We start from the raw sequence: 45,582 nt of genomic DNA on the forward strand, positions 1-45,582 counted from the left end.
GTTCGCCGGGCTGTTCGATGCGGTCAAGCCGCTGAAGCCGCTCGCGGCCATGCTGAAGCTGGCGCCGACGGCGCTGCCGCGAAAGTCGGCGGTCAACCAGCCGGGCGTGCGCAAGGCCGAGAGCGCGCGCGTCAAGCGCGTCGCGCTGCTGAGGGGCTGCGCCCAGTCGGTGCTCGATCCGAAGATCAACGAGGCGACGGTGCGGCTCCTGACCCGGCTCGGCGTCGAGGTGGTGGTGCCGGCGGGCGAGGGCTGCTGCGGCGCGCTCGTCCATCACATGGGCCAGGAGGAGCCGGCGCTCGACTTCGCCCGCCGCAATGTCGATATCTGGATGCGGGAGATCGAGCGCGGCGGGCTCGATGCCATCGTCATCACCGCGTCGGGCTGCGGCACGACGATCAAGGACTATCACCACATGCTGCGCCTCGACCCGGCCTATGCGGACAAGGCCGCGACGGTCTCGGCGCTGGCGAAGGACGTCACCGAATTCCTGAGCGACCTGGAGCTGCCGACCCCGCGGAATGTCGAGCCGATGGTCGTCGCCTACCATTCCGCCTGTTCGATGCAGCACGGCCAGAGGGTCATCCGCCAGCCGAAGACGCTTCTGTCGAAGGCCGGCTTCGTCGTGCGGGACGTGCCGGAGGGGCATCTGTGCTGTGGCTCGGCCGGCACCTACAACATCCTGCAGCCGGAAATCGCCGACCGGCTGAAGCAGCGCAAGGTGAAGAACATCGAGAGCGTCGCCCCGCAGGTGATCGCCACCGGCAATATCGGCTGCATGACGCAGATCGGCGGGGGGACGGCGATTCCGGTCGTCCACACGGTGGAACTGCTCGACTGGGCGTTCGGCGGGGAGAAACCTGCAGCGCTTGGGTGAGGGCGCGACGCTGCGCCGATCAAGGGGCGACTTCTTCGAGGAACCGCATCAGCCCGGTCTCCGGCGCGGTCATCCGCTCCCGCCGGCGGCCCCGCAGGAGGTCGCCGGGCAACGCGCCGGCCTCGAAGGCCTCGACGATCGCCGGATGGACGTAGGACGAGCGGGCGACCGCCGGCGTGTTGCGCAGCCGGGCGGCGACCGAGCGCATGGCGGCCGCGACGGCGCGCTTGCGCTTGTTGGGCGTATCGGCGCCGGCGGCGTCCTCGATCAGGAAGCGCAGCGCCTCGGCCGAGCCGTGGAAGGTCCGAAAATCCTTGGCCGAGATGTGCGCCCCTGATGCCTCGGCGAGATACTCGTTGAGGCCATTGGCGGTCAGCTCGCGCTGCTTCTTGGTCTTGCCGGGAAAGCGGAACAGCCGCTGGCCGCGGCCCTGGCGCATCTTCTTCAGGGAGGAGACCAGCGGCCGCTCGGCGATCTCGATGCGGTGTTCCTTGTTCGACTTGCCGACGAATTTCAAAACCGCGACATTGTCGACGATCCGAAGGTTCTGGCGCCGCAGCGACGCGACGCCGCGGCCGCCGTCGGCAGCGTATTTCTCGTGGCCGGGACGCATGGCCGCGACGTCGACCAGGCGTGTCGCCAGCGCCGCCGTCATCCGGCGGTCGGCCTTGCGGCGGCGCAGGTCCCGCTCGATCTGGCCGCGCAGCACCGGCAGCGCCTTGCCGAAGCGCAGGAGCCGCTCGGTCTTCACGGCGTTGCGGACGTTCACCCAGGCATCGTGGTAGCGGTATTGCAGCCGGCCCTTCTCGTCACGGCCGACGGCCTGGATGTGGCCATTGTCGGAGACGCAGATCTTCACGTCGGTCCAGGCGGGGGGAATGGCGAGGGCCTTGATCCGCTTCTTCCGTTCCTTGTCGTGGACCGTCTCGCCGGAGCGCAGGCACAGCTTGAAGCCGCGACCGGACTTGCGCCGCTCGATCTCGAAGTCCCCCGGATCGACCATTTCGAGACCGAAACGTTGGGCGTGGAGAGCGAGCTCGTAATGCATCGGGGTTTCCGGTTCGTCGAGATTCCAACGGCACTGCGAGGCCCTAACGTCGCTTGACGCGGCGGCGTTCCGCCTCTTTGCCTGCGACAATTCCGATTCAGGATCAAACACTTGTAAAGGAACCAGGGAACCGCCCGGGCCCGTCAGCCGTCATGGGTCGAACGAAGATGCGAGCGAAGGAGCCAGAGGCCGATGACGAAATTTGCGAAAGGCCAACGCGTCGCCTGGTCGTGGGGCAATGGCGAGGGCGAGGGCAAGGTGAAGGAGCACTTCACCGAGAAGGTGACGCGGACGATCAAGGGCAGCGAGATCACCCGCAACGCCGACGAGGCGAACCCGGCCTATTTGATCGAGCAGGACGACGGCGACCAGGTGCTCAAGTCGGAGTCGGAATTGAAGAAGGCGGGCTGAGCCAGAGGACGGGGCGCCAAGGGCGTCGCCCGACTTCGACGGGAGGCTTCCGCCGCTCTTTCCCGCGGGCTGGCGACCCTCGTCAGAACCAGGGCCATGCCAGCACGCCCGCGGCAACGACGAGGTAGCGGGCGAGCTTGCCGGCCCCGACGAGGACGATGAAGACCAGGACGTTGACCCTGGCGATGCCGGCGACGACGGTGAGGGCGTCGCCGCCGATCGGCGCCCAGGCGAGGAGCAGCGTCCAGACCCCGTAGCGCTGGAAGACCCTCGTGAAGCGGTCGATGTGGCGCGGCGCGACGGGAAACCAGCGCCTGTCCCGGAAGGCGATGAGGAACCGCCCGCACATCCAGTTGACGAGGGAGCCGAGCGTGTTGCCGAGCGTCGCGAGCGCGATCAGCTGCCAGGGCTCTGCCGTCCGTTCGACGAGACTGGCGGCGAGCACGACCTCCGAGGCGCCCGGCAACAGCGTCGCCGCGAGAAAGGCCGACCAGAACATCGCCGCGCCGGAGAGGAGTTCGTTCGTCATGGCGCGGTCATAGCCAGTGTCGGGCGAAATTCGAAGCAGGCCGTCGACGGGGCTGATCGTCCGCCCGAGGCAAGGTGCCCGATGTCACATGGATGACACCAAGCACTGGCTCCATCGCCGGGAAGCGGCAGGCAGGGCGGAGCAGGACCATCAGCGATCGTGATCGGAACGGACCGGGTGTGAGGCGCGGCGCCGCCCTGGACCCGCATTTGGCCTGCGCGCAGCAGAGACCGACGGCGCCAGCCTTGCGTTCGCATGTCGTCCTCCCCGATCCCGCCGCTCTTGCGCACGGCGCCCGCTGATGGCGCCGGTTCTGACGCAAGCCGAAACCCGTCCGCATCTGGCCGAGGCCCCGTCCTTCGGCGAGGCGACGCGTGCCTTCGGGCGAATCGCCTGCCTGTCCTTCGGCGGACCGGCGGGCCAGATCGCGGTGATGCACCGCATCCTCGTCGAGGAGAAGCGCTGGATCGGCGAGGAGCGGTTTCTCCACGCGCTGAATTTCTGCATGCTCCTGCCGGGGCCGGAAGCCCAGCAGCTGGCGACCTATTGCGGCTGGCTCCTGCATCGCACCCTCGGCGGCCTCGTCGCCGGGCTGCTGTTCGTCCTGCCCGGCTTCCTGGCGATGATGGCGCTCAGCATCGTCTACGCCGCCTATGGCGAGGTCGGCATCGTCGAGGCCCTGTTCTTCGGGTTGAAGGCGGCGGTGCTGGCGATCGTGTTGCAGGCCGTGGTCCGGATCGGCGGCCGGGCGTTGAAGAACCGCTGGATGATCGGCCTCGCGGCGCTCGCCTTCCTGGCGATCTTCGTCTTCGGCGTCCCGTTTCCGCTGATCGTCGCGGGGGCGGGAGTGATCGGCCTTGCCGGGCAGCGGATGGGCCATCCGGCCTTTGCCAGCTTTGGCCGCGGCGAGAGCGCGGGCGGCGACGCGGCGTCCAATGGCATCGCCGGCACGGAGCCCGGCCGCCAGCGGCCGGAAGCCCGCTCGTCCAGGCGCAAGTCCAGGCGCTCGGCCATCGTCACGGCGGCCATCTGCCTGGCGCTGTGGCTGCTGCCGACCGGCGCGCTGCTGCTGCTGCTCGGGCCGAACGATGTGTTCTCGCAGATCGCGGTGTTCTTCTCGCAGATGGCGGTGGTCACCTTCGGCGGTGCTTATGCCGTCCTCGCCTATGTCGCACAGGAGGCGGTCGCGACCTATGGCTGGCTGAGGCCCGGCGAAATGCTGGACGGCCTCGGGCTTGCCGAGACGACGCCGGGGCCGCTGATCATGGTGACGCAGTTCGTCGGCTTTCTCGCCGCCTTCCGCGAGCCGGGCACGCTCGACCCGTTCGTCGCCGGCATCCTGGGCGCCTGCCTCACCACCTGGGTGACCTTCGCGCCGTGCTTCCTGTGGATCTTCGCCGGCGCGCCCTTCATCGAGCGGCTGCGGCAGAACCGGGCGCTGAGCGCGGCGCTCGCGGCGATCACCGCCGCGGTCGTCGGCGTGATCGTCAACCTCGCCGTCTGGTTCGCGCTCCACGTCCTGTTTGCGAGCGTGCGGACCCTGTCGGTCATCGGCCTGACGCTGGAGGTTCCGGTCCTGTCGAGCCTCGATCCGGCCGCGCTCGCGCTGGTGCTCCTTGCCCTTGCCGCGATCTTTGTCGCGCGCCTCGGCATGCTGGCGACGCTCGGCCTGTGCGCGGCCGCGAGCGTCGCCTTGGACGGCTTCGGCCTGTTGCCTTAGCGCATCCGGCTCAGAGCGGCTGACCGCCGGCGTCGCCGCCGCTGTCCCCGTCGCCATCGAGGCTCCCGCCGTCGCTGCCGTCGTCGCCACCCTCAAGGGCCGGCGGCGCGGGAACGGCGTCCGGTGCGGTCTCGGGGGTGATTGCGGGAGCTTCGGGAGCGGGGGCGTCGGGGCCCTTGATCGTCACGCCGTTGATCTTCACCGAGCCGTCGGCGGCGGTCTCGATCAGCCAGCCGGTCCTGTCGTCTCCGAGCGGCTTGCCGAAGCCCTTGGCCATCGATCCGAAGGCGAAGCCCTGCAACGCCGCCGGGTCCTGCGCACCGGCGTCCTGCAGCGCCTTCAGGGCGGCGTCGAGCCCGGTTGCGACGATGTCGAAACGCGTCTCCGGCTTCTCCGTCTCGAAGCGGACCTCGCCGTTCATGGTGAACTGGTAGTCGCGGGCGGCGAGCCTGACATTCTCGAGGCGCAGCGTCGGGCGATGCGCCTCGAAGCTCGCGAGGATTTCCTGGCCGGCCTCGTCCGACACCGGCTTGTCCGCGGACAGGTCGAGATTGGCGAGAAGGATCCGCATCGGGGTCGCCAGATCGACGCCGGCTCCGACGACGTCCATCGTCACGTCGCGGGGGATGAGGGGCGTCGCCCAGGCCGGGATCGCGGCGATGTCGTAGGTCATGCCGCTGGACGCGAAACTGTAGCGATAGGAGCCGTCCTCGACGATCCCGTCGCCCGTGACGCCGATCCGGAAATCGGCGAGGTTCACCGAACCATAGGGCGTCTCGACCGCGACGTCGGTCATGCCGTTCTCGCCGCTGATCGAGGTCCAGAGCGGCAGGCTGTCGCCGGCGAGCCGCTTCAGATCGGCTTCCGCGGCGCGGATCCTGTCCTTGTCGGCATTGCGCAGGAGAAGCGCGAACAGATCGGTGATCGGCCGGGTGCGAAGACCGGCGGCCTGCGTCTCCAGGGTATAGCCGCCGGCGTTGAAGACGATGTCGACCAGCTTGTCGGGCTCGGCCGGATCGAGGGGCATCCGGATCGTCTCGGTAAAGCCCGTCGCCCGTTGCGACAGGCGGTAGTCGACATGGCCGTCGGCGTCAGGCTCGGCGCGGGTCTCGAAGGTCTGCGGACCGACCTTGATCGCTATCTCTCCCGTCGGCTGCTGCTGCGCCACGGTCATTTCCTCGATCCCGCCGGTCGCGGTGAGGAAGGCGCGGATCTTCGGGTCGTAGACGCCGGACATCCGCAACCCGTTGATGGCGTAGTCGACATGGGTCTTCTGGCCGGCGATCTCGGCGTCGTAGGACATGGCGATCGCGCCATCGCTGTCGACCTGCCAGTCGCCGTCGCTGCGCTGGCTGACGACAATGGAATAGGGCGTCAGGGTGGTGCTGACGCTGCCGCCTCCGGGCATTTCGGTGGCGAAGGATCCCTTGGCGCCGAAAGTGATCCGGTAGCCCTTCGGATCTGGCTCGATGGTGACGAATCCGCCGTCGAAGGGGATGGGGCCGAGATAGTCCTTCAGCGCCGCCCGCAGTGTCGCGGCTCCAAGAGCGGTACCGGCCTTGTCTGCGGCGGCGGCGGGCGCGGCGGCGGCGGGCGCCGTTCCGGCCGCGCCGGTCTGGGCATGGGCCGCGGCGGGTGCGAGGAGGATGACGGCGGCGATGGCGAAGCGAAGGGTCATCTGGTCTCTGGTCCGGCCTAGGGGTCTGTCGCAATCAGGCAGCGTGGAAGTCGTAGAGCGTTTTATGGCGGCACGAAGCGATTGTCGAAAACGCGCGGCAGGCGATCGCCCTTCGGGCGTCCGGCCGGCTTCCCACGGGTCGCCGGTTCGATCGTCAGGGACGTCGCAGCTGCAGCAGTGACCGGCGGCTCAGGGCTCGCTGGCCGACGATTTCACGATGCCGAACGTCGTATATGTCGTCTTGCGTTGCCGGGTCTCGTCCCAGATCTTCTTGTTTTCGGCGATGCCTTCGTCCTCGACATAGGATCGCGCATGGTCGAGATGGACGCAGATCGCGCTGTAGCGGATCTGCTTCGCCCTGATGCCGATATTGCGGAGCCGATCGCCCATCTCGCGGTCCTCGGCTCCGTAGACCATGCGTTCGTCGAAGCCGTTGACGGCCACGATGTCGCTCTTCCACCCGGACGCGTTGTGGCCGTTCCAGGACGGTCTGGTCGTGGTGACGGCGTTGAAGAGCGGGGCAAGGCCCGCGTTCTTCGCCGCCAGCCGCAGGTCCTTGAAGGACCGCTTCTTGCCCTGGTTCCACATCCACGCGGGCCGGAAGGCTCGCCCGCTCTGGATATCGTCCCGGGTCAGGTCCCGGCTCAGTTTCAGGGGGAGCTTGTGATACCCGCCCGACAGGAAACACCCCTTCTCGCGCAGCCCGAGATGGGTCGACACGAAATCCCGCCGCGCCACGCAGTCGCCATCACTGAAGATCAGATAGTCCGAACGGCTTTCCAGGATGGCCTTGTTCAGGATGATCGTCTTCTGGAAGCCGTTGTCGGGATGCCATGCATGGACCAGCGGATGCGCGAACTGTCCCTGATAGGACGCGATCAGGTCGCGGGTTTCGGAATGCGATCCATCGTCGGCGATGACGATTTCGAAGTCGGCTTCATCCTGTGCAAGGTATCCCCAAAGCACTTTCTCCAGCCATTCCGGGGAATTGTAAGTCGATAAGATCACTGAGCATAGCATATGGCAACGGCCTTCAACCTCGGCTCGGATTTGTCCAGTACAGCGACCCGGCGAGCAGACATAGCATCAGGACACGCGCGGGGACATCACTGTCCGTGGCCTGCGATCGTCTTCCACCGCCGGATGACGTTGCCTGAGGTCGGGCGCCGCGAGTGACGAACGAAAACCGGGCCGGCCCCATCCTGACGACCGGGTCCGTCAACGATGGGGCTTTGTGGGGTATCCGGCCGAACCCGGCTGCGCCGAGGCCTCGCCCCTCGATCAGCGGGCCTTCGCGGCGACCGCGGGCGCGACATAGGCGTCCCAGCACGGGGACAGCGAGATCTTCGCCTTTGCCGCCAGCGCCGGCGCGTAGAGATCGCGCAGCCTTTCGTTGGCGCCGGTGATCGGGCAGAGCGGATAGAGGACGAGATCCGTCGCCGCGACGGCGCTAAGGACGGCGGCGTCGGGATCGGGGACCGCGCGGTAGGGATCGGCGCCGATGGCGATGCCGTGGGTGGCCTGCCGGTCGAGCAGCCAGGGGAAGGGATTGGTGAAGTTGAGGCTCATCATGGTGTCGAAGCGGACGTCGTGGCTGGATTCGAACGCCTTGATGGCACCAACGGCCTCGTCCACTGCCATCAGCCAGCCGAGCTGGAAGTCGGGTTCGTTGTAGAGGGTGAAGCTCGGCAACTCGCCGGCCTTCGCGATCGCCTCGTAGGTGGCGGGATGGGCTGCATAGATCGTCTTCATCGCCCGCGCGCGTTGCATCATCTCAGGCCGCTGGTTGACCTGCCCGAGCTGGGCGAGATTCTCGTGCCGGAGCCGCTCGTACTTGATCTGGCCGACGAAGGCCCGCGCGGCGCGCGCCGTCACCTCGGTCAGGTAGGGCAGCGAGGCGGCGGCGATCAGCACCGCGAGGACGCCGAGCCGCGCGCCCGCCAGCCCGCCCCGCCGCTCCCAGGCGAGAAGCAGCAGCGGCCAGAGGAAGATGAAGCCCTGGCCCCCGGTGTTCTGGGTCTCGATGAAGAGCGCGCCGAAGGTGGCCGCGGCGATCCAGACGAGCGGGCGATCAACGAGCTCTGCAAGGCGAGACCAGCCGGGCGCGCGGGCAAGGTTCCCGGCCCGATCGATGATGTCCCGACCGTCGAAGACGAGCAGCGCCAGCATCAGCGCGCAGAGCGGGGCGAAGACCTTCACATGCATGGACGCCGCCTGCAGGAAGCGCGGCAGGAGGCTGCCCTCGTTGAGCGAGAGGAGGAGGGCGATGTCGCTGACATAGGCCGAGACGACGCCGAGCCAGATCTCCATGAGGGCGAGGATCGCCAGGAACGCACCCGCCGCGAGCAGCGAAAGGCGCAGGTCGATCCGCCGGGCGGCAAGGGCGACGACGCAGAGGAGACCGCCGGCGAAGAAGCCGGTGACCTTGACCAGGAACAGCGTCAGCATCGTGCCGACGAAGACGGCGAGCAGGGCGCGCCGCGACGTCACGAACACCAGCGCCGCGGTCAGGACATAGAGGATCTCGGTGATCTGCCGGTTGTAGATGCCGAAGCCGTCGACGCTTGGAAACGAGTAGTATTCGGTGACGTTGACCGGCAGGATCTGGAACACCAGGAACGGCAGCAGCAGTGCCAGGGCGAGGCCGCGCGAGCGCCGGTCGACGTCGGCAACGACGAGGGCCATCAACGGTCCGGACACCACCAGCAGCGACCACTGGACGAGGAGCAGCGGCTGGCCCTGCGGGAACAGCCATTCGACGAGGGCGAACAGCCAGTAGCCGAGCGGGCCGACCGGGGTGAAGAAGTCGACGCCGGGCACCTGGCCGGAGAAGATCCGGTTGGCCGCGTCGAAATAGATGAAGAGATCCCAGTAGAAGGCGCCGATCGGCACCGTCAGCGGCACCAGCAGCAGGCAGGCGAGAACGAAGCAGACAACCGCCAGGATCACCAGGGGCGAGGCGAGGGCGTGCAGACGGCTCGAGCGACTGGCCTGGCGGGAGGGCGAGATGAGCGTCACGGGCAGGGTCCCGGCGGTGAAAGTCGCGGCATCATGCCGCGCCGGCCTTAAGAAAGGCTGATGAGGCTGGGAGCAATCCAGGCGTATCGCCGGATCCTGCCGGCGGCGTCGAAGCGCCAGCCAACGACCGTGTGACGGTTTTGTGAGTTGCGCGGGCGGCAGGTCGGCGTAGCGTGTTGCGATGCGATTGCGGCGTTGCAACCACATGAAACGAAACCTCTACCGGGTGCAAGGGGCGCCCCGCAGGTCGCCGCGCGCTCAAAGCCCGGACGTCCCGGAGGCGTCGGCGGGCGAGACGGCGGCATTCCGGTTCTGGCCGCTTGTGGCAACTCTGCTGTGGACGCTGAACCCTTCGCCGGCATCGGCCGTCGAGCGGGGCCTGTCGGATTTCGGGGCGGCACCGGCGGAGCGCTCGGACGGCGCGCCGGTCGACGTAGAGCTGGTCCTTGCCGTCGACGTCTCCTGGTCGATGGATCGGGGCGAGCAGGAGATCCAGCGCGACGGCTATGCCGCGGCGTTTCGCAACCCGAAGGTCCAGGAAGCCATCATGGAGGGGGTGAACGGCCGGGTCGCCGTCACCTATGTCGAATGGGCGGGGACCGCGACGCAGACGGTCGTCGTTCCCTGGACGCTGATCGATTCCAAGGAAACCGCCGACGCCTTCGCCTACCGGCTGGCGACCGAACTCCCCGACCGCGAGCGCCGCACCTCGATTTCCGGGGCGATCGACGCCATTGCCCCGATGTTCGTCGGCAACGGCTATGACGGCCTGCGCCGAGTCATCGACATTTCCGGCGACGGGCCGAACAACCAGGGCCGCATGGTCACCCTCGCCCGCGATGCCGCGGTGGCAGCCGGCATCACCATCAACGGGCTGCCCCTGATGACGTCGGGCGGCGGATTTTCGTGGGGATCGATCCCCGATCTCGATCGCTACTACGCCGAATGCGTGATCGGCGGCCCGCGGGCCTTCGTCATCCCGGTGAACGACTGGTCGCAGTTCCCCGAGGCGGTCCGGCGCAAGCTGATCCTGGAACTCGCCGGCGACTGGCCCTCCGGTGAACCGGCGGCGCCTCCGGTGCTGAAGGCACAGGCGATGCCCGCCGCCGATTGCCTGATCGGCGAGAACATGTGGATGGAGCGCCAGCAGCGCTGGATGGACGACGCCCGCTGAGGCTTCGGCCGACGGACGGTGCCCTCGGCGGAGTTCCGGCTTCCGAGCCGCCTCCGGTCGCCTCGATTCGTTCAGGGCCGCTTCAGGCCGCTCAGGCGACGGATGCGACGCTCTGGCGACCGGCGCGTTCCTGCTGCGGCGAGCGGGCGTGGAGTTCGCGGTAGCACTTGGCGAAATGCGACGCCGAGACGAAGCCGCAGGCGATGGCGATCTCGACGATGGGCATCTGCGACTGGCGCAGGAGGTGCCGCGCGCGGTCGAGGCGCATCTCCAGATAGTAGCGCGCCGGCGACAGGCCCATCTCCCGCTCGAACAGCCGCTCCACCTGCCGGCGCGACAGGCCGACATGATAGGCGATCTCGGCGAGGGACAAGGGATCGGCGAGATTGGCCTCCATGATCTCGATCGCCCGCACCACCTTGGCATGCTGGACGCCCAGCCGGGCGCGAAGCGGCAGCCGCTGGCGATCGTGGGAGCCGCGCACCCGGTCGGTCAGCGCCTGCTCGCAGACCTTGTTCACCACCCCGTCGCCGAGATCCTCCCGGATCAGCGCCAGCATCATGTCGAGGGCGGCGGTGCCGCCCGCGCAGGTGTAGATGTTGTGGTCGATCTCGAAGAGGTCGGCATAGACGTCGGCGAGCGGGAAGGCCTCGGTGAAGCCGGCGAGGTTCTCCCAGTGGATGGCGCAGCGGCGCCCGGACAACAGCCCGGCCCGCGCCAGCACCCAGGCGCCGGTGCACAGGCCGCCGATGGACACGCCGCGCTGATGCGACTCGCGCAGATAGGAGAACAGCGCCTTGTCTTGGAACTCCTCGACGAAGACCCCGGCGCAGGCGAAGATCATCGACGGGCGCCCGCCGCCGGTCAGGCTGCGGCGCTCCGCCTCGACCCCAGACTGGACGGCGCAGGTCACCCCGTTCGAGGCTGCCACCGGCTGGCCGTCCGTCGAGGTGATGCGCCAGCGATAGATCTCCCGGCCGACGATGCGGTTGGCGATCCGCAGCGGCTCGATCGCGTTGGCGAAGGCGATCATCGAAAAGTTCGGCACGAGCAGGAAGACGATGGTCCTGCGGGGACCATCGAGCGGCGCGCCGACGACGGAGTGCGTCCCGGTCAGATCATCACTCATCGGCGCGGCCTTCGGTCGAAGTCGTGGGGTGTCATCACCCATAGCGCATTCGAACGATGACGAAATTTCGTCAAGTCCCAAATCCAGCCCGTGACGATGACGTGTCCGTCCGACGGATCGATCCGGCGCGGCCGAGCGCCCGATGACGACGTCCCCATGGCGTCCCGATGGTCCGCCGGCGATGGGTTCCGGCGGCCTTTCTGTCCGCAGCGGCCCGCGGCCGGTCAGCTGACGATGCGGATCCGCAGGACGCGCTCGGCGATTTCCCGGAAGGTTTCGGTGAGCTGCGAGGCACTGGTCACGGAGAAGTAATGGTTCGCGTCCGTCGCGCAGCCCTGCAGCAGCGCCTCGTTCCCGTTGATCAGGCGGATCGTGTAGAGTTCGACGTTCATGAGCTTGGCATTGCCGCAGGCGAGCGTCGTGCGGGCGTCGATGAGCGCCGCCTGATTGCCGCCGGTCCAGCGGTTCTGGGTGTTGTTGCCGTCGGTCAGGACGATCATCACCTTCTGGGTCCTGGCGTCGGTGTTGGCGCCGGCCAGCGGGTAGGTCGGGGTGAAGGCTTCCATTCCCCACTGCACGCCGATGGTGATGTTGGTGTTGCCCGACGGCTGCATGCTGTCGACCTTGGTCTTCAGCGTCGCGAGGTCCGTCGTCAGCGGCTGGACGGCGAGCAGCGTTCCCACCCCGCAATTGGCCTTGGGGTAGAGCGTCGCGGCGATGGCCGACAGGGGCGCGTCGTTCTGGACGTCGTAGGGCTGGGTGCGGTCGATGACGCAGCCGGACCAGGTTTCGGACTGGGTGAGGATGAGGTCGTTGTTGGCGGTCTCGGTGTCGTTGTTCTTCGTGGTCAGCGGGGTCGTCGCCGGCGTCGTGATCGTCGCCGAATAGATCCGCGTCGCCGAGCCGTAGGGGACATCGCGGCACACCAGGTCCCAACTGCCACCCCAGCGGCTGGAGACCCACACCCACTCGCAGCTCGAATAGGTGTAGTAGCGGTCGATGAGATAGGTGCTGCCGCTCTTGTAGGCCGTGTAGTAATAGGTCGAGCAGCTCCACCGGCCGCAATCGTCCCAGGCCCGGGCGGTGCCGAGCTTGAAGCCGTCGGTCAGGGGGCCGCACTTGCTGCGGTCGAAGGACGAGGCATTCCAGTTGAGGGCGGTGCAGTCGACCACCGGATCCTGCACCGCCTGCGCCGCCGTGCAGGCTGCCCGGTCGGTCGCATCGGAGATCGTCGCGCAGTTGGTGGTGGCGTAGGGGTTGGCGGCGTTGCCGGCATAGGTGCCCATGGTCGCGGAGTCGAGGCGGACCTGGGTGTCGAAGGGGATCAGCGCCGCCTGGACCTTCGCGTCGCCGGCTTCGGTCCCCGCGAACTGGTCGAGGAACAGCTTCACCGCCGATTTCAGCTCGCTCATCCGGCTGTCGTTCTGCATGGAGCCGGACGAGTCGAGCACGAGGACGATGTCGAGGGGAATGTTGGCGCGGGCCGAGACGGCCGTGACCGCGACGTCGAGGGACGTCACGCGCATCAGGCTGAGGAACGGCGTCTCGACGGCGAACTCGAGGGCGTATGTGTAGCGCCCGTTCGCCTTGGTGAGGTTCGTTCCGGTCAGGTCGGCGTCGATGTCGTCGCCGATATTCGCCTGCATGTACATGTCCGCGAGGCGCTCGCGCTCGCCGGTGTCGGTGCCGACATATTTCGCCGCGACGATGACGGCGGAATCGGCTGCGGCCTGGGCCTCCGCCTTGGAGCGCCAGACATTCGCCAGATCGACGCCGCCGCCGATCGAAAGCACCAGCGGCACCACCGCGATCGCGACCATCATGCCGAAGTTGCCGCGACTGTCACGGAGGAAGCCGGCTGCGCGGCGACCGATAAGGTCTCCCGAACGAGCCGGGCGTGGGAGACGCCAAACCATCGCGATGTTCCTCTGCCCGATTGGAGGTCAGATGGAACTGTCGCGGGGCGGCGTTAACAAGCGGTTCGGAGCGGCCCGTATGCACCTGAAATTCCATCGCAATCCTGACGATTGATCCGGAAGGGTTAACGGTTTGCCTGGCTGTGGAGGTCGCAACCTCCCGGTTTCGCGACGGGTCGAGCCGGCGATCGCGGCGATGCCGATCGCGCATCCGCTTCGAGGTTGGTCGTAACAGGACCGCTTGCCACCCGCCCTTGGGGCGCTTGTTCGGCCGGCGCGCGGCCGTTGTACGCTACCGCGACAGGCGCGTGTGGTTCGAGCGGACCCGCTTGGAGTAGGGCATCAGGCCGGCCGTCAGGACGGCGTCCATGGGATTGCCGCGCTGGCGGCGGCCGGTCATCACCGAGATCGCCGCATCGCCGGCGGCCTTGACCATGGCGGTCTGGATGGCGACGACGGCCTCGCCGGTCGCCTCCATCTTCTCGCTGACCATGCGCACCGCCTCCGCCTTGTCCTTCTTCGTCGGGGCGGTGGCCATGGCGAACCACAGCTGGCCGACCCGGCTCGCGATCACCAGTGGCGACAGCGTCGCCAGACTCATCAGTTCCGCGCTGCTCTTGGGAGTGCCGAAATCCGTCATGAAGGAAAAGGGATCGTCGATGTTCATCAGGGTCCAGCCTCTTGGTTCGGCAGAGAAACTCGCGGACCCGCAAGAAAGTCTCACCGGTGGCGGATTAATTTGTCGGGGTGACGGTTCCTTCGCCCCGGCGATCAGAATAGCTGGAGGACGGCGAAGAGCGCGGCGCCGTAGACCACGGCGAGGACGATCAGGCCGATCAGTCCGGTGATCAGCGCCGCGCCGAGCCACAGTCCGTCGCGGGTGCTGATGGCGATGCCGACGAGCGCGACGGAGATGCCGGGAATGAGGTTGCTGAGCGGGAACGGGATCGCCACGATCGTCGCCATGACGAAGCAGTACCAGCCGAGGATCGGCAGCACGAGGCGCTCCGGCTCGATCCAGTAGCGGTGCCGCGCCAGTCTCTCGATGCGCCGCAGCATCGGTCCGATCTTGTCCACCACCTGGGCGATGCGGTCGGGGCTGAGCTTCATCCGCCGGATGAAGTCGGGCAGCCAGAGCCGGTGCCGGCCGATCGCCAGCTGCAGGGTGAAGAACATCAGCGGCAGGCCGAAGAAGAACGACGCCGGTGGCGGCAGGGGGATGAGGTTCAGGCCGCCGAAGAGGATGAAGAAGGCGCCGAAGGCCCGGGTGTCGAACGCCTGCGACAGCTCGCCCAGCGTCGGCTCGTCCCGGCGCTGGTGGCTGAAGGTGCGAAGGATCGCGGAAATCCGCTTCTGTCGCTTGCCTCCTTGCCGGCGGAGGGCACGGCGCAGACTGGAGAAACCGCCAGGGGACACGGACGAAACTCTGTGATGTGACACTTCGATAACCTGCCAGGGCGCAGCGCGACCGGTTTCCGCTCGCGGGCCCGTCGAAGCGACCAACGAACCGGCAGCCGGAAACGCCAAGGGGCTCACTATGCCCATTCCCCCTTTAAGTCGAGGTTTCCGTGCCGCCCCGATACGGCATTCCGTCACGAAACGGCAGCCGTGTTGCCGGGCCAGCGCAGGTCCATGGCGAGATATGGTTTATTTCTTGGTAAGATCCAGCACCTCGAGGGAATGCGGCGGCATCTTGCGGTGCACGAAGCGGGCGTCTTCGAGGGTCTCCCCGGCATCGGCAAGGCCATCGTTCCAGCGCTCGTCGATCGAGCGGCGGGAGAATTCGTAGTCCTTGGAGTCGCGACTGGCCGCCCTTCGCCGGTTGATGAGATGGACGATGGTGACCGCGGCGTCGTTGGTGGCGGCACTCAGGAGTTCGGCGTCGGGATCGGCGGCAAGTTCGGCGGGCAGCTTGCGGAGCAGGCGGTGGAGCGCCCGCTTCAGCATGCGCTGCTCCTTGATCATGTCGGTGTTCATTCGGGTGCGGCTGGAAAAGCGGATGTCCTTCTCGCGTTCGGCAACGTCGAAGATCGTCTCCGGCAGTGGACCGCGCGCGCTGAACAGGTCCACCTGGAAGATGCACATGTCGTGGCGGTGATCGCGTTCGAGCACGTATTGCAGCGGGGTGTTGGAGACGAGACCGCCGTCCCAGTACCATTCGCCGTCGATCTCGACGGGGGGAAAGCCAGGGGGCAGGGCGCCGCTGGCCATCACGTGCTCGGGCCCGATGCGCGTGTCCCGGGTGTCGAAATACCGGAAGTTGCCGGTCGCGACATTCACCGCCCCGAGGCTCACCCGCGTCTCGCCGTGGTTGAGACGGTCGAAATCGACCAGGCGCTCGAGTGTCTGACGCAGCGGCGAGGTGTCGTAGTAGCCCACATCTGCGGGTTGGACGTCCGGCATCAGGTAGGTCGGCGGGAACCTCGGCTTGAAGAAGCCGGGAATGCCGCGAAGCGCCGAGGAGGCCGCACTCGCCTCGTTGAAGGCCGTCCGCAGGTAGAGCCCCGGCAAGGGCGGGCCGAAGGTGATGTGGGAGGACACCTCCTCCCAGAACGCCCGCAGCGCCTTCGTCCGCTCGCCGGGAGGATTGCCGGCGACGAGGACGGCGTTGATCGCGCCGATCGAGATGCCGGCCACCCAGTCGGGTCGCCCGCCCCGCTCCTCGATCGCCGCGAAGACACCGCCCTGATAGGATCCCAGCGCACCGCCCCCCTGAAAGACGAGAACGAGCATCTCGTCGGCCTTGGTGATCGCGGTGTCGTTGGAGATGACCGTCGTATCGGACGAGCGTTTCATCGGCGTAAGCCTCCGGTCGGATGAGCAGAATGCGCCGGGACGGTCCGGGGAACCGTACGGCGCGGAGCCATTGTGCTGCGCTGCAGCAAAGCTCAATTGGAGCGCTCCGGCCCTTCGGCCACCCGCGGAACCTTCCCGCTCACAGTTCGTTGAGCCCGCATCGATTGTTTCATAGGAGTATCGGCTCGTGATCAGGCGCTCTTCCATCGTAATCACCCTTCTTGCAGGCGCCTTGATGTTGTCGGCCTGCGCCAACACCGTGCGCGGCGTCGGCCGCGACGTGGGCAATACGGTCGACGCGACCGGCGCAGCCGTGAACGACGTCGCGCGCTGATCGTCGCGGCCGCCCCAAACCGCTCTCCGGCCTCGACGGGCGAACGGTCGGTCGATCAGTCGGACAGATTGTTTCAAGGATGCTGCGTCTGTCACACGAGATATCGTGACCGCGCCAGAACCATAGGCTAAGAGAGCCCTCAATCCCCCTGCGGATTGAGGGCCCCATGTCGCTGTCCTTCCACGCGCTGATGGCGCGTCCGATCATCTTCGCTCTCCTCGTCGCCGCGGCGCTGGCGCTTCTCCCGGTCGCGGTGTGGCTGGATCTGCGGCATCTGTCCGATGTCGGTCTGCGCGATCAGGCGAAAAGCCTCGACGGGATGATCACCGACATCCGCAGCTACTACGCGACCAATATCGTCGCGCGGGTCAATGCCGCCGGCGGCAAGGCGGTGCCGGTTCACAACTATCACGAGATCGCGGGAGGGATTCCCATTCCCGCAACGCTGTCGCTCGAGCTCGGCAGGGTCATCGGCGGCCGCGGCGACAACATGCGCTACCGCTTCGTCTCGGACTACGTCTTCACCTCCCGCGAGCCGCACCGGCTGGACGACTTCGAACGCGCTGCCCTGAACGCGTTTCGTACCGAGGGCACCGACCAGCCGCCGATCATGCAGCTGACCGGATCGGTCTTCGACCGCCAGATCCGGCTGGCCGCGCCCGTCCTGATGGGTGAGGCCTGCGTCGACTGTCACAACACCCACCCGGAGAGCCCGAAGCAGGACTGGAAGGTCGGCGACGTGCGCGGCATCCAGGAGGTGGAAATCGCCCAGCCGATTGCCGCCAACATCTTCTCCTTCAAGTATCTCCTGACCTATTTCGCCGGCGCCGGCCTCTTCGGCGTCGCCTTCGCCTCGATGCAGTGGCGCCAGGCGCGGGTGTTCCGGCGGATGAATTCGGAGCTCGAGGAGGCCAATTCCTTCCTCGCCGCGGTCTCGATGAAGATCTCGAAATATCTCTCGCCGCAGGTCTATCGCAGCATCTTCTCGGGCGAACGCGACGTGGTGATCTCCACCGAGCGCAAGAAGCTCACCGTCTTCTTCTCCGACATCAAGGATTTCACCGTCACCTCGGAGCGGCTGCAGCCGGAGGAGCTGACGCAGCTTCTGAACGAGTATTTCACCGAGATGTCGAAGATCGCCCAGGAGCATGGCGCGACGGTCGACAAGTTCATCGGCGATGCGATCCTCGCCTTTTTCGGCGATCCGGACACCAGGGGTCCCAAGGAAGACGCCCAGGCCTGCGTGAAGATGGCGGTGGCGATGCAGCGGCGGATGATCGAGCTCAACGACGCCTGGCGCCGGCGCGGCATCGAGCGACCGTTCCAGACGCGGATGGGCATCAATACCGGCTACTGCAACGTCGGCAACTTCGGCAGCGAAGACCGCATGGACTACACGATCATCGGTGCGGAGGCGAACCTCGCCGCGCGGCTGGAATCGATCGCCGAGCCGGGCGGGATCGTGCTCAGCTACGAGACCTATGCGCTGGTCTCCGACATCGTGCGGGCAAAGCCGCTGGAGCCGATCTCGCTGAAGGGGATCAGCCGCAAGGTGGTGCCCTATGTGGTGGAGACCTATCCCGAGGACGGCAGCGGAGCGGGCGAGATCATCAACGAGTTCTCGCCGGGCGCCCGCATCTTCCTCGATATCGGCCAGGTCAGCGAACGCGAGCGCGAACGGCTCGCCGCTGTCCTCAAGCAGGCGATGGACCGTCTGCAGGCGGCGGGCCAGACCTGACCGCGACCGATCGCTGCGCCTGTCCGCCGAGGCTCGCGGACGGGCCGTCCGGCCACGCCGAAAAGACCGGCTCGATGCGGTAGCGCGGATCGGCGGAATTGGCGCGCGAGTCGAGGCCGTGGGGCGTCTTTTCCCATTTGTGCGGGGCGACCAGCAGCTGGATCAGGGCGCGCAGGGAGGCGAAGGCGAGCAGCCCCCAATAGGCCGGCAGCATCGGATAGGCGCCGCGCAGCCGCCGGCGCTCGTCGGGCGAAAGCCCGGCCGACGACAGCGCCATGAAGAGCCCGTAGGCCGCGACGATGTTGAACATGTCGACGAGGACGAGGGGCCCGAGATCGGACAGGTCGGCAAGGCCGAGAGCGACGGCGCCGAACTGGACCAGCAACACCCCGAGAAAGATCGGATGGGCGAAGGCCGAGACGATCATGCCGAGGAACATCAGCTGGAACGTCGCCATCGCCCGCGCTCCGAGCTGGTCGAGCAGCAGCAGCGGCTGGCGCATGTGCAGGAGATAGGTGACGAACCAGCCCTTCATCCAGCGGGTCCGCTGGCGATGCCAGACATTCCAGCGCTCCGGCGCATGCTCGAAGGTCGGCCGGGTGATCGTCGCGACGCGGTAGCCGGCCCGCGCGAGGCGCAGCCCCAGATCGGCGTCTTCTGTGACGTTGTGGGAGTCCCAGCCGCCGACGGCGACGAGGCGCTCGCGCACGAAATGCTTGGAGGTGCCCCCGAGGGACAGCGGAAAGCCGTGGCGAGCGAGCCAGGGCAGGATGCGGCGGAAGAGCGCCGCATATTCGAGGGCGAACAGCGCCGACAGCCAATGCGCCTCGCCGTTCGTGACGACCAGCGGCGCCTGCAGGCAGGCGAGATTCTCCGGGCCGGTGCGAAACCGATGATAGGCCTCGCGCAGCTGGCCGGGGTCCGGTTCGTCCTCGGCGTCGTAGAGCACCAGGAACTCGCCATGGGCCAAGGGGAGGGCGTGGTTCAGCGCCTTCGGCTTGGTTCGCGGCTCACCCGGCGGCACGAGCACGAGCGAGAAATGCGGCCGCCCGGCGATCGCCCGCTCGACGGCGTCGGCCGTCGCCTCGTCGTCGGCCTCGCAGACCAGCTTGACGTCCAGCCGGGTCTTCGGCCAGTCGAGCGCTTCCAGCGCCGCCACGAGTTTCGGCACCATCGCCGTCTCGTGGTGCAGCGCGACGAGGACGCTGTAGACCGGCACGCCCTGCCAGCCGATCTCCAGAACTCCAGGCGCGGGCAGGTCGCGGGCCGGGGCGTCCGGGCGCATCAGGGCCGCCGGCACACGGATGGCGAGGCAGGCGGCGAAGAACAGGGTCGCGGCGCCATGGCAAAGGGTCAGGGCGAGGCCCGGCGCGTAGAACAGCGCCAGGCAGGCGAACAGCACCGCGCCGAGGCAGAGGGCCGCCTGCAGTGGCTCGATCGCCTGGCGCGCCGAACATCGCGGCGTGTCGGCGGACAGGCTGAGCCGGGCCGCGAGATAGCGCTCCGTCATGGTCTGCCGGTCGATCGCGCGGGCGACGTCGGTGTGGCGGGTGATGCGGATCATCGCCCGCATCTCGGGACGCATCGCGAGGTAGCGCGCGAAGCGGTCGAGGCTCTCGATCGTCGGGCAGGTGAAGATGCGCCCGTCGAGACGGTCGTTGCAGACCTTCGCCATGCGGGGAGGGCTGCGACCCAGCATGTCGGCGGCGTCGAGGATCCGGTCCTGCGGCCCGATCGGCTCGAAGCGCAGGCCGAGCTGACGGGCGAGGCAATCGGCATAGCGTCGCTCGGTCAGGAGACCGGCGGCCACCAGCTCCGCGGCGATGTCGCTGCCGTTCCTGAACGCGGCGAGGCGGGCCTCCAGCGCATCGGCGAAGCCTATGCCAAGAGCGCCGAGAAGCCGCAGCTGGCGGGGGCTGAACGGCGCGGGGCGCTCCGGGGCGGGCCTGCCGGCCGGCCGAAGCTCCTGCGCTCGCAGGCTGCGCGGCTCCTCGCCATGGGATTGCGGATACTTGCCGCCCACCGCCGGCATCGGATAGATGTGAGCCGCACTGATGTCCGCGAGGTCGAGATTCGCTCGCACGAGGCACTCCCCAAGCCTTTCAACGGATAGTCCGCACGCAGCCGCCGGGGAATCGTGTTCAAGTTGAACTATTCAGTAAACTAACCAATGGGGGAAGAATTCTTGCGCTGGTTGCGATTTGCCCTCTGCGCCTGTCTTGGTGCCGCCTCGGCGTCACTTGGAGGCGGCGCGGCCGCGGAGACCGTGGCGACCCCGAACTTCGTCGACCAGCACCAGAGGATCGCCAAGCCCGACCTCTCCAGCCGCCAGCGCATCCGGTTCCTGACCTCGACCGACTACCCGCCCTTCAACTTCCTCGACGCGCGGGGCCGGCTCACCGGGTTCAACATCGATCTCGCCAAGGCCGTCTGCGAGGAGCTGGGGGTTCTGTCCCGCTGCCAGATCGAGGCGCTGCCCTTTGCCGATCTGGTGCCGGCGCTGCGGCGCGGCGACGGCGAGGCGATCATCGCCGGCCTCGCGATGAATGCGACGACACGGCGCGAATTCGCCTTCAGCCAGCCCTATTTCCGCTACCCCGCCCGCTTCCTGGTGCGCAAGGACCGGGCGATCGCCACGCCGATCGCCGATCACATGGACGGAAAGGTCGTTGGCGTGACGACCGGCAGCGCCCATGCGGCGATGCTGCGCTCGTTCTTTCCCAACGTCGAGGTCCAGACCTTCCCCGACCGGCTGGAGGCGCTTTCCGCGGTGCGCCAGGGCAAGGTCGACGCCTATTTCGGTGACGGTGTCAGCCTGTCGTTCTGGCTGGAGAGCGATGCGGCCGACAAATGCTGCGTCTTTGCCGACGGGCCGTTCCTGTCGGACCGCTTCCTCGGGGAGGGGCTGTCGGTTGCCGTCGCCCCGAGCGATGCCGCTCTTGCCGACGCCGTCGACTATGCCATCGCCCAGATGGTGGCCAAGGGGCGGATGACGGAGCTGATGCTGCGCTATTTCCCGATCAGCGCGTTCTGAGCGCCGGCGGTCAGCCGAGCCGCCGGTAGCGCACCCGCGCCGAATGCTCGATGGCGCCGGCGGTCAGCCGGTCGAGTTCGAAGGCGTCGCGCAGCATCTCGAGAAGCCGCAGCTCCGGCTGCGAGGCCTCGACATCGGCCGATACCACCTCGACGGCCAGCGCATAGGCGGTCTCGTAGAGGCTCCGGGGCACGGCGTCGCGGACGTTGCGGATGATCGCGTCGATGCCGTCGTCCTCGTCGAGCAGATCGCCGCAGTCCTGGGTGATCGCGGCGAGGCGGCTCTCGTCGAAGCCGGAGAAGACGGGAAGGGTGCGCAGGAGCACGGTGAATTCGCGCCGCTCGATGCCGCTGATCTGCCCGTCCGCCGCCGCCACGGCGATCATCAGGTGAATGAGGGCGTCCTGCGGGTTCAATGCGGCCATGCTCTTGGTTTCCTCCGGTTACGATTTCGGCAAACCTAGGGACCGCCTCCGCCCGCCACAAGTGCGCCCTTTGTTGACGAGGCGCCGCCTTGTTTCTAGACCATGCGCCAGACCGCACGCTGCCGGCCCCGTCCGGCCGCGCGCCATCATCCCTCTCGATCACCTGGAACCGAAATGCCGACCGTTTCGAACGATGCCGATCCGATGCGTGACGAGGCGCTCGCCTCCAATGCCTGGCCGTTCGAGGAAGCCCGCAAGCTCCTGAAGCGCTTCGAGGCGTCGGGCATGCCGGCGGAGGTGCTGTTCGAGACCGGCTACGGCCCCTCGGGCCTGCCGCATATCGGCACCTTCGGCGAGGTCGCCCGCACCTCGATGGTGCGCCATGCGTTCCGGGTGCTGACCGGCGACGCGGTGCCGACGCGGCTCCTGTGCTTTTCCGACGACATGGACGGTCTGCGCAAGGTGCCGGACAACCTGCCGAACCGCGAGATGATGCTGACCCATCTCGGCAAGCCGCTGTCGCGCATTCCCGACCCGTTCTCGAACGAGTACCCCTCCTTCGCGGCGGCCAACAACGCCAAGCTCCGCCGGTTCCTCGACGGTTTCCGCTTCGACTACGAATTCGCCTCGGCGACCGACTACTACGCGGCCGGGCGCTTCGACGCGACGCTCCTGAAGATGCTCGCCGCCTATGACGAGGTGATGGAGATCATCCTGCCGACGCTGGGGCCGGACCGGCGCGCCACCTATTCGCCGTTCCTGCCGATCCATCCGACGACCGGGATCGTGCTGCAGGTGCCGATGGTCGAGCGGGACGTCGACGCCGGAACCATCGCCTATCTCGACCCGGACACCGGGGAGCGGATCGAGACGAGCGTTACCGGCGGCAGGGTGAAGTGCCAGTGGAAGGCCGACTGGGCGATGCGCTGGGCGGCGCTGGGCGTCGACTACGAGATGGCCGGCAAGGACCTGATCGACAGCGTCACCCTGTCGTCGAAGATCTGCCGCGCGCTGGGTGCCAAGCCGCCGGAGGGCTTCAACTACGAACTCTTCCTCGACGACAATGGCCAGAAGATCTCCAAGTCGAAGGGCAACGGCCTGACCATCGACGACTGGCTCGCCTATGCCTCGCCGGAAAGCCTGTCGCTCTACATGTTCCAGAAGCCGAAGACGGCGAAGAAGCTGTATTTCGACGTCATTCCCAAGGCGGTCGACGACTATTACGCCTTTCTCTCGGCCTATCAGCGGCAGGACGCGCGGCAGCGGCTGCAGAATCCGGTCTGGCACATCCATGACGGCGCGCCGCCGCAGGACGGCATCGCCGTGCCCTTCGCGATGCTCTTGAACCTCGTCTCGGCCTCCAATGCGTCGAACAAGGGGACGCTCTGGGGCTTCATCAGCCGCTATGCGCCGGGGGTGACGGCGGAGACGGATCCCCAGCTCGACCGCCTCGTCGGCTACGCGCTGCGCTACTATGACGACTTCGTCAAACCGGCCAAGCGCTTCCGGGCGCCCGACGCGGTGGAACGGCAGGCGCTGGCGGCCCTCGATGCCGGACTGGCCGGACTGCCGCCAGATGCCGACGGCGAGGCGATCCAGAACGTCATGCTCGACGTCGCCCGGCCGATCGAGCGCTACCAGGACCTGAAGAAGAAGGGTCCGGAAGGTGGGCCGGGGGTGTCGGTCGAGTGGTTCCAGGCGCTCTACCAGATCCTCCTCGGCCAGGAGAAGGGGCCGCGCTTCGGCTCCTTCGTGGCGCTCTACGGCATCGGCGAGACCCGCTCGCTGATCCGCCAGGCACTGGACGGAACATTGTCCGGCACGGCGGGCTGAGGGTGGCAAGGCCCGCCCGCCTACCGCCAGATGCCGCGCCTCGCCTGGCGCGCCGCGGCCTCGACTTCCTCATAGGCTCCGCCCGGCGCTGCCCTCGCCCAGCCGTTCTCCACTACCCAGCGGCCGATGTCCTCGCTGCCCACGGTGCAGGCGCTGGTCGCCTCGCCGCGCTTCAGGCCGAAATCGTCCGGCACGTCGCAGGCGATCGAGCGGCCGCGCAGGAAGCGGCGGAGCTCGGTGCGCGCCATGACGCCGCACGGAAAGTCCTCGGCGCCGCTCCCGCAGCGCTCGTTCAGGGGCAGCGCCTCCACGCCGGGCAGCGTCACGACGCCCTGGCGGTAGGCGACGCGCGCGCCGTCGAGGGCGACGGGGCGGGCGAGGAGGCGGGGCTTCGGGGTGTCCGGCTGCTGATCGTCGTCCGACAGAGGCGGGCGCGGGGGCAGGCGCTCCAACGGCTCGGCGCCGTCGCCGGGCCCGGATGGCGTTCCCTGCGGTGCGACGCGTGCCGCCTGCGTGATGCCGCTCCCTGGCTGAGCCGGGACGGCTGCATCGCCGCGCCGTTGCCGCGGCTCGCCCTTGGCCGGATCGGCGGTCTCGGTCGCGGCAACCGGCTGGCGCGGGCGGGCGGCGTCGAACACCGTGCGCAGGTCGTCCTTCTCCGGCGCGAGCCACATGACGACGGCGAAGACCAGGATCAGGCCGACGGCAACGACGATGTTTCGCCGGATATCCTCAACGCCCAAGGGCATTCACACATCAACGGCCGGGGATGGAGGTCCCTTCCGCCGTTGCCCCAAACATGATGGTCGATCTCGAGCAAGGCCCGGCTGGCGCCAAGGGCCCGGCGGAGATTGCGCGGCAGGACCGGGAGTCAATGGCGGCCATGGCGATCGGCGCCCGCGGCGATGATGACGATCATGGCCGTCCCGGCCGGCGTCACTGGCTGGCCCAGAGGATCCGCGCCATCCATTCGATCTCCTCGACGCCGAACTGCCGGTCCGGATAGTCGGGATTGACCGAGCCGAGCTCGATCGACCGGGCCGTGCGCCGCTGCAGGATCTTGGCCATCACCTCGCCCTCGCGGGTGCGCACCACGACCCGGTCGCCGCGGCGCACCGAGGCGCCGGGCGCGACGATGATGACGTCGCCGTCGCGATAGAGCGGCATCATGGAATGTCCCGAGACTTCCAGCGCGTAGGTGGCCTCGTCGCTCTGGGCCGGCAGCTGGATCTCGTCCCAGCCCTGGCCGACCGGAAAGCCGGCATCGTCGAAGAAGCCACCGGCGCCGGCCTGGGCGAAGCCGAGCAGCGGCACCGTCACGGACGCCCGCCGGGCCTGCAGCCCGGCATCGACCGAGCCCTTGCCGGCCATCAGCGTGGTGAATTCCTCGATCGTGGCGCCGGTCGCCTCGATCACCTTGGCGATCGATTCCGTCGACGGCCATCGCGGCCGGCCATCGCCGGCGCTGCGCTTCGATCGGTTGAAGGTCGTCGGATCGAGGCCGGCCCGCCTCGCGAGGCCGGAGGCCGAAAGATTGTTGCGCGCGGCAAGCGCATCGATCGCGGCCCAAATTCGATCATGCGAGAACATGGCGGACGATCCGTCGACAGGCGTTCAAGGAAAATAAACCTCCCCTTCATAAAAGCAGCGGTTGCCGTTGTCCAGTCGTTGCCCGGACGATGTAACGCAGCGTCGGGTCGTCGCGCCGGGGTGCTGGAACCGCGGCGGCAACTGCGGCATTGTGGCAGTCGAGGGGCAAGGTGCGACGCCTGCCTTCCCGGCCTGCCCGTGCGCCGAAGAAACCGGTGACGGCCGATCCCGGCCGACCCGCAATCGTGGAGATCGAAGCGAGGTGAGTGAGGCGCGGTTCGCTGCCCAGACCAGCGAGGAGATGCGACACCGGGCAGGCGAGCCTGGACGTGGCCGAGACGCGTCGCATCCGACTGCAATCCCATGGAAGGGCTGGAAGGACATCGCCGCGCGGCTCTACGTGTCGTTCTTCGAGGACAGGGTGATGCTGATCGCGGCGGGCGCCACCTTCTATCTCCTTCTGGCGCTGTTTCCGGCCTTCGCGGTCTTCGTGTCCTTCTATGGTTTCGTCAGCGATCCGTTGTCGATCAGCGAGCACATCGCCTTCATCGGCCAGTTCCTGCCCCAGGCCGGGACGCAGCTTCTCGAAGCGCAGCTGGATACCCTGACCTCGCAGAACACCACGTCGCTGTCCTTCGGCTTCTTCACCAGCCTCCTGTTCGCCCTGTGGAGCGCCAACAACGGCATCAAGACGCTGTTCGAGGCGATGAACGTCGCCTATGGCGAGAACGAGAAGCGCAGCTTCATCACGCTCAACCTCGTCGCGCTCGGCTACACGCTCGGGGCGATCTTCATCGGCATCGTGCTGATCGCCGCCGTCGGCATCGTGCCGGCGATGATGGCGATCTTCGGCCTCAGGGGGTTTTCGGAGACCGTGATCGCGGCGCTGCGCTGGCCGGTCGTCTTCGTGCTGATCGTCGCGGCGATCGCCATCATCTATCGCTACGGTCCGAGCCGGAGCCGGGCGCGCTGGCGCTGGGTGACGTTCGGCGCGGTCCTGACGGCGAGCGTCTGGCTGATCGCCTCGATCGGCTTTTCCTGGTATCTGCAGAACTTCGCCAACTACAACGCCATGTACGGCTCGCTCGGCGCCGTCGTCGGCTTCATGATGTGGGTGTGGATCTCCTCGCTGATCTTCATCGTCGGCGCCGAGATCAATGCCGAGATGGAGCATCAGACCGCCGTCGACACCACCGATCCGCCGGCCAAGCCCATCGGCCGCCGCGGCGCCCGGGTCGCCGACACGGTGGGTCGCAGGATCGGCCGGAGCAGCTGACGGGTTCGGCGGGCCGTGCCGCCCGGGGTCGCCGCCGCGTGGTCAGCAGGCGGCACGGAGGTCCGTCCGGTGGACGGGGCGGTTCGGTCGCCAGCGGTTGCGTCGCGGTTCCGGTGGAGGCGGGCGATAGGACGCCGATCCTCTATGGGCGAAGCACCTGCAGCCGCGAAGAGACGTGGCGGGCCCCGGGAGAGCCAGGCTGGCCCGGGATCATCTGCCCCGGAACGACAGGTCCGACACCACGACGTTCCGGCCGTCGATCCTTTCCACCACCTGCATGGTGAAGGCGCCGCCGCCGCTGTTGCGGATCAGCATGCGCGCGACGTCGTCGTCATAGATCTTCTTCGCCCACTTGACCCGGAGATCCAGCGTGTCGCCCTTCAGCTTGCCGGCCAGCGTCGCCGGGCCGCTGGTCGAGCCGGTATAGGTGCCGCGATAGAGATTGCCCTTGGGCTCGTAGGTGAGGCGGGCGGCGATCTCCCGGTTGAGCAGCACCATGGCGCGGCAGTTTCCCGCGATGGTGAAGCTGCGCTGGCCGTTCCGCGTGCCCGAGACGTTGCAGGAGACCGAGGTCGGCGACGGCAGCTGCTTGACCTTGACCTGCCCGCCGCCCTGCCACGCGCCGCCGAAGCGCGAGAAATAGTCCGGGGCCGCCTCGACCGATCCGGCGGCCAAGCCCCCGACGAGGGCGGCGACGGCAGCCGCCAGGGCGCCTTGCTTGAAGGATGGTTTCGTGATGGACAAGATCGCGCTCCTCGATTGACCCCGGCGTCGAGGAAGGACGCCGCGGCACCCGCACCAGACTTGTACTCCTGCCATGCCGGAACGAAGTGGCGAAAGCACGGCCCTTGCCCGATCATGTCCCGATCGTCGCGGCTGGAACGGGCAAGGGCCGGTCACGTTACCGTCGAAACAACCCCAACGGAGCCGTCAGTTCATGGATCTCGTCCGCATCATCATCGCCATCCTGCTGCCGCCACTCGGCGTGTTCCTGCAGGTCGGCCTCGGCAAGCACTTCTGGATCAACGTCGTTCTGACCCTTTTCGGCTACATCCCCGGTATCGTCCACGCGATCTGGGTGATCGCCAAGTACTGAGCGAGGCGGACGCGACACCATCGACTTGGAGCAGCCGGGGCGGACACGCGGTGCCGCGCATCCGCCCCGAGGGCGTCAGGCCTTTATGAAGGCGAGGAGGTCCTCGTTGAAGCGATCGCCCATGGTCTGGTAGAGGCCGTGCGGCGCGCCGTCATAGACCTTCAGCTCGGCGCCCGCGACGATCCCGGCGGTCTTCTCGCCGGACGCGGCGATCGGAACGATCTGGTCGTCGTTGCCGTGGATGACCAGCGTCGGCTTGTCGATCTTCTTCAGGTCCTCGGTGTAGTCGACCTCCGAGAACTCGTGGACGCAGTCGTATTCGGCCTTGATCGAGCCCATCATGCCGAGCCGCCAGAAGTCGTGGCGCAGACCCTCGTTCACTTTCGCGCCGTCGCGGTTGAAGCCGTAGAACGGCATGGTGATGTCGAGGAAGAACTGCGAGCGATCCTCGGCGGTCGACTTGCGGATGCCGTCGAAGACCTCCAGCGGCGTTCCTTCCGGGTTGGCCTCGGTCTTCAGCATCAGCGGCGGGACGGCGGCGACGAACACCATCTTGGCGACCTTCGAGGTGCCGTGGCGGCCGACATAGTGGGCGATCTCGCCGCCGCCGGTGGAATGGCCGACGAGGACGGCGTTGCTCAGGCCGAGATGATCGATCACCGCTGCCATGTCGTCGGCGTAATGATCCATGTCGTTGCCGTCCCAGGGCTGGGAGGAATAGCCGTGGCCGCGCCGGTCATGGGCGACGACCCGGTAGCCCTTCATGCCGAAGAAGAGCATCTGCGCGGCCCAGGTGTCGCCGGACAGCGGCCAGCCATGGGAGAAGACGATCGGCTGGCCGTCCTTGGGGCCGAGATCGCGGTAGAAGATGTCGGTGCCGTCCTGGGTCTTGACGAAGGGCATGCTGGTTTCTCCTTTGTGGTCGGCTCTGGCGGTCGCCGCATGGCTGCGCCAGGCAAGGCGAACGTGGCGGCCATGGCCGATCCGGCAATGAGCGCGCCGCGGCGGGTGAGGGTGAATGTCGGGAAGCCGACGTTTGGCGTGGCAGGGATCCTTGGGGGAGATTCGTTGCCGCCTACAGCTTTGCACCATGCCTCGGCGCAGGCGAAGACGTCCTTGTCCGGGACGACGAGGTCGTCGAACTGGCCGACCTCGATGCGGCCCTTGCCGCAGCCGGAAACCCCGACGCTCGCCATCGAGCTGGCGTCGCTCGCCCTCGCGATGCCGCGGCTGGAACATGCGGAGGAAATCGGCGTCGCCGAGCCCGCCGACCCCGATCCCTTGCCGAAATATCCGATGCGCCAGCCGGCGGAGACCCGCCGGACGGTGGAGCGCGATCCGACGCTCGGCGTCCAACCGCGATAGGATCCACGAGGATACCGGGAAGCCGGTTCGCGGGCTTCCGCCACCCGGGCGGCCGGGATGTCGTAGGGCTGCCGATCCGGACGGGCCCGCTTCCGGCCGAAGGCCGCGACATTGTTCGCCAGGCGCACAGGTCGAGGCCGCCGCGGCAGGATCCGGCTCACGAATCCGCCAGATCGGGCCTTTCCGGCATTGGGTCAGATGGCCGGGACAGGAGGCAGCGGGCGGTTCAGGCCGGCGCCTCGGCGGCGCCTGCCTCGCGCCGTTTCGGGTCGGACTGGAAGAGGTCGTAGAGGACCGGCGTCAGGAACAGCGTCAGGACGGAGGCCACGAGATAGCCGCCGATGATGACGAGGCCGATCGAGAACCGGCTCTCGGCGCCGGCTCCGCTGGACAGGACCAGCGGAACCGCCCCGAGCACGGTCGACAGCACGGTCATCAGGATCGGCCGCAACCTGACGACGGAAGCCTCGATCACCGCGTCCCGCACCGTCCGGTCGCCCTCGCGCAGCTGGTTGGCGAACTCGACGATCAGGATGCCGTTCTTGGCCATCAGCCCGATCAGCATCACCATCCCGACCTGGGAGTAGACATTGATCGCCTCGCCGAAGACGAACAGCGTCACCAGCGCGCCGGCGACCGCCAGGGGCACCGAGAGGAGGATGACGACCGGCTGGATGAAGCTCTCGAACTGCGCGGCGAGCACGAGATAGACGATGAGAAGGGCGAGGCCGAACGTCATCAGGAGACCGCCGGAGGTCTCCTGGAACTGCTTGGCCTGCCCCGTCCAGGACAGGCCCATCTGGGACGGCAGCGTCTCGACGATCTCTTCGGTGATGGCGATGGCGGTGCCGAGGTCGGTGCCGTCGGCAAGGCCGGCGGAGATCTCGACGGAGGGCTGGCGATCGTAGCGGTTGAACGCCCGCACCGACGCACGGCGCTCGACCTCGACCAGGCCATCCAGCGGCACGAGGTCGCCTGTCGAGTTTCGCACGTAGAGACCGCGCAGATCGGAAGCGTTCCGCCGGCGCTCCTCCGGCGCCTGCAGGATGACCGGGTAGCGGCGGTCGCGATCGATGTATTCCGTCACTTCGGCGGAGGCGAAGAATGTGCGCACCGTATCGGCGACCGTGCGGGCCGAGATGCCGATCTCGCGCGCCCGCTCGCGGTCGACCGCGATGTCGAAGCCGGGCGTGTTCACCTCGTAGTCCCGGCGGATGTCGACGATCTCCGGGCGCTCGCGCAAGCGCCGGGCGAGTTCCTCGGAATACTGGGCCGCCAGCTCGAAGCTCGGCGCCGTCACCACCGCTTCGAGCGGCGTGCCGCCACCGCCCGCATTGAGGCCGGAGGGCGCGAAGGCCCTGACGCTGCCGAGCGTGATCTTCGCCAGTTCCGGCCGCAGCTCCGAGACGATCTGGCGCGGCGCGATCGTCCGCTCCGACCAGGGCGCCATGACAGCAACGACGAAGGCGCGGCCGCTCTCGCCATACTGCCCGACGATGGAGATCACGTCCTCGACGGCGCCACTGTCGCGATACGGCTCGATCAGCGCCTCGATTCGCTCGACGATGCCGTCGGTGAAGTCGAGGGCGGCGCCCGGCGGTCCGTCGACGCTGAGGAAGAAGACGCCGCGGTCCTCCTGCGGCGTCAGCTCCGAGGGCAGGGTCTGGTAGAGCGAGTACGACATGCCGCTGAACAGGGCGGCGAGGGCGAGGACGACGATCGGCACGCGAAGCGCCAGCGTCAGGAGGCGGCGGTAGCCGGAGGCCAGCCGGTCCGTCGCCCAGCCGATGCCTTTCGCCAGGACGTTGCGCCCGCCACCCGTCGTCAGCAGCTTCGATGCGAGGACCGGGCAGAGCGTCAGTGCGACGAAGGTCGAGACGGCGACGGCGATGGCCAGCGTGATGCCGAACTCGGTGAACAGCCGTCCGATCTCGCCCTCCAGGAAGGACAGCGGGAGGAACACCGCGATCAGCGTCGCCGACGTCGAGACCACGGCGAAGAACACTTCCCGCGAGCCGGCCCGGGCCGCCTCCTTCGGCTCGTCGCCGTTTTCGACGCGCCGCTGGATGTTCTCCAGAACCACGATCGCGTCGTCGACGACGAGACCGATGGCGAGGATCAGGGCGAACAAAGTGAGGATGTTGATCGAGAATCCGGCAAAGGCGATGCCCGCGCAGGCGCCGAGAAGCGCGATGGGGATCGTCACCGCGGGAACGAGCGTCGCGCGGATCGAGGCGAGGAAGACGAAGATGACGGCGACGACGACCGCGACGGCGATGCCGAGGGTCTGCAGCACCTCGTAGATCGAATTGCGGATGAACTCGGCATCGTCGCTGGTGATCTGGATCGTCGTGCCGGGCGGCAGCTCGTCCTCGATGTCGGAGACGAAGCGTTCCACTGCCTGCGAGATCGCCAGCGTGTTGGCGCTCGACTGTCGCAGGACGCCGAGGCCGATGGCGGTCTGGCCATTCACCCGGAAGAGGCTGTCGTCGGATTCGACGCCGAGTTCGACCTCGGCCAGCGTCCCGAGCCGGATCGGGAAGCCGTCGCGCTGGGCGACGATCAGTTGCTCGAACTCCTCGACCGAGGCGAGGCGCGTCTGCGTGCGCAGCAGGAAGTTGCGCGACCGCGTCTCGATCTGGCCGGCGGGCAGTTCGATGTTGTTCTCGCGCAAGGCCGATGCCACGTCGTCGACCGTTACGCCGCGCGCGGCGAGGGCATCCGGATCGAGCCAGACGCGCATGGCGTAGAGCCGCTCGCCGGAGAGCTGGGCCGCCGCGACGCCGGAGATCGTCTCCAGACGGGCCGTGACGAAGCGCTCCGCGTAATCGGTGAGTTCGCTGGCAGAGAGGGTGTCGCTCACCAGCGTCAGCCGCACGATGGGATCGCCCTCGGTGTCGTTCTTCTCCACCGACGGCTCGTCCGCGGGCTCGGGCAGTTCCGGCGCCACGGCCTGGACCGCGGCCCTGACGTCGGCCGTCGCCTGGTCGATGTTGCGGCTCGCCTCGAAGGTGATCACCGTCCGCGAGCCGCCGAGTTCGGCCTCCGTCGTGAAGGAATCGACGCCCGCGACGGTCGAGATGGCGCCTTCGATGACGGTCGCCACCTCGGCATCGACGACGCCTGGGCCGGCCCCGGTATAGGCGACGCTGACCGTGACCTCCGCCGCGTCGACATCCGGCAGTTCGCGGATCGGCATGCGCGCGAGACCCGCGATGCCGAGGATGACGATCAGGATCGAAACGACCGAGGCAAGGACGGGACGGCGCAGGCTGAGCTCGGACAGCATCAGTCGAGCACCTCCGCGCGGCCCGCTTCCTCGGCGATCTCCACCGGCGAGCCGTCCGACAGGGTGTTCCAGCCGGTGACGACGACCTGCGCATCCTCGCCGAGGCCGTCACCGATTTCGGCGCGGCCGTCGCGGCTTGCCCCCAATGCGATGCCGGTTCGCCGCGCCGTGCCGTCCTCGACCGTGTAGACGTAGGTCGCCGAGCCCTCGCTGATCACCGCGTCGTCGGGCAGGGTCAAGGCCTCGTAGCTGTCGAAGACCAGATCGGCGTTGACGAACATGCCGCCGGCGAGCGCCCGGTCCTCGTTGTCGACGAGGACCCGGACCTTGAAGCTGCGGGTCTCCGGATCGATGCCGGGCGCGACGAAATCGACTTCGCCGGCAAACACCCGGCCGGGATAGGGCCGGGCCTCCAGCCGAACGGTCTGGCCGGTGCGGGTCTTGGCGAAGTAGCGCTCCGGCAGCGCGAACTCGGCCTCGACCGCGCTCAGGTCTTCGAGAGTCGAGACGATCGTCGAAGACTCGATGTATTCGCCGGGGTCGAGGTCGAAGGCGCCGAGGACCCCGTCGAAGGGAGCGAGGAGCCTGCGATCCTCGACATTGGCCTCGGCCAGCCGCACGGCCGCCTCGGCGCGCCGGAACGCCGCGCGGGCCGTCTCGATCGTGGCTTCGGAGGAAACGTTGCGATCCTGCAGTTCCAGAAACCGCTGCAGCTCCTGGCGGGCTTCTTCGTAGGTCGCCCGTGTGTCGTCAAGTTCGGCGCGCACGGCGCGGCTGTCCAGTTCGAAGATCAGGTCGCCCTCCGCAACACGGGCTCCCGAGGCCACCGGGGCTGTCACGACGCGCCCTGCTGCGAGCGGCCGCAATTCGATGGAGCGGAGCGGCAGGATGGTACCGACGGCGGAATACCGATCCTCGAGTTCCCGGCTCTCAGGTCTGGCGACCGATACGCGGATGGCGCTCGGCTCCTGCGTCGAGGCGGCTTGCTGCTCGCTTGCGGTCAGGTAGTCCGCTCCCCAGACGCCGGCCGCCGCGAAGCACGCGACGACGATGAGACCCACCAACCATTTGATCGCACGAACCAACCGTGTCTCCACTCGCATCGACGCTCGCCCTAGAAGTGAGCGCAATGCGGGAGACGTCAAAGCGGAAGCCGCGAGATGACGCATGGTTGAACGCCGCGTCAGAAGACACGTCAGGCAGATCGGCGACGAGACTCGGCGCTGCCGGGTCGCCGGTGGCGCTCATGCCGGAATGGCATCGCATTACCCGACTATCGCATCACCCGACGCAGAACCGCGCGCGGGGGCAACCGAACCCTCCCGCGCCGAACGCCTTGCCGGTCGACCAGGCCGCGAGCCGGCGCGGCCACCGGCCGGCAATGCCGCTCCGTCGCCCGGCCGCTGGGTCGAGCGGACGGGCGTACCCCGCGCCGAAACCTGCCGCGCCGCTACGGCGGCGGATCAGCCTTCGCGGTAGTAGTAGCTGTAGCCGTTCAGGGCCGGCGCACCGCCGAGATGGGCGTAGAGCACCCTCGATCCGGCGGGGAAGAAATCCTTCTTCGCCAGGTCGATCAGCCCCTGCATCGATTTGCCCTCATAGACCGGGTCGGTCATCATCGCCTCGGTGCGGGCCGCGAGGCGGATCGCGTCGTTGGTCTCCTTGCTCGGAACGCCGTAGGCGGGATAGGCATAATCCGGGTTGATCACGATCTCGCTATCCTCGACCCGGCGGCCCAGCTCGACGAGTTCGGCGGTGTTGTCGACGATGGCGCGCACCTGGGCGCGGGTCTGCTCGAGGGTCCCGGAGGCGTCGATCCCGATCACTCGGTCGGCGCGACCGTCGGCGGCAAAGCCGACGACCATGCCGGCGAAGGTCGAGCCGGTGACGACGCAGACGATCACGTAGTCGAACTTGAAGCCGAGCTCGGCTTCCTGGCTGCGCACCTCCTCGGCGAAACCGACATAGCCGAGCCCGCCATATTTGTGCACCGAGGCGCCGGCGGGAATGCCATAGGGTTTGCCGCCGGCATCGCGGACCGACTGCATCGCCTTTTCCCAGCTCTCCCGGATGCCGATGTCGAACTCGTCCTCGACGAGGCGCGAATCTGCGCCCATCAGGCGGGTCAGGAGGATGTTGCCCACCCGGTCATAGACCGCGTCGTAATGCGGCACCCATTTTTCCTGGACGACCACGCATTTCAGCCCGAGCTTTGCGGCCGTCGCCGCGACCATGCGGGTGTGGTTGGACTGGACGCCGCCGATCGACACCAGCGTGTCGGCGCCCGATGCCAGGATGTCCGGGACGATGTATTCGAGCTTCCTCAGCTTGTTGCCGCCGAAGGCGAGGCCCGAGTTGCAGTCGTCGCGTTTGGCATAGACCTCGATCTGGCCGCCGATCGCGGCACTGAGGCGTGGGAGGTGCTCGATCGGCGTCACGCCGAAGGTGAGAGGATAGCGCTCGAACTTTTCCAGCATGGCGAATCTCCGGGTTGCGGCGGAGAGAGGCTAGCAATTTATCGCCGGAAGGTAATTCCACAGTTCCGTCGAATTTACCCGTGCACGCGTAAATCCCGTCTCCTCTGGATGATCACACCGTCTCGCGGACGTAGCGGCAAGAGGGCTTCAGCGTGGAAATCGCGCGGCTTCGACGCTGATCCGAACGACAGGGACGATGACGATCGTGCCGGCCGGTCGATTGACAATCTGCGTGACGAAACCTAGCGAATGTGGGTTCTCAGGGCGGGGTGAAATTCCCCACCGGCGGTTACAGCCCGCGAGCGCCATTCTTCGGAATGGGTCAGCAGACCCGATGGAATTTCGGGGCCGACGGTCATAGTCCGGATGGGAGAGAACGAGGTATCGGCGCTTTGCGGCGCCGGTGCTTCTGCACGCTCTGGGATTCTGTCGTGTTGAAAGGATCTGGAGCTATGGCAAGTCTGCCCAAATTCGCGTTCATCAAGGCGCGCTGGCATGCCGATATCGTCGATCAGGCACTCGTCGGGTTCGAACAGCGACTGGCGGAGCTCGGCGTCGATGCCGTCGTCGACACCTATGATGTACCGGGCGCCTTCGAAATGCCTCTGCTCGCACAGACGCTGGGGCAAACCGGCGCGTATGCCGCCATCGCCGCAGCGGCACTGGTGGTCGACGGCGGCATCTATCGCCATGATTTCGTGGCCCAGGCCGTCGTGTCGGGCCTGATGGAGGCGGGGATGAAGACCGGCGTGCCGGTGCTGTCGGTCTCGCTGACGCCGCATCATTTCCAGCCGTCCGACGAGCACCGATCCTTCTTCCACGATCATTTCGTCAAGAAGGGGCGGGAAGCGGCCGATGCGGCGGTGCGCGTTGCCGAGATATACGCAGGTCTGGTGCCAGACGCGAACATCGCAGCCTGAGACGGCCCGCGCCGCGCGGGATGCGCAGCGCGGCCTGAATCGGATCATTCGGCGGGCGTGCGCTGCCCATCGGAGGAGACGAGACGTTCGGCGGTGAACTTGTCGGTGATGAGCAGATCGATGACCCCGGTGCGCAGCGCGCCGCGGATGGCCGCGGTCTTCGACTGGCCGCCTGCCAGAGCGATCACCCGATCGACCCGGGAGAGTTCCTCAAGCGTGATGCCGATCACCCGATCGTCCAACGGCGTCTTCACGGAAGCGCCGTTGATGTCGAAGAATCGCAGGCTCATGTCGCCGACGCCGCCGGCATCCGCGACATCCACGAGTTCGCGGGAAGAGAATGTGTTGCCGCTTCGCGCCAGCATTCCGGAGGGCTCGACGGCTCCCACGCCGACGATGGCGAGCGTGATCTTGCTGAAGAGATCCATGGTTTCGCGGACATATGTGTCGCCCAGTAGGACCAGCTTTGCTTCGCGCGACTGCGCCACGCCCGGCGCGCTCAGAAGGTGCGGATCGGCGCCGGTCAACTTGGCGAGGCGCATCGTCAGCTGATTCGCGTGGGTCTGAACGCTCGGATCGCCGATGCCGCCGAGGGTCTGGACGACGTACTTGGCCTTGCCCGTCTTCATCGGATGGATGTTCTCGACCATCCGCAGGATGGTTTCCGACCAGCTCGACACGCCGATGATCTCGTCCGTCTGCAGCGTCGCCTCGAGAAAATGCGCCGCGGCCTCGCCGATCCGGGCCATGATCGCGCCGTCGCGGTCTTCGGAGCATTCGACGACGAATGCTTCGGACAGGCCGAACCGGGTGCGCAGGCCAGCCTCGAGATCGCCATAGGTACCGGACGGGGAGACGACGGTCGTGCGCACGATCTCCTCGTCATAGGCGCGCTTCAGCATCCGCGACACCGTGGCCTGGGAGATGCGCAGATGCCGGGCGATGTTGGCCTGGCGTTGTCCCTCCACATGGTACATCTGCGCGACCCGCGCGATCATGCGAAGTTCATTCACACGGGACATGTCCGGCGATCATCCTTACGAGGCATTGCATAAATATTCACTACAGCGCCGCAAGGGTTCCTGCAACAGCCTTGTGCCACCTCGCAATATCGATCTGGCGCAGATCCTCCGGCATCTTGGGCGAAATGTCCTGATCGTGCGCGGAGAGGCGGGCGAGGCGATCGAGGTCCGGCCAGAACCCGGTAGCGAGTCCTGCCAGATGCGCCGCCCCGAGGGCGGATGCCTCGCTGTTGCGGCAGGGCGTCACCGGGTGATCGAGCACATCCGCGACGATCTGCATGAGGAAGCGGTTGCGGCTGGGCCCGCCATCGACGAACAGTCGGCCGAACCCTTCCCCGGCGGCTTCCATGATCTTGTGGACGTCGAGGACCTGATAGGCCATGCTTTCGGCTGCCGCGCGGGCAATGTGAGCCGGCTTCGCACCGAAGGACAGGCCGCAGATCAGGCCGCGCGCCTCGGAATTCCAGTGCGGCGCGCCGAGGCCGACATGGGCGGGCACCAGCGCCACGCCGTTGGCATCGGGGACCTGTTCGGCGAGGGCGAGCAGGGCCTCGACGCTCCCCAGGCCGAGCAGGTCCGCCGTCCATGGAAGGATGGCGGCACTGACCAGGATGTTGCCTTCCAGCGCATAGGTGGACTGCCCGTTCATCGACCACGCGATCGTCGTCGTCACTCCGGTCGGCGGGACGACGAACTCCGGGACCGTCGCCATCACGGACGAACCGGTGCCGAAGGTGATCTTGCCGTCGCCGATCCGAAAGGCGCCATGCCCGAAGAGCGCGGCGTGGGAATCGCCGATGGCGGAGGCGATCGGGATGCCGTCCGGCACGACGTCCGAGCCAAGGGTCGGCGCGAAGAGGCCGGAGGAATCCCGCACCTGCGGCAGCATGCGCATATCGATGTCGAACAAGGCGCAGAGACTGGCGTCCCACGCGCCTTCGGACAGATTGAAAAGCTGCGTGCGCGCGGCGTTCGAGCGGTCGGTGGCGTGAACCGTCCCGCCGGACAGCTTCCAGATGAGCCAGCTGTCGATGGTCCCGATGCAGACATCGCCGCTGGCATGGCCGTGATTGTCGAGGAGCCAGCGGATCTTCGTCGGCGGGAACATCGGGTCGAGCGGAAGGCCGGTTCGCGCGATGACCTCGGGCTCGTGCCCTCTATCGCGCAAGGCTGCGCAGGCCGCGGAGGTGCGTCGGCATTGCCAGGAGACGACCGGGCCCAGCGGCGCGCCCGTCCGGCGGTCCCAGATGAGGACCGACTCGCGCTGACTGGAAATGCCGAGGGCGACGATCTCGACATCGGGCGCGGCGGCGCGGCAGGCGGCGATCGCTTGACGCGTCGCCGCCCAGATCTCGCCGGCGTCCTGCTGGACCCAGCCGGAGCGGGGATGCTCGATCGGCACGGGCGCAGAGCCGCTGGCGATGATGTCACCCGACGCCGCGACCATGACGACCTTGCAATTGGTCGTTCCCTCGTCGATCGCCAGAACGACCTGCTGCGCCATGTCCTATCCCTTCCGCTTCACCAGTTCCGCCGCGCTGTCGGCGATCGCCGCGGGCGCCATGCCGAAATCGTCGAGCAGCGCGTTGGCCGATGCGGTATGGGCGAAGACGCCGGGAACGCCGAGGCGCTTCATCGGCACGGGATGCGTCTCGACGACGACTTCCGCCACCGCACTGCCGAGGCCTCCGAAGATCGTGTGCTCCTCGCAGGTCAGGATCGCGCCCGTCTCCCGTGCCGCGCGGACGATCGCCGCTTCGTCGATGGGGCGCACGCTGGCCATGTTCAGGACGCGGGCCGACAGACCCCGCTCGGCGAGCAGGGCGGCGGCGATCATTGCGCGGTGGCTCAGGACGCCGTTGGCGATGATCGTGACGTCGCGGCCGTCCCGCAGCGTGTTCGCCTTGCCCGGTTCGAAGACGTGGTCCTCGGGGAGAAGGTCGGGCACGCCGACGCGGCTCAGCCGCAGGAAGCAGCCGCCTTCGTAGCTCGCCGCCCACCGGACGGCCGCGGCGGTCTCGATCCGGTCGGCGGGCGCGATGACCGGCACGTTCGGCAGAGCGCGAATCCAGGCGAAGTCCTCGATCGAATGATGCGTCGGGCCGAGCTCGCCATAGGCCATGCCGGAGCTGATCCCGACCAGCTTCACGTTGGTCATCGAATAGGCGACGTCGGCCTTGATCTGCTCGAGGGCGCGGCCCGTCAGGAAGGGAGCGGCCGCGCAGACGAAGGGGATCTTGCCGCCATTGGCGAGGCCGGCGCCCACCCCGACCATGTTCTGCTCGGCAATGCCCACGTTGATCAGCCGATCGGGGAACTTCGCCTTGAAGCCGCCGAGCTTGGAGGAGCCGACGGAGTCGTTGCAAACGGCGACGATGTCGCCGTTCGCGGCTGCCAGTTCCTCCAGCGTCGCGGTGAGGGCGTCCCGGCAGTCGTGCAGCTTGGTGTCCTGGAAGGGCATGTTCATCGTGCGGCCTCCTCGAGCTCGGCCATGGCCTGCTTGTACTGCGCTTCGTTCGGCACCTTGTGGTGCCAGGCGACGTCGTCGCACATGAAGGAGATGCCCTGGCCCTTGTTGGTGTGCGCGACGATGCACTTCGGCTGGCCTGGCGTCACCGTCTCGGGCGCCAGCGCCTGGCAGATCTGCTCCATGTCGTGGCCGTCGATCTCCTCGACCGCCCAGCCGAAGGCCGCGAGCTTGGGCGCGAGCGGGGCGAGGTTGTTGGTGTCGGCGAGACGCGCGCCCTGCTGAAGGCGGTTGTGGTCGATGATGAGCGTCAGGTTGTCGAGCTTGAACTGGGCCGCGGCCATGATCGCCTCCCAGTTCGAGCCTTCCTGCATTTCGCCGTCGCCGGTGATGACGAAGGTGCGCCAGGAATCGCCGTTCAGCTGGGCGGCCTTGGCCATGCCGACGCCGACCGGCAGCCCGTGGCCCAGCGGGCCGGTGTTGGTCTCGACGCCGGGAACCTTGACGCGGTTCGGATGGCCGTTCAGCCGGGAGTGCGGCTTCAGGAAGCTCGAGATCTCGTCCTTCGGGATGAAGCCCTTCTCGGCGAGCGTGACGTAGAGCGCCAGCGCGGTGTGGCCCTTGCTGAGCACCAGCCGGTCGCGCTTGGCGTCCTGGGGGTCGACCGACATCGTGTGGAAATAGAGAGCGGTGAGCAGGTCGATGACCGACATCTCGCCGCCAATGTGCCCGGCACCCGCCTCGAAGACGGCCTGGAGGTCGCGGCGCCGGATGCGGTTCGCAATCCTGCGGAGTTCGTGGGGATCCATGTCGTACCTTTTGCTCGTACGGATGCATAATTATGCTGCAGAAACTAATCATACAACATGGAGCCGGTCAAGATGTCCGGCGCTTCTCGGGCTGCGTGCATATGTGGCAGGCCACGTGGGAATGCGATCTATTGACACCGCATATCCGCTAGGTTAGGCATTTTCCATCAGGAATGCATAAATATGCGCCTGAGGAGGAGGAAGCAGTGATGATGACGTCAGCAACGGCTCGCAGCGAGTCGCGCTTTTCCGACCTGTTTTCGATGAGTGGAGCCACCGGGCCGCTCATCGGCCTCATCCTTCTCTGCGTCTTCCTGTCTTTCGCGACCGATTCCTTCCTGACGACGCGCAACCTTCTGAACGTCATGGATCAGGTCACGGTTCTCGGGATCATGGCGGTCGGCATGACCTTCGTGATCCTGATCGGGGGCATCGATCTCGCGGTCGGATCGGTTCTGGCGCTGGCGATGATGGTCATGGGCTATCTGTCGAACGTGGCCGGCTACCCGCTCGAGCTCGCCATCGTGATGGCGCTGGTCGTTGCGGCCGCGACGGGCGCCGCGTCGGGCCTGCTGATCACCTTGTTCAACGTACCCGCCTTCATCGCGACGCTGGCCATGATGTCGATCGCGCGCGGCCTTGCGAACATGATCACGGATGGCCAGCAGATCGTCGGCTTTCCGGGCTGGTTCAGCATGCTGGCCTTCATCCGCCACGGCGGGTTCCTGACCTTCACCGTCGCGGCGATGCTGGTCGTCTTCGCCATGGGCTGGTTCTTCCTGCGTTACACGTCGGGTGGCCGCAGCCTCTACGCCATCGGTGGCAATCCGGAAGTGGCGCGGCTCGCAGGCATCAACGTCAGCTTCATGACCGTCGGCGTCTATGTGGTCTCGGGTCTCTTGGCGGGGCTTGGCGGCATCGTCCTCGCCATGCGCCTCGACTCGGTGCAGCCGACCGCCGGATTCACCTATGAACTCGACACCATCGCAGCGGTCGTGATCGGCGGCACCAGCCTGTCGGGTGGCCAGGGCGGCATCGTCGGCACCATCATCGGCGTCCTGATCATCGGCGTCCTGCGCAATGGTTTGAATCTGCTCGGGGTTTCGCCCTTCACCCAGGCCGTGGTGATCGGCGTCGTGATCGCCCTCGCGGTCGCGGCCGAAGCCTTCAAGAAGCGCTGATCGAATTCGCGGTCGGATATGCGCCGCCGCCAGAAAGTCGCCCGACCCTTGGCCGGGGACCAACCGGATCGCCTGAAGGCGGATACCGGACCACACCGGAGGAGACCGAAATGAAAATCACCATGACGCTCGTGGCTGCGACCGCCCTCGCGCTCACCGCATTCGGCAATGCGCAAGCCGAAGAGGTCAAGCGCCTCGGGCTTGCCGTGACCAACCTGCAGGCCGACTACTTCAACCAGATCAAGATCGGCGTCGAGAGCTACGCCAAGGAACTGGGCATCGAAGTCATCACCGTCGATGCGAAGAACGACGGCGCCACCCAGGTCAGCCAGGTTCAGGACCTCCTGACCCAGGACATCGATGCGCTGATCTACCTGCCGGCCGGTGCCGCGGCCGCGACGGTGCCGGCCCGTCTGGCCAAGCAGCAGGGCATCCCCGTCGTCAACGTCGACCGCAACGCCGAGGGCGAGCCCGGCGACACCTTCATCGCCACCGACAACGCCGCATCGGCCTATGACGTCTGCAAGCACATCATCGGCCTCGCCGGCGGCAAGGGCAAGATGATCATGATCCACGGCCAGAAGGGCACGACGCCGGAAGTCGAGCGCACCAAGGGCTGCATGAAGGCGATCGAAGAGAACCCGGGTGTCGAGCTGGTCGCCCAGCAGTGGTCGCAGCAGTGGTCGCAGGCCGAAGGTCTGGACATCACCCAGAACCTTCTGCAGGCAAACCCCGACGTCAACATCATCTTCGGGCAGGCCGACGGCCTCGCCCTGGGTGCGGCGCAGGGGGTCAAGGTTTCGAATGTCAGCCAGCGCGTCTATGTCGGCGGCTTCGACGGCGACACCACCGCCCTGCCGATCCTCGCCGCCGGCGGATATGACGCGACTGCGACGCAGCAGGTCCGCGGCATCGGGCGGCTGGCCGTCGACAGCGCGATCAAGCTGGCAGCGGGCGAAGATCTTCCCGCAGAGCAGCTTCTTCCGGGCTTCCTGACCACGCCGGAAAACGCTCAGCAATATGTCGAGAACCATCCCTGATCCGTCAGGATAGAGATGGCCGGGACCCGCATTCACGGGTCCCGGCCCCGTCGACGGATTTCCGAAGGGATCGCCATGACCGCCGCCGCATCGCCCATTCTCTCGCTGCGCGACATCCGCAAGTCCTACGGCCCGATCCAGGTGCTGCACGGCATCGATCTGGATGTCCATGCCGGCGAGGTCGTGGCGTTGCTGGGTGAAAACGGCGCGGGAAAATCCACCGTCTCGAACGTCATTTCCGGAACGGTGCTTCCGTCGTCCGGAACCATGACCTGGCAGGGCAAACCCTACGCGCCCGCCAATCCGCGCCAGGCGATCGATGCCGGCGTCGGCATGATCCACCAGGAACTGCTGCTGCTTCCGCATCTCTCGATCGCCGAGAACGTCTTCGTCGGCCGCTACCCGAAGAAAGGTGGCCGGATCGATCGCAGGACGATGGCCGAGGAGGCTGCCAGGGGGCTCAAGCGTCTGGGCCTCGACGTCTCGCCCAACCGGTTGGTGCAGGGTCTCTCGACCGCGAACCAGCAGCTGATCGAGATCGCCAAGGCGCTGACTCTCAATGCCAAGCTTCTGATCCTCGACGAGCCGACCGCCGCGCTGGGCGGCGAGGAGACGCAGAAGCTGTTCCGGCAGATCGCCAGTCTGCGGGAACAGGGCGTCGGGATCATCTACATCTCCCATCGGCTGGAGGAAATCCGCCAGATTTCGGACCGCATCGTCGTCATGCGCGACGGCAACAAGGTCCAGGAGTTCGACAGCGCCGACATTCCGGTCCGCACGATCGTCGAGGCGATGGTCGGCCGCAGCCTCGACCGGATGTTTCCCGCCCTGCCGACGCCGAGCGAAGAGACGGTTCTGGAGATCAGAGGGCTGAAGTCGGGTCTGGGGCATTTCTCCGACGTGAACTTCAAGGTTCGCAAGGGCGAGATCTTCGGCATCGCCGGGCTCGTCGGCGCCGGCCGCACCGAACTCGTGCGCGCGATTGCCGGCGCGGATCCGATCTCCGGCGGACAGGTCATCCTGAACGGGCGGGACATCACGCCGAAGAGCCCGCGCGACGCGATCCGCAACGGGATCGTCCTCGTGCCCGAGGACCGCAAGCAGCAAGGGCTGGTGACCCAGCATTCGATCGCCCAGAACATCGGCTATGCGAATTTCAGCAAGGTGGCCCGGAGCGGGTTCGTCACGAATTCCCGGATCAACCAGTTCGCCAACGAAAACATCAGGAAGTTCGGCGTGAAGGGGCGCGGCAGCCAGAATGCCAGCGAGCTCTCGGGCGGCAATCAGCAGAAGGTCGTCATCGCCAAATGGCTGGCGCGCGACCCCAAGGTCGTCGTGCTGGACGAGCCGACCCGTGGCATCGACGTCGGCGCGAGGTCATCGATCTACGAGATCATCGTCGGTCTGGCACAGGAGGGCGTCGCGGTCATCGTGGTCAGCTCCGACCTCGAGGAGGTCCTCGGCGTGTCCAACCGCATCATGGTGATGGCCGCCGGCCGGCAGACCGGCATCCTCGATCACAGCCAGGCCAACGACGTTTCCGTCATGGAACTCGCAACCGCCTGATCCAACACAAGAGATCCACATGACTCGCTTCGCAGGACGAACCGTCGTCGTCACCGGCGGCAACAAGGGCATCGGGTTCGCGATCGCCGGACGCTTCGCAGCCGAAGGCGCGAACGTCGTGCTCGGCTCGGTCGAGCCGCAGGTCGAAGAGGCCGCCGCCGCGTTGCGCGAGACCGGCGCACCGGCGATCGGAATGGTCTGCGACGTGACCGATCCGCACGCCGTCGTCGCCCTCTACGACCTGGCCGAGCGCGAGTTCGGGCGGCTGGACGTGTCGGTCCAGAATGCCGGCATCATCACGATCGCCAGGATCGAGGACCTCAGCGAGCGCGACTGGGACGCCACCCTCGCGGTCAACACCAAAGGCACCTTCCTGTGCTGCCAGGAAGCCATCCGCCGGATGCGGCGCGCGGGGCGCGGCGGGCGGCTGATCAACATCGCTTCGGGCCAAGCGCGCGACGGCTTCATCTATACGCCGCACTACGCCGCCTCGAAGTTCGGCGTCATGGGCCTGACGCAGAGCCTCGCCAAGGAAGTGGCGACGGACGGCATCACCGTGAACTCCGTCTGTCCCGGCATCATCAGAACCGACATGTGGGACTACAACGACCGTGTCTGGGGCAAGATGCTCGGCGACTACCAGCCCGGAGAACTCATGGCGAGCTGGGTTCAGAACATTCCCATGAAACGCGCCGGAGAGGGCAAGGACGTTGCGGCCCTGATCGCCTTCCTGGCCAGCGAAGACGCCGACTACATCACCGGCCAGGCCATCAACGTCGATGGCGGACTGATCATGTCCTGACGGCGTCTCGCCATCCCTGCACCCCCCTTGCGACCCAACGAGAAGAACCGGAGGACCTCAATGGCCGACATCACACTCGACGCGCCCAGACTGTTCGACCTGAGCGGGCGCGTGGCGCTCGTGACCGGGGCGGGCAGCGGGATCGGCCAGCGCATCGCCATGGGGCTCGCCCAGTGCGGCGCCGACGTGGCACTGCTGGACAGGCGCACGGACGACGGTCTGACGCAGACCGCCGACTTCATCGCCGGCACGGGGCGCAAGTCGCTCCGGATCGCCGCAGACGTCACCTCTGGCTCGGCGCTGGCCGAAGCGGTGGCACGCGCCGAGGCCGAGCTCGGCCCGCTGCGCCTCGCCGTGAACGCCGCCGGCATCGCCAATGCCAATCCGTGCGAGGACATGGAAGAAGAGCAGTATCAGACCCTCATGGACATCAACATGAAAGGGGTATGGCTCTCGTGCCGGGCCGAGGCTCGCGCCATGCTGGCCCACGGCAAGGGCGGCTCCATCGTCAACATCGCCTCGATGTCGGGCGTGATCGTCAATCGCGGCCTCACCCAGGCGCATTACAACGCCTCGAAGGCCGGCGTCATCCACATGTCGAAGTCGATGGCGATGGAATGGGTCGACCGCGGCATTCGCGTCAACTCGATCAGCCCCGGCTACACCGCGACGCCGATGAACACGCGTCCCGAGATGGTGCATCAGACCAGGGAGTTCGAAAGCCAGACCCCGATGCAGCGCATGGCCAGCCCCGACGAGATGGTCGGCCCGACCGTCTTCCTGCTGTCGGATGCCGCATCCTACTGCACGGGAGTGGATCTCCTGGTCGATGGCGGCTTCTGTTGCTGGTGAACCGCATGGGGGATCCCGGACACTGCCGGCTTCGCTCGTGTGCGGACGGATCTGCGCTGGCACCGCCTCGAGGTGGGGCGGTCACGGCGGGCAGGTGATGGCTCGGCATGAGCGACGTCTCCCGCCGACCCTGTAGAGCCAGGCGCCGATGCTCCAGACAGTCCCCCCCGG

40 protein-coding genes and 1 riboswitch are annotated in these 45,582 nt (G+C 67.2%); of the genes, 17 read left to right on the plus strand and 23 right to left on the minus strand.

The features are described 5' to 3' along the window. On the plus strand, positions 1 to 877 hold an 877-nt coding region (locus tag ATO4_RS23540; protein ID WP_245308909.1), incomplete at its 5' end, for a heterodisulfide reductase-related iron-sulfur binding cluster. 19 nt (positions 878 to 896) lie between these two features. Here ATO4_RS23540 and ATO4_RS23545 read toward each other — a convergent pair. Then, a complete protein-coding gene (locus tag ATO4_RS23545; protein WP_083594220.1) occupies positions 897 to 1,925 on the minus strand; it encodes a DNA topoisomerase IB in 1,029 nt (342 codons plus the stop codon). Positions 1,926 to 2,117: 192 nt separating this feature from the next. Between ATO4_RS23545 and ATO4_RS23550 the strand changes: the two genes are divergently transcribed. Continuing rightward, positions 2,118 to 2,336, plus strand: coding sequence for a DUF2945 domain-containing protein (locus tag ATO4_RS23550; protein ID WP_083594221.1), 219 nt, complete (start codon positions 2,118 to 2,120; stop codon positions 2,334 to 2,336). 82 nt (positions 2,337 to 2,418) lie between these two features. On the opposite strand, the gene ATO4_RS23555 is transcribed toward ATO4_RS23550, so the two are convergent. Next, positions 2,419 to 2,865, minus strand: a complete 447-nt coding sequence (locus ATO4_RS23555) for a YqaA family protein (RefSeq protein WP_083594222.1) — start codon at positions 2,863 to 2,865, stop codon at positions 2,419 to 2,421. 301 nt (positions 2,866 to 3,166) lie between these two features. Here ATO4_RS23555 and chrA point away from each other — a divergent pair, with 301 nt between their 5' ends. Next, positions 3,167 to 4,585, plus strand: a complete 1,419-nt coding sequence (gene chrA / locus ATO4_RS23560; protein ID WP_083594223.1) for a chromate efflux transporter — start codon at positions 3,167 to 3,169, stop codon at positions 4,583 to 4,585. Positions 4,586 to 4,595: 10 nt separating this feature from the next. Here the strand turns inward: chrA and ATO4_RS23565 are convergent, their stop codons facing one another. From ATO4_RS23565 to ATO4_RS23575, 3 genes are all read right to left on the minus strand, one after another. Beyond that, positions 4,596 to 6,263 carry a hypothetical protein gene (locus ATO4_RS23565; protein ID WP_083594224.1) on the minus strand — a complete coding sequence of 556 codons (1,668 nt, stop codon included), beginning with the start codon at positions 6,261 to 6,263 and terminating at the stop codon, positions 4,596 to 4,598. Between the two features lie 189 nt (positions 6,264 to 6,452). Beyond that, on the minus strand, positions 6,453 to 7,283 hold the full coding sequence (locus ATO4_RS23570) for a glycosyltransferase family 2 protein (RefSeq protein WP_083594225.1): 831 nt from the start codon (positions 7,281 to 7,283) through the stop codon (positions 6,453 to 6,455). A 261-nt stretch (positions 7,284 to 7,544) separates the two neighbouring features. Next, positions 7,545 to 9,281, minus strand: coding sequence for a hypothetical protein (locus ATO4_RS23575; protein ID WP_083594226.1), 1,737 nt, complete (start codon positions 9,279 to 9,281; stop codon positions 7,545 to 7,547). 205 nt (positions 9,282 to 9,486) lie between these two features. Here ATO4_RS23575 and ATO4_RS23580 point away from each other — a divergent pair, with 205 nt between their 5' ends. Continuing rightward, entirely contained in the window at positions 9,487 to 10,455 is a 969-nt protein-coding gene (locus tag ATO4_RS23580) for a DUF1194 domain-containing protein (RefSeq protein WP_083594227.1), read from the plus strand. Between the two features lie 91 nt (positions 10,456 to 10,546). Here ATO4_RS23580 and ATO4_RS23585 read toward each other — a convergent pair whose 3' ends face one another. From ATO4_RS23585 to ATO4_RS23605, 5 genes are all read right to left on the minus strand, one after another. Beyond that, positions 10,547 to 11,584, minus strand: coding sequence for a GlxA family transcriptional regulator (locus ATO4_RS23585; protein ID WP_083594228.1), 1,038 nt, complete (start codon positions 11,582 to 11,584; stop codon positions 10,547 to 10,549). A gap of 224 nt (positions 11,585 to 11,808) precedes the next feature. Then, positions 11,809 to 13,407 (minus strand): VWA domain-containing protein, encoded by a 1,599-nt coding sequence (locus tag ATO4_RS23590; RefSeq protein ID WP_176223136.1) that lies wholly within the window; start codon positions 13,405 to 13,407, stop codon positions 11,809 to 11,811. 385 nt (positions 13,408 to 13,792) lie between these two features. Next, entirely contained in the window at positions 13,793 to 14,167 is a 375-nt protein-coding gene (locus tag ATO4_RS23595) for a hypothetical protein (RefSeq protein ID WP_083594230.1), read from the minus strand. 104 nt (positions 14,168 to 14,271) lie between these two features. Next, complete coding sequence (locus ATO4_RS23600) at positions 14,272 to 14,916, minus strand: exopolysaccharide biosynthesis protein (RefSeq protein WP_083594231.1); 645 nt, start codon at positions 14,914 to 14,916, stop codon at positions 14,272 to 14,274. Between the two features lie 231 nt (positions 14,917 to 15,147). After that, positions 15,148 to 16,296 carry a patatin-like phospholipase family protein gene (locus tag ATO4_RS23605; protein ID WP_083594232.1) on the minus strand — a complete coding sequence of 383 codons (1,149 nt, stop codon included), beginning with the start codon at positions 16,294 to 16,296 and terminating at the stop codon, positions 15,148 to 15,150. A 187-nt stretch (positions 16,297 to 16,483) separates the two neighbouring features. On the opposite strand from ATO4_RS23605, the gene ATO4_RS27900 reads away from it, so the two are divergent. Then, positions 16,484 to 16,630 (plus strand): hypothetical protein, encoded by a 147-nt coding sequence (locus ATO4_RS27900; protein WP_176223135.1) that lies wholly within the window; start codon positions 16,484 to 16,486, stop codon positions 16,628 to 16,630. 166 nt (positions 16,631 to 16,796) lie between these two features. After that, positions 16,797 to 18,368 carry an adenylate/guanylate cyclase domain-containing protein gene (locus ATO4_RS23610; protein WP_083594233.1) on the plus strand — a complete coding sequence of 524 codons (1,572 nt, stop codon included), beginning with the start codon at positions 16,797 to 16,799 and terminating at the stop codon, positions 18,366 to 18,368. Here ATO4_RS23610 and ATO4_RS23615 read toward each other — a convergent pair. Beyond that, positions 18,325 to 20,451, minus strand: a complete 2,127-nt coding sequence (locus tag ATO4_RS23615; protein ID WP_083594234.1) for a glycosyltransferase family 2 protein — start codon at positions 20,449 to 20,451, stop codon at positions 18,325 to 18,327. The genes ATO4_RS23610 and ATO4_RS23615 overlap by 44 nt on opposite strands. Before the next feature lie 183 nt (positions 20,452 to 20,634). Here ATO4_RS23615 and ATO4_RS23620 point away from each other — a divergent pair, with 183 nt between their 5' ends. Next, positions 20,635 to 21,402 carry a transporter substrate-binding domain-containing protein gene (locus ATO4_RS23620; protein WP_245308911.1) on the plus strand — a complete coding sequence of 256 codons (768 nt, stop codon included), beginning with the start codon at positions 20,635 to 20,637 and terminating at the stop codon, positions 21,400 to 21,402. Positions 21,403 to 21,412: 10 nt separating this feature from the next. On the opposite strand, the gene ATO4_RS23625 is transcribed toward ATO4_RS23620, so the two are convergent. Beyond that, complete coding sequence (locus tag ATO4_RS23625) at positions 21,413 to 21,826, minus strand: tellurite resistance TerB family protein (protein WP_083594236.1); 414 nt, start codon at positions 21,824 to 21,826, stop codon at positions 21,413 to 21,415. A gap of 174 nt (positions 21,827 to 22,000) precedes the next feature. On the opposite strand from ATO4_RS23625, the gene ATO4_RS23630 reads away from it, so the two are divergent. Beyond that, complete coding sequence (locus ATO4_RS23630; protein ID WP_083594237.1) at positions 22,001 to 23,659, plus strand: lysine--tRNA ligase; 1,659 nt, start codon at positions 22,001 to 22,003, stop codon at positions 23,657 to 23,659. A 20-nt stretch (positions 23,660 to 23,679) separates the two neighbouring features. On the opposite strand, the gene ATO4_RS23635 is transcribed toward ATO4_RS23630, so the two are convergent. Together ATO4_RS23635 and ATO4_RS23640 are read right to left on the minus strand one after the other, a co-directional pair. Continuing rightward, positions 23,680 to 24,408 carry a thermonuclease family protein gene (locus ATO4_RS23635; protein WP_083594238.1) on the minus strand — a complete coding sequence of 243 codons (729 nt, stop codon included), beginning with the start codon at positions 24,406 to 24,408 and terminating at the stop codon, positions 23,680 to 23,682. A 187-nt stretch (positions 24,409 to 24,595) separates the two neighbouring features. Next, a complete protein-coding gene (locus ATO4_RS23640; protein ID WP_083594239.1) occupies positions 24,596 to 25,249 on the minus strand; it encodes a helix-turn-helix transcriptional regulator in 654 nt (217 codons plus the stop codon). Positions 25,250 to 25,511: 262 nt separating this feature from the next. Here ATO4_RS23640 and ATO4_RS23645 point away from each other — a divergent pair, with 262 nt between their 5' ends. Further along, the gene (locus tag ATO4_RS23645; RefSeq protein WP_245308912.1) at positions 25,512 to 26,525 is read left to right on the plus strand and encodes a YihY/virulence factor BrkB family protein; all 1,014 of its coding nucleotides are present in this window, start codon (positions 25,512 to 25,514) and stop codon (positions 26,523 to 26,525) included. A gap of 210 nt (positions 26,526 to 26,735) precedes the next feature. Here the strand turns inward: ATO4_RS23645 and ATO4_RS23650 are convergent, their stop codons facing one another. Further along, complete coding sequence (locus ATO4_RS23650) at positions 26,736 to 27,269, minus strand: hypothetical protein (RefSeq protein WP_083594240.1); 534 nt, start codon at positions 27,267 to 27,269, stop codon at positions 26,736 to 26,738. A gap of 193 nt (positions 27,270 to 27,462) precedes the next feature. Between ATO4_RS23650 and ATO4_RS23655 the strand changes: the two genes are divergently transcribed. Continuing rightward, positions 27,463 to 27,621: a YqaE/Pmp3 family membrane protein gene (locus tag ATO4_RS23655; protein ID WP_083594241.1), complete on the plus strand. Its 159-nt coding sequence runs from the start codon at positions 27,463 to 27,465 to the stop codon at positions 27,619 to 27,621. Between the two features lie 75 nt (positions 27,622 to 27,696). On the opposite strand, the gene ATO4_RS23660 is transcribed toward ATO4_RS23655, so the two are convergent. Beyond that, a complete protein-coding gene (locus tag ATO4_RS23660; RefSeq protein WP_083594242.1) occupies positions 27,697 to 28,524 on the minus strand; it encodes an alpha/beta hydrolase in 828 nt (275 codons plus the stop codon). A 165-nt stretch (positions 28,525 to 28,689) separates the two neighbouring features. On the opposite strand from ATO4_RS23660, the gene ATO4_RS23665 reads away from it, so the two are divergent. Continuing rightward, positions 28,690 to 28,986, plus strand: a complete 297-nt coding sequence (locus tag ATO4_RS23665) for a hypothetical protein (protein WP_139802651.1) — start codon at positions 28,690 to 28,692, stop codon at positions 28,984 to 28,986. A gap of 226 nt (positions 28,987 to 29,212) precedes the next feature. Here the strand turns inward: ATO4_RS23665 and ATO4_RS23670 are convergent, their stop codons facing one another. The 3 genes from ATO4_RS23670 to ATO4_RS23680 all read right to left on the minus strand — a co-directional run bounded on the left by ATO4_RS23670 (position 29,213) and on the right by ATO4_RS23680 (position 34,752). Further along, positions 29,213 to 32,275: an efflux RND transporter permease subunit gene (locus tag ATO4_RS23670; protein ID WP_210191132.1), complete on the minus strand. Its 3,063-nt coding sequence runs from the start codon at positions 32,273 to 32,275 to the stop codon at positions 29,213 to 29,215. Then, positions 32,275 to 33,360 (minus strand): efflux RND transporter periplasmic adaptor subunit, encoded by a 1,086-nt coding sequence (locus ATO4_RS23675; RefSeq protein ID WP_210191133.1) that lies wholly within the window; start codon positions 33,358 to 33,360, stop codon positions 32,275 to 32,277. Before ATO4_RS23675 ends, ATO4_RS23670 begins: the two co-directional genes overlap by 1 nt. Before the next feature lie 378 nt (positions 33,361 to 33,738). Continuing rightward, the gene (locus tag ATO4_RS23680; RefSeq protein WP_083594245.1) at positions 33,739 to 34,752 is read right to left on the minus strand and encodes a 1-aminocyclopropane-1-carboxylate deaminase; all 1,014 of its coding nucleotides are present in this window, start codon (positions 34,750 to 34,752) and stop codon (positions 33,739 to 33,741) included. A gap of 251 nt (positions 34,753 to 35,003) precedes the next feature. After that, a riboswitch (FMN riboswitch) is annotated at positions 35,004 to 35,134 on the plus strand. A gap of 70 nt (positions 35,135 to 35,204) precedes the next feature. Between ATO4_RS23680 and ATO4_RS23685 the strand changes: the two genes are divergently transcribed. Then, positions 35,205 to 35,672: a 6,7-dimethyl-8-ribityllumazine synthase gene (locus tag ATO4_RS23685; protein ID WP_083594246.1), complete on the plus strand. Its 468-nt coding sequence runs from the start codon at positions 35,205 to 35,207 to the stop codon at positions 35,670 to 35,672. A 44-nt stretch (positions 35,673 to 35,716) separates the two neighbouring features. On the opposite strand, the gene ATO4_RS23690 is transcribed toward ATO4_RS23685, so the two are convergent. From ATO4_RS23690 to ATO4_RS23705, 4 genes are read right to left on the minus strand one after another with little or no spacing between them, the layout of a single operon-like run. After that, positions 35,717 to 36,694, minus strand: a complete 978-nt coding sequence (locus tag ATO4_RS23690) for a sugar-binding transcriptional regulator (RefSeq protein WP_083594247.1) — start codon at positions 36,692 to 36,694, stop codon at positions 35,717 to 35,719. A 40-nt stretch (positions 36,695 to 36,734) separates the two neighbouring features. Further along, a complete protein-coding gene (locus ATO4_RS23695) occupies positions 36,735 to 38,198 on the minus strand; it encodes an FGGY-family carbohydrate kinase (RefSeq protein WP_083594248.1) in 1,464 nt (487 codons plus the stop codon). Between the two features lie 3 nt (positions 38,199 to 38,201). Continuing rightward, the gene (locus ATO4_RS23700) at positions 38,202 to 39,161 is read right to left on the minus strand and encodes a transketolase family protein (RefSeq protein ID WP_083594249.1); all 960 of its coding nucleotides are present in this window, start codon (positions 39,159 to 39,161) and stop codon (positions 38,202 to 38,204) included. Continuing rightward, positions 39,158 to 39,970: a transketolase gene (locus ATO4_RS23705; RefSeq protein WP_083594250.1), complete on the minus strand. Its 813-nt coding sequence runs from the start codon at positions 39,968 to 39,970 to the stop codon at positions 39,158 to 39,160. The genes ATO4_RS23700 and ATO4_RS23705 overlap by 4 nt, the downstream gene beginning before the upstream one ends. A 209-nt stretch (positions 39,971 to 40,179) precedes the next feature. Here ATO4_RS23705 and ATO4_RS23710 point away from each other — a divergent pair, with 209 nt between their 5' ends. The 5 genes from ATO4_RS23710 to ATO4_RS23730 all read left to right on the plus strand — a co-directional run bounded on the left by ATO4_RS23710 (position 40,180) and on the right by ATO4_RS23730 (position 45,411). Then, positions 40,180 to 41,151: an ABC transporter permease gene (locus ATO4_RS23710; protein WP_139802652.1), complete on the plus strand. Its 972-nt coding sequence runs from the start codon at positions 40,180 to 40,182 to the stop codon at positions 41,149 to 41,151. 110 nt (positions 41,152 to 41,261) lie between these two features. Then, entirely contained in the window at positions 41,262 to 42,191 is a 930-nt protein-coding gene (locus ATO4_RS23715) for a substrate-binding domain-containing protein (RefSeq protein WP_083594251.1), read from the plus strand. A gap of 75 nt (positions 42,192 to 42,266) precedes the next feature. Continuing rightward, positions 42,267 to 43,757, plus strand: a complete 1,491-nt coding sequence (locus tag ATO4_RS23720; RefSeq protein ID WP_083594252.1) for a sugar ABC transporter ATP-binding protein — start codon at positions 42,267 to 42,269, stop codon at positions 43,755 to 43,757. 19 nt (positions 43,758 to 43,776) lie between these two features. Further along, positions 43,777 to 44,559 (plus strand): SDR family oxidoreductase, encoded by a 783-nt coding sequence (locus ATO4_RS23725; RefSeq protein WP_083594253.1) that lies wholly within the window; start codon positions 43,777 to 43,779, stop codon positions 44,557 to 44,559. A 60-nt stretch (positions 44,560 to 44,619) separates the two neighbouring features. Next, positions 44,620 to 45,411, plus strand: a complete 792-nt coding sequence (locus ATO4_RS23730) for an SDR family oxidoreductase (RefSeq protein ID WP_083594254.1) — start codon at positions 44,620 to 44,622, stop codon at positions 45,409 to 45,411. Positions 45,412 to 45,582: the final 171 nt, after the last annotated feature.

Source organism: Aurantimonas sp. 22II-16-19i (genome assembly GCF_002088275.1).
Lineage (GTDB): Bacteria > Pseudomonadota > Alphaproteobacteria > Rhizobiales > Rhizobiaceae > Jiella.

What these genes read in the sequence shown, in the direction of transcription:
- ATO4_RS23545 (WP_083594220.1), bottom strand. Translation starts at nt 1,925, where the DNA reads ATGCATTACGAGCTCGCTCTCCACGCCCAACGTTTCGGTCTCGAAATG.
- ATO4_RS23550 (WP_083594221.1), top strand. Translation starts at nt 2,118, where the DNA reads ATGACGAAATTTGCGAAAGGCCAACGCGTCGCCTGGTCGTGGGGCAAT.
- ATO4_RS23555 (WP_083594222.1), bottom strand. Translation starts at nt 2,865, where the DNA reads ATGACGAACGAACTCCTCTCCGGCGCGGCGATGTTCTGGTCGGCCTTT.
- chrA (WP_083594223.1), top strand. Translation starts at nt 3,167, where the DNA reads ATGGCGCCGGTTCTGACGCAAGCCGAAACCCGTCCGCATCTGGCCGAG.
- ATO4_RS23565 (WP_083594224.1), bottom strand. Translation starts at nt 6,263, where the DNA reads ATGACCCTTCGCTTCGCCATCGCCGCCGTCATCCTCCTCGCACCCGCC.
- ATO4_RS23570 (WP_083594225.1), bottom strand. Translation starts at nt 7,283, where the DNA reads ATGCTATGCTCAGTGATCTTATCGACTTACAATTCCCCGGAATGGCTG.
- ATO4_RS23580 (WP_083594227.1), top strand. Translation starts at nt 9,487, where the DNA reads ATGAAACGAAACCTCTACCGGGTGCAAGGGGCGCCCCGCAGGTCGCCG.
- ATO4_RS23585 (WP_083594228.1), bottom strand. Translation starts at nt 11,584, where the DNA reads ATGAGTGATGATCTGACCGGGACGCACTCCGTCGTCGGCGCGCCGCTC.
- ATO4_RS23590 (WP_176223136.1), bottom strand. Translation starts at nt 13,407, where the DNA reads ATGATGGTCGCGATCGCGGTGGTGCCGCTGGTGCTTTCGATCGGCGGC.
- ATO4_RS23595 (WP_083594230.1), bottom strand. Translation starts at nt 14,167, where the DNA reads ATGAACATCGACGATCCCTTTTCCTTCATGACGGATTTCGGCACTCCC.
- ATO4_RS23605 (WP_083594232.1), bottom strand. Translation starts at nt 16,296, where the DNA reads ATGAAACGCTCGTCCGATACGACGGTCATCTCCAACGACACCGCGATC.
- ATO4_RS23610 (WP_083594233.1), top strand. Translation starts at nt 16,797, where the DNA reads ATGTCGCTGTCCTTCCACGCGCTGATGGCGCGTCCGATCATCTTCGCT.
- ATO4_RS23625 (WP_083594236.1), bottom strand. Translation starts at nt 21,826, where the DNA reads ATGGCCGCATTGAACCCGCAGGACGCCCTCATTCACCTGATGATCGCC.
- ATO4_RS23630 (WP_083594237.1), top strand. Translation starts at nt 22,001, where the DNA reads ATGCCGACCGTTTCGAACGATGCCGATCCGATGCGTGACGAGGCGCTC.
- ATO4_RS23635 (WP_083594238.1), bottom strand. Translation starts at nt 24,408, where the DNA reads ATGCCCTTGGGCGTTGAGGATATCCGGCGAAACATCGTCGTTGCCGTC.
- ATO4_RS23640 (WP_083594239.1), bottom strand. Translation starts at nt 25,249, where the DNA reads ATGTTCTCGCATGATCGAATTTGGGCCGCGATCGATGCGCTTGCCGCG.
- ATO4_RS23655 (WP_083594241.1), top strand. Translation starts at nt 27,463, where the DNA reads ATGGATCTCGTCCGCATCATCATCGCCATCCTGCTGCCGCCACTCGGC.
- ATO4_RS23660 (WP_083594242.1), bottom strand. Translation starts at nt 28,524, where the DNA reads ATGCCCTTCGTCAAGACCCAGGACGGCACCGACATCTTCTACCGCGAT.
- ATO4_RS23670 (WP_210191132.1), bottom strand. Translation starts at nt 32,275, where the DNA reads ATGCTGTCCGAGCTCAGCCTGCGCCGTCCCGTCCTTGCCTCGGTCGTT.
- ATO4_RS23680 (WP_083594245.1), bottom strand. Translation starts at nt 34,752, where the DNA reads ATGCTGGAAAAGTTCGAGCGCTATCCTCTCACCTTCGGCGTGACGCCG.
- ATO4_RS23685 (WP_083594246.1), top strand. Translation starts at nt 35,205, where the DNA reads ATGGCAAGTCTGCCCAAATTCGCGTTCATCAAGGCGCGCTGGCATGCC.
- ATO4_RS23690 (WP_083594247.1), bottom strand. Translation starts at nt 36,694, where the DNA reads ATGTCCCGTGTGAATGAACTTCGCATGATCGCGCGGGTCGCGCAGATG.
- ATO4_RS23695 (WP_083594248.1), bottom strand. Translation starts at nt 38,198, where the DNA reads ATGGCGCAGCAGGTCGTTCTGGCGATCGACGAGGGAACGACCAATTGC.
- ATO4_RS23700 (WP_083594249.1), bottom strand. Translation starts at nt 39,161, where the DNA reads ATGAACATGCCCTTCCAGGACACCAAGCTGCACGACTGCCGGGACGCC.
- ATO4_RS23705 (WP_083594250.1), bottom strand. Translation starts at nt 39,970, where the DNA reads ATGGATCCCCACGAACTCCGCAGGATTGCGAACCGCATCCGGCGCCGC.
- ATO4_RS23710 (WP_139802652.1), top strand. Translation starts at nt 40,180, where the DNA reads ATGATGACGTCAGCAACGGCTCGCAGCGAGTCGCGCTTTTCCGACCTG.
- ATO4_RS23715 (WP_083594251.1), top strand. Translation starts at nt 41,262, where the DNA reads ATGAAAATCACCATGACGCTCGTGGCTGCGACCGCCCTCGCGCTCACC.
- ATO4_RS23720 (WP_083594252.1), top strand. Translation starts at nt 42,267, where the DNA reads ATGACCGCCGCCGCATCGCCCATTCTCTCGCTGCGCGACATCCGCAAG.
- ATO4_RS23725 (WP_083594253.1), top strand. Translation starts at nt 43,777, where the DNA reads ATGACTCGCTTCGCAGGACGAACCGTCGTCGTCACCGGCGGCAACAAG.
- ATO4_RS23730 (WP_083594254.1), top strand. Translation starts at nt 44,620, where the DNA reads ATGGCCGACATCACACTCGACGCGCCCAGACTGTTCGACCTGAGCGGG.